52 protein-coding genes (2 of these 52 only partly in view) are annotated in these 56062 nt (G+C 72.1%); 34 read left to right on the forward strand and 18 right to left on the reverse strand.

Going from position 1 to position 56062, the window contains the following annotated elements:
* From ACFQ7Q_RS00825 to ACFQ7Q_RS00835, 3 genes are all read left to right on the forward strand, one after another.
* Positions 1–229, forward strand: the end of a protein-coding gene (locus ACFQ7Q_RS00825) for an aldo/keto reductase (RefSeq protein ID WP_383547873.1). It extends 797 nt beyond the left edge of the window; the window shows 229 of its 1026 coding nt (coding positions 798–1026); the start codon falls outside the window, past its left edge; it ends in the stop codon at positions 227–229.
* A gap of 87 nt (positions 230–316) precedes the next feature.
* Positions 317–1411, forward strand: a complete 1095-nt coding sequence (locus ACFQ7Q_RS00830) for a calcium:proton antiporter (RefSeq protein WP_383547875.1) — start codon at positions 317–319, stop codon at positions 1409–1411.
* Positions 1412–1557: 146 nt separating this feature from the next.
* A complete protein-coding gene (locus ACFQ7Q_RS00835) occupies positions 1558–3057 on the forward strand; it encodes a fatty acyl-CoA synthetase (protein ID WP_383547878.1) in 1500 nt (499 codons plus the stop codon).
* A 30-nt stretch (positions 3058–3087) separates the two neighbouring features.
* On the opposite strand, the gene paaK is transcribed toward ACFQ7Q_RS00835, so the two are convergent.
* Complete coding sequence (gene paaK, locus ACFQ7Q_RS00840) at positions 3088–4377, reverse strand: phenylacetate--CoA ligase PaaK (RefSeq protein ID WP_383547881.1); 1290 nt, start codon at positions 4375–4377, stop codon at positions 3088–3090.
* A gap of 161 nt (positions 4378–4538) precedes the next feature.
* Here paaK and ACFQ7Q_RS00845 point away from each other — a divergent pair, with 161 nt between their 5' ends.
* The 4 genes from ACFQ7Q_RS00845 to ACFQ7Q_RS00860 all read left to right on the forward strand — a co-directional run bounded on the left by ACFQ7Q_RS00845 (position 4539) and on the right by ACFQ7Q_RS00860 (position 7957).
* The gene (locus tag ACFQ7Q_RS00845; protein ID WP_383547883.1) at positions 4539–5354 is read left to right on the forward strand and encodes a DUF4239 domain-containing protein; all 816 of its coding nucleotides are present in this window, start codon (positions 4539–4541) and stop codon (positions 5352–5354) included.
* Between the two features lie 158 nt (positions 5355–5512).
* Positions 5513–6946, forward strand: coding sequence for a family 2B encapsulin nanocompartment shell protein (locus tag ACFQ7Q_RS00850; protein ID WP_383547886.1), 1434 nt, complete (start codon positions 5513–5515; stop codon positions 6944–6946).
* Between the two features lie 71 nt (positions 6947–7017).
* Entirely contained in the window at positions 7018–7182 is a 165-nt protein-coding gene (locus ACFQ7Q_RS00855) for a hypothetical protein (protein ID WP_383547889.1), read from the forward strand.
* Positions 7172–7957: a GNAT family N-acetyltransferase gene (locus tag ACFQ7Q_RS00860; RefSeq protein ID WP_383547891.1), complete on the forward strand. Its 786-nt coding sequence runs from the start codon at positions 7172–7174 to the stop codon at positions 7955–7957. Before ACFQ7Q_RS00855 ends, ACFQ7Q_RS00860 begins: the two co-directional genes overlap by 11 nt.
* Positions 7958–7988: 31 nt before the next feature.
* Here the strand turns inward: ACFQ7Q_RS00860 and ACFQ7Q_RS00865 are convergent, their stop codons facing one another.
* The gene (locus ACFQ7Q_RS00865) at positions 7989–8795 is read right to left on the reverse strand and encodes a pentapeptide repeat-containing protein (RefSeq protein WP_383547893.1); all 807 of its coding nucleotides are present in this window, start codon (positions 8793–8795) and stop codon (positions 7989–7991) included.
* Positions 8796–8893: 98 nt separating this feature from the next.
* Here ACFQ7Q_RS00865 and ACFQ7Q_RS00870 point away from each other — a divergent pair, with 98 nt between their 5' ends.
* Complete coding sequence (locus ACFQ7Q_RS00870; protein ID WP_383547896.1) at positions 8894–10477, forward strand: alpha/beta fold hydrolase; 1584 nt, start codon at positions 8894–8896, stop codon at positions 10475–10477.
* Between the two features lie 265 nt (positions 10478–10742).
* Here ACFQ7Q_RS00870 and ACFQ7Q_RS00875 read toward each other — a convergent pair whose 3' ends face one another.
* Positions 10743–12368: an acyl-CoA synthetase gene (locus ACFQ7Q_RS00875; protein ID WP_383547898.1), complete on the reverse strand. Its 1626-nt coding sequence runs from the start codon at positions 12366–12368 to the stop codon at positions 10743–10745.
* Between the two features lie 178 nt (positions 12369–12546).
* On the opposite strand from ACFQ7Q_RS00875, the gene ACFQ7Q_RS00880 reads away from it, so the two are divergent.
* The 9 genes from ACFQ7Q_RS00880 to ACFQ7Q_RS00920 all read left to right on the forward strand — a co-directional run bounded on the left by ACFQ7Q_RS00880 (position 12547) and on the right by ACFQ7Q_RS00920 (position 22198).
* Positions 12547–13347: a crotonase/enoyl-CoA hydratase family protein gene (locus ACFQ7Q_RS00880; protein WP_383547901.1), complete on the forward strand. Its 801-nt coding sequence runs from the start codon at positions 12547–12549 to the stop codon at positions 13345–13347.
* A gap of 312 nt (positions 13348–13659) precedes the next feature.
* Positions 13660–14619 carry a Zn-ribbon domain-containing OB-fold protein gene (locus ACFQ7Q_RS00885; RefSeq protein WP_383547903.1) on the forward strand — a complete coding sequence of 320 codons (960 nt, stop codon included), beginning with the start codon at positions 13660–13662 and terminating at the stop codon, positions 14617–14619.
* Positions 14616–15674, forward strand: a complete 1059-nt coding sequence (locus ACFQ7Q_RS00890) for a thiolase domain-containing protein (RefSeq protein ID WP_383547906.1) — start codon at positions 14616–14618, stop codon at positions 15672–15674. The genes ACFQ7Q_RS00885 and ACFQ7Q_RS00890 overlap by 4 nt, the downstream gene beginning before the upstream one ends.
* On the forward strand, positions 15667–16833 hold the full coding sequence (locus tag ACFQ7Q_RS00895) for a thiolase domain-containing protein (protein WP_383547909.1): 1167 nt from the start codon (positions 15667–15669) through the stop codon (positions 16831–16833). The genes ACFQ7Q_RS00890 and ACFQ7Q_RS00895 overlap by 8 nt, the downstream gene beginning before the upstream one ends.
* A gap of 78 nt (positions 16834–16911) precedes the next feature.
* Positions 16912–17154, forward strand: coding sequence for a DUF397 domain-containing protein (locus ACFQ7Q_RS00900; RefSeq protein WP_383547912.1), 243 nt, complete (start codon positions 16912–16914; stop codon positions 17152–17154).
* Between the two features lie 48 nt (positions 17155–17202).
* Complete coding sequence (locus ACFQ7Q_RS00905) at positions 17203–17613, forward strand: ACT domain-containing protein (protein ID WP_383547915.1); 411 nt, start codon at positions 17203–17205, stop codon at positions 17611–17613.
* Positions 17614–17737: 124 nt separating this feature from the next.
* Positions 17738–20863, forward strand: coding sequence for an ATP-binding protein (locus tag ACFQ7Q_RS00910; protein ID WP_383547918.1), 3126 nt, complete (start codon positions 17738–17740; stop codon positions 20861–20863).
* A 450-nt stretch (positions 20864–21313) separates the two neighbouring features.
* Positions 21314–21814: a hypothetical protein gene (locus tag ACFQ7Q_RS00915; RefSeq protein WP_383547920.1), complete on the forward strand. Its 501-nt coding sequence runs from the start codon at positions 21314–21316 to the stop codon at positions 21812–21814.
* Between the two features lie 18 nt (positions 21815–21832).
* Positions 21833–22198: an RNA-binding S4 domain-containing protein gene (locus ACFQ7Q_RS00920; RefSeq protein ID WP_329124204.1), complete on the forward strand. Its 366-nt coding sequence runs from the start codon at positions 21833–21835 to the stop codon at positions 22196–22198.
* A 24-nt stretch (positions 22199–22222) separates the two neighbouring features.
* Here ACFQ7Q_RS00920 and ACFQ7Q_RS00925 read toward each other — a convergent pair whose 3' ends face one another.
* The 3 genes from ACFQ7Q_RS00925 to ACFQ7Q_RS00935 form a co-directional block, all read right to left on the reverse strand.
* Positions 22223–24412, reverse strand: coding sequence for a germacradienol/geosmin synthase (locus ACFQ7Q_RS00925; protein WP_383547923.1), 2190 nt, complete (start codon positions 24410–24412; stop codon positions 22223–22225).
* A 160-nt stretch (positions 24413–24572) separates the two neighbouring features.
* Positions 24573–26495 carry an N-acetylmuramoyl-L-alanine amidase gene (locus tag ACFQ7Q_RS00930; RefSeq protein ID WP_383548306.1) on the reverse strand — a complete coding sequence of 641 codons (1923 nt, stop codon included), beginning with the start codon at positions 26493–26495 and terminating at the stop codon, positions 24573–24575.
* Between the two features lie 322 nt (positions 26496–26817).
* The gene (locus tag ACFQ7Q_RS00935) at positions 26818–27942 is read right to left on the reverse strand and encodes an aminoglycoside phosphotransferase family protein (RefSeq protein WP_383547926.1); all 1125 of its coding nucleotides are present in this window, start codon (positions 27940–27942) and stop codon (positions 26818–26820) included.
* Between the two features lie 234 nt (positions 27943–28176).
* Here ACFQ7Q_RS00935 and ACFQ7Q_RS00940 point away from each other — a divergent pair, with 234 nt between their 5' ends.
* Positions 28177–29673, forward strand: a complete 1497-nt coding sequence (locus ACFQ7Q_RS00940) for a hypothetical protein (protein ID WP_383547929.1) — start codon at positions 28177–28179, stop codon at positions 29671–29673.
* Between the two features lie 105 nt (positions 29674–29778).
* On the opposite strand, the gene ACFQ7Q_RS00945 is transcribed toward ACFQ7Q_RS00940, so the two are convergent.
* On the reverse strand, positions 29779–31245 hold the full coding sequence (locus ACFQ7Q_RS00945) for a PP2C family protein-serine/threonine phosphatase (protein WP_383547931.1): 1467 nt from the start codon (positions 31243–31245) through the stop codon (positions 29779–29781).
* A 198-nt stretch (positions 31246–31443) separates the two neighbouring features.
* On the opposite strand from ACFQ7Q_RS00945, the gene ACFQ7Q_RS00950 reads away from it, so the two are divergent.
* Together ACFQ7Q_RS00950 and ACFQ7Q_RS00955 are read left to right on the forward strand one after the other, a co-directional pair.
* Entirely contained in the window at positions 31444–33024 is a 1581-nt protein-coding gene (locus ACFQ7Q_RS00950; protein ID WP_383547933.1) for a hypothetical protein, read from the forward strand.
* A 36-nt stretch (positions 33025–33060) separates the two neighbouring features.
* Positions 33061–33561 carry a GNAT family N-acetyltransferase gene (locus ACFQ7Q_RS00955; RefSeq protein ID WP_383547936.1) on the forward strand — a complete coding sequence of 167 codons (501 nt, stop codon included), beginning with the start codon at positions 33061–33063 and terminating at the stop codon, positions 33559–33561.
* 4 nt (positions 33562–33565) lie between these two features.
* On the opposite strand, the gene ACFQ7Q_RS00960 is transcribed toward ACFQ7Q_RS00955, so the two are convergent.
* The 4 genes from ACFQ7Q_RS00960 to ACFQ7Q_RS00975 all read right to left on the reverse strand — a co-directional run bounded on the left by ACFQ7Q_RS00960 (position 33566) and on the right by ACFQ7Q_RS00975 (position 36723).
* Positions 33566–34144, reverse strand: coding sequence for a YdeI family protein (locus ACFQ7Q_RS00960; RefSeq protein WP_383547938.1), 579 nt, complete (start codon positions 34142–34144; stop codon positions 33566–33568).
* 143 nt (positions 34145–34287) lie between these two features.
* Positions 34288–35580 (reverse strand): ATP-binding protein, encoded by a 1293-nt coding sequence (locus ACFQ7Q_RS00965; RefSeq protein ID WP_383547940.1) that lies wholly within the window; start codon positions 35578–35580, stop codon positions 34288–34290.
* A gap of 189 nt (positions 35581–35769) precedes the next feature.
* Positions 35770–36126 (reverse strand): DUF805 domain-containing protein, encoded by a 357-nt coding sequence (locus tag ACFQ7Q_RS00970; protein WP_383547943.1) that lies wholly within the window; start codon positions 36124–36126, stop codon positions 35770–35772.
* 210 nt (positions 36127–36336) lie between these two features.
* Entirely contained in the window at positions 36337–36723 is a 387-nt protein-coding gene (locus ACFQ7Q_RS00975; protein ID WP_383547945.1) for an SPW repeat protein, read from the reverse strand.
* 485 nt (positions 36724–37208) lie between these two features.
* Here ACFQ7Q_RS00975 and ACFQ7Q_RS00980 point away from each other — a divergent pair, with 485 nt between their 5' ends.
* The 4 genes from ACFQ7Q_RS00980 to ACFQ7Q_RS00995 all read left to right on the forward strand — a co-directional run bounded on the left by ACFQ7Q_RS00980 (position 37209) and on the right by ACFQ7Q_RS00995 (position 39201).
* Positions 37209–37574, forward strand: a complete 366-nt coding sequence (locus ACFQ7Q_RS00980) for a cupin domain-containing protein (RefSeq protein ID WP_383547948.1) — start codon at positions 37209–37211, stop codon at positions 37572–37574.
* Positions 37575–37679: 105 nt separating this feature from the next.
* Positions 37680–38195 (forward strand): DinB family protein, encoded by a 516-nt coding sequence (locus tag ACFQ7Q_RS00985; RefSeq protein WP_383547951.1) that lies wholly within the window; start codon positions 37680–37682, stop codon positions 38193–38195.
* A 68-nt stretch (positions 38196–38263) separates the two neighbouring features.
* The gene (locus tag ACFQ7Q_RS00990; protein ID WP_383547952.1) at positions 38264–38794 is read left to right on the forward strand and encodes a GNAT family N-acetyltransferase; all 531 of its coding nucleotides are present in this window, start codon (positions 38264–38266) and stop codon (positions 38792–38794) included.
* A 65-nt stretch (positions 38795–38859) separates the two neighbouring features.
* Positions 38860–39201, forward strand: coding sequence for a DUF4440 domain-containing protein (locus ACFQ7Q_RS00995; protein ID WP_383548308.1), 342 nt, complete (start codon positions 38860–38862; stop codon positions 39199–39201).
* Between the two features lie 430 nt (positions 39202–39631).
* On the opposite strand, the gene ACFQ7Q_RS01000 is transcribed toward ACFQ7Q_RS00995, so the two are convergent.
* Positions 39632–39991, reverse strand: coding sequence for a hypothetical protein (locus tag ACFQ7Q_RS01000; protein ID WP_383547955.1), 360 nt, complete (start codon positions 39989–39991; stop codon positions 39632–39634).
* 213 nt (positions 39992–40204) lie between these two features.
* On the opposite strand from ACFQ7Q_RS01000, the gene ACFQ7Q_RS01005 reads away from it, so the two are divergent.
* The gene (locus ACFQ7Q_RS01005) at positions 40205–41659 is read left to right on the forward strand and encodes a carboxylesterase/lipase family protein (protein WP_383547958.1); all 1455 of its coding nucleotides are present in this window, start codon (positions 40205–40207) and stop codon (positions 41657–41659) included.
* 20 nt (positions 41660–41679) lie between these two features.
* On the opposite strand, the gene ACFQ7Q_RS01010 is transcribed toward ACFQ7Q_RS01005, so the two are convergent.
* Together ACFQ7Q_RS01010 and ACFQ7Q_RS01015 are read right to left on the reverse strand one after the other, a co-directional pair.
* A complete protein-coding gene (locus ACFQ7Q_RS01010) occupies positions 41680–42237 on the reverse strand; it encodes a DJ-1/PfpI/YhbO family deglycase/protease (protein WP_383547960.1) in 558 nt (185 codons plus the stop codon).
* Between the two features lie 78 nt (positions 42238–42315).
* A complete protein-coding gene (locus ACFQ7Q_RS01015; RefSeq protein ID WP_383547963.1) occupies positions 42316–43080 on the reverse strand; it encodes a metallophosphoesterase in 765 nt (254 codons plus the stop codon).
* A 241-nt stretch (positions 43081–43321) separates the two neighbouring features.
* Between ACFQ7Q_RS01015 and ACFQ7Q_RS01020 the strand changes: the two genes are divergently transcribed.
* Complete coding sequence (locus ACFQ7Q_RS01020) at positions 43322–44014, forward strand: RraA family protein (protein WP_383547965.1); 693 nt, start codon at positions 43322–43324, stop codon at positions 44012–44014.
* A gap of 14 nt (positions 44015–44028) precedes the next feature.
* Here ACFQ7Q_RS01020 and ACFQ7Q_RS01025 read toward each other — a convergent pair whose 3' ends face one another.
* Positions 44029–44469, reverse strand: coding sequence for an OsmC family protein (locus ACFQ7Q_RS01025; RefSeq protein WP_383547968.1), 441 nt, complete (start codon positions 44467–44469; stop codon positions 44029–44031).
* A 101-nt stretch (positions 44470–44570) separates the two neighbouring features.
* Positions 44571–45320, reverse strand: a complete 750-nt coding sequence (locus ACFQ7Q_RS01030; protein ID WP_383547971.1) for a type 1 glutamine amidotransferase — start codon at positions 45318–45320, stop codon at positions 44571–44573.
* Between the two features lie 147 nt (positions 45321–45467).
* Here ACFQ7Q_RS01030 and ACFQ7Q_RS01035 point away from each other — a divergent pair, with 147 nt between their 5' ends.
* Together ACFQ7Q_RS01035 and ACFQ7Q_RS01040 are read left to right on the forward strand one after the other, a co-directional pair.
* Complete coding sequence (locus tag ACFQ7Q_RS01035; protein WP_383547975.1) at positions 45468–45857, forward strand: hypothetical protein; 390 nt, start codon at positions 45468–45470, stop codon at positions 45855–45857.
* Positions 45858–45959: 102 nt separating this feature from the next.
* Positions 45960–46955 carry a glutamate ABC transporter substrate-binding protein gene (locus ACFQ7Q_RS01040; protein WP_383547977.1) on the forward strand — a complete coding sequence of 332 codons (996 nt, stop codon included), beginning with the start codon at positions 45960–45962 and terminating at the stop codon, positions 46953–46955.
* Between the two features lie 25 nt (positions 46956–46980).
* On the opposite strand, the gene ACFQ7Q_RS01045 is transcribed toward ACFQ7Q_RS01040, so the two are convergent.
* On the reverse strand, positions 46981–47874 hold the full coding sequence (locus tag ACFQ7Q_RS01045; protein WP_383547980.1) for an NADPH-dependent F420 reductase: 894 nt from the start codon (positions 47872–47874) through the stop codon (positions 46981–46983).
* Here ACFQ7Q_RS01045 and ACFQ7Q_RS01050 point away from each other — a divergent pair.
* From ACFQ7Q_RS01050 to ACFQ7Q_RS01060, 3 genes are all read left to right on the forward strand, one after another.
* The gene (locus ACFQ7Q_RS01050; RefSeq protein WP_383547983.1) at positions 47845–50202 is read left to right on the forward strand and encodes a molybdopterin cofactor-binding domain-containing protein; all 2358 of its coding nucleotides are present in this window, start codon (positions 47845–47847) and stop codon (positions 50200–50202) included. The genes ACFQ7Q_RS01045 and ACFQ7Q_RS01050 overlap by 30 nt on opposite strands.
* A gap of 14 nt (positions 50203–50216) precedes the next feature.
* Positions 50217–50696 carry a (2Fe-2S)-binding protein gene (locus ACFQ7Q_RS01055; RefSeq protein ID WP_383547985.1) on the forward strand — a complete coding sequence of 160 codons (480 nt, stop codon included), beginning with the start codon at positions 50217–50219 and terminating at the stop codon, positions 50694–50696.
* A gap of 184 nt (positions 50697–50880) precedes the next feature.
* Positions 50881–52155: a YncE family protein gene (locus ACFQ7Q_RS01060; protein WP_383547987.1), complete on the forward strand. Its 1275-nt coding sequence runs from the start codon at positions 50881–50883 to the stop codon at positions 52153–52155.
* 58 nt (positions 52156–52213) lie between these two features.
* Here the strand turns inward: ACFQ7Q_RS01060 and ACFQ7Q_RS01065 are convergent, their stop codons facing one another.
* Positions 52214–52600 carry a MerR family transcriptional regulator gene (locus ACFQ7Q_RS01065; protein ID WP_383547989.1) on the reverse strand — a complete coding sequence of 129 codons (387 nt, stop codon included), beginning with the start codon at positions 52598–52600 and terminating at the stop codon, positions 52214–52216.
* Positions 52601–52664: 64 nt separating this feature from the next.
* On the opposite strand from ACFQ7Q_RS01065, the gene ACFQ7Q_RS01070 reads away from it, so the two are divergent.
* The 3 genes from ACFQ7Q_RS01070 to ACFQ7Q_RS01080 all read left to right on the forward strand — a co-directional run.
* Positions 52665–53894 carry an MFS transporter gene (locus tag ACFQ7Q_RS01070; protein WP_383547992.1) on the forward strand — a complete coding sequence of 410 codons (1230 nt, stop codon included), beginning with the start codon at positions 52665–52667 and terminating at the stop codon, positions 53892–53894.
* 150 nt (positions 53895–54044) lie between these two features.
* On the forward strand, positions 54045–54995 hold the full coding sequence (locus ACFQ7Q_RS01075; RefSeq protein ID WP_383547995.1) for an alpha/beta hydrolase: 951 nt from the start codon (positions 54045–54047) through the stop codon (positions 54993–54995).
* Positions 54988–56062 carry the 5' portion of an acyltransferase gene (locus ACFQ7Q_RS01080; RefSeq protein ID WP_383547997.1) on the forward strand. It continues 92 nt past the right edge of the window, so 1075 of the gene's 1167 nt are visible here — the first part of the coding sequence; its start codon is at positions 54988–54990; the stop codon falls past the right edge of the window. Before ACFQ7Q_RS01075 ends, ACFQ7Q_RS01080 begins: the two co-directional genes overlap by 8 nt.

Below are 56062 nucleotides of genomic sequence, written 5' to 3' on the forward strand. Positions count from 1 at the left end.
GGTCCGCTCCCGCTCCCGGGCGGTCCTGCCGATCCTCGGCGTCCGCTCGGCGGACCAGCTCAAGGACAACCTCGGAGCACTCGACGTGACGCTGCCCCAGGAGAACGTCGAGCGTCTGGAGGCGGCGACGGACTTCACGCGTGGCTTCCCCCACGACTTCATCGACGGGACCAGCCCGTGGGTGTTCGGCGACAGCTTCCCCAGGCTCGACGGGCGTCGGTTCGGCTGAGCGCGTCGCCCCCGGAGGGCCCGGCAGCCCAGTAGCCCCATAGGCCCGCAAGTGGGCGAATGTCTCCTATATGGCAGGATGCAGGGCATGAGTTCGAGCGTGGGACTGACACGGCAGTGGACGACGTGGGGACCGGTCCTGGCGGCCGTGGCCCTCGGGCTTACGTGGGGACGTGATCTGCCCGGCTTCGTCGTCGGGATCATCGCCGCCTGTCTGTTCGCCGCCGTCCTGGCCGCCGTCCACCACGCCGAGGTCGTCGCCCACCGCGTCGGCGAGCCCTTCGGCTCGCTCGTCCTCGCCGTCGCCGTCACGGTCATCGAGGTCGGACTGATCGTCACTCTGATGGCGGGCGGCGGCGAGAAGACCTCCACCTATGCCCGGGACACGGTCTTCGCCGCCGTCATGATCACCTGTAACGGCATCGTCGGACTCTCGCTCCTCGTGGGCGCCCTGCGCAATCGTGTCGCCGTCTTCAACGCTGAAGGCTCCGGCGGCGCCGTCGCCACCGTCTGCACCCTCGCGACGATGACCTTGGTCCTGCCGACCTTCACGACCAGTCATGCCGGCCCCGAGTTCACCGGCGCCCAACTGGTCTTCGCCGCCGTCGCCTCCATCTGTCTGTACGCGGTGTTCGTGGCCGTCCAGACCTTCCGGCACCGGGACTACTTCCTGCCCGTCGCGCGCGAGGGCCAGGAGTCCGAGGACGACCACGCCGATCCGCCGACCGACCGGGAGACCTGGGCGAGCCTCGGCCTCCTCGTGCTGGCACTCGTGGCCGTCGTGGGCCTGGCCAAGATCATCTCGCCCACCATCGAGGACGGCGTCGAGTCGGCCGGACTGCCCAAGGCCGTCGTCGGCGTGATCATCGCCCTGATGGTGCTGCTCCCCGAGACCCTCGCCGCCGTGCGAGCCGCCCGCCGGGACCGGATGCAGACCAGCCTCAACCTCGCCTACGGCTCGGCGATCGCCAGCATCGGCCTGACGATCCCGGCGATCGCGCTCGCCTCGATCTGGCTGTCCGGGCCCCTGGTCCTGGGCGTCGGGGCGGTCCACATGGTCCTGCTCGTGCTCACCGCCGTCGTCAGCGCCCTGACCGTGGTGCCCGGACGGGCGACCCTGCTCCAGGGCGGCGTCCATCTCTCGATCTTCGCGGCCTTCGTCTTCCTGTCGTTCAGCCCGTGAGTCCGGGCGGCCCCTGAGGTCGTACGCCTGGGCTCTTACGGGCTTCGCGGTGCTCCGTCGTGTCCCGCGTCGCAGGGGCTTCGGTCCGAAGCGCGGAGCCCGGTCAGGTACTTGACCCGCCGTCCGCCGCCGCCGAGGATCCAGCCATGGAACGACTCCTCACCCGGACCGTCGACGGCGTCCTGCGCATGAGCGCGCAGCGCTACCCCGAGCGGATCGCCGTGCGGTACGGCGACCGCTCCTGGACCTACGCGGAGCTGGACGCGGCCGTGACCACCGCGGCCGCCGTACTGCGGGAGCGGTACGGGCTGGCAGGGCGGGCCCGTGTCGCGACCTACGCGCACAACTCCGACGCCTACCTGATCGCCTTCCTCGCCTGCTCCCGCGCGGACCTGATCCATGTCCCGGTCAACCACCACCTCACCGGCGAGGACCTCGACTACATCCTGCGCCAGTCCGGCAGTTCGCTCGTCCTCGCCGACCCCGCACTCGCCGAGCGGGTCCCGGCCGACCTGACCGTACGGGCGCTGCGGGACACCGAGGACTCGTTCCTCGCGGCGCTCACCGAGCCGGACACGTACGACACCGAGCCCGACGCCCGCGAGTACGTCCAGCTGCTCTACACCTCCGGGACGACCGCGCTGCCCAAGGGCGCCCGGATGACGCACCGGGCCCTGGTGCACGAGTACGCCAGCGCCATCGAGGCGCTCGACCTGCACGAGGACGACAAGCCGGTCCACTCGCTGCCGCTCTACCACTCCGCGCAGATGCACGTCTTCCTGCTGCCGTACCTGGCTGTGGGCGCCGAGAACACCATCGTCGACGGGCCCGATCCGAAGATGCTCTTCGACCTGATCGAGGCGGGCCGCGCCGACAGCTTCTTCGCGCCGCCGACCGTCTGGATCGGGCTCTCCAACCACCCCGAGTTCGCGAGCCGCGACCTCTCCCGTCTTCGCAAGGCGTACTACGGCGCCTCGATCATGCCGGTGCCCGTCCTGGAGCGGCTGCGCGGCCGGCTGCCCGCGCTGCGCTTCTACAACTGCTTCGGGCAGAGCGAGATCGGTCCGCTCGCCACCGTCCTCGGCCCCGACGAGCACGAGGGCCGGATGGACTCCTGCGGGAAGCCGGTCCGCTTCGTCGAGGCCAAGGTCGTCGACGAGCGCGGAGAGGACGTCCCGGACGGCACCCCCGGCGAAATCGTCTACCGCTCACCGCAGTTGTGCGACGGCTACTGGGACAAGCACGACGAGACCAAGGAGGCCTTCCGGGGAGAGTGGTTCCGCTCCGGCGACCTGGCGGTGCGCGACGCGGAGGGGTACTACACGGTCGTGGACCGGGTGAAGGACGTCATCAACTCCGGGGGAGTGCTGGTCGCCTCCCGCCAGGTGGAGGACGCTCTCTACACCCATCCGGGCGTCGCCGAGGTGGCGGTCGTGGGCCTGCCCGACGAGCGCTGGATCGAGGCGGTCACCGCCGTCGTCGTCACCAGGTCCGACGTCACCGAGGCCGAACTCCTCGCCCACGCACGCGAGAAGCTCGCCCACTTCAAGGCCCCGAAGAAGGTCCTGTTCGTGGACGAGCTGCCGCGCAACGCCAGCGGGAAGATCCTCAAGCGGGAGCTGCGCGACCGCTTCGCCGTTTCCTAGCGGTCGCGCCCGGCCGGGTCCCGGCGGTGGTCAGTGCTCGCCGCGCAGGTCCACGATCCGCTTGATCTTGCCCACGGAACGCTCCAGCGTCTCGGGGTCGACCACCTCGACCCCGACCGAGACCCCGATCCCGTCCTTCACCGCCTGCGCGATCGCCCGGGCCGCCTCCGCACGCTGGTCGGGGGTGGCGTCGGGCCGTGCCTCGGCCCGCACCGTCAGCGCGTCGAGCCGCCCCTCCCGGGTCAGCTTCAGCTGGAAGTGCGGGGCAACAGCCGGCGTACGCAGCACGATCTCCTCGATCTGGGTGGGGAAGAGGTTCACCCCCCGCAGGATCACCATGTCGTCGCTGCGGCCGGTGACCTTCTCCATCCGCCGGAACACCCGCGCCGTGCCCGGCAGCAGCCGGGTCAGGTCCCGGGTGCGGTAGCGGATGACGGGCATGGCCTCCTTGGTGAGCGAGGTGAAGACCAGCTCGCCCTCCTCGCCGTCCGGCAGTACCTCGCCCGTGATCGGGTCCACGATCTCCGGGTAGAAGTGGTCCTCCCAGATGTGCAGCCCGTCCTTGGTCTCCACGCACTCCTGCGCGACACCCGGGCCCATCACCTCCGAGAGCCCGTATATGTCGACGGCGTCGAGGGCGAACCGCTCCTCGATCTCCTGCCGCATCGCCTCCGTCCACGGCTCCGCGCCGAACACGCCGACCTTGAGCGAGGTGGTCCGCGGGTCGATGCCCTGGCGCTCGAACTCGTCGAGCAGCGTGAGCATGTACGAGGGCGTCACCATGATGACCTCGGGCTCGAAGTCCTGGATCAGCTGGACCTGGCGGGCCGTCATGCCGCCGGAGGCCGGGATGACCGTACAGCCGAGCCGCTCCGCGCCGTAGTGCGCGCCGAGTCCGCCGGTGAAGAGGCCGTAGCCGTAGGCCACATGGACCTTGTGGCCGGGCCGGGCCCCGGCCGCGCGCAGCGAGCGGGCGACCACGTCGGCCCAGGTGTCCAGGTCGCGTTCGGTGTAGCCCACGACCGTCGGCCGGCCGGTGGTGCCGCTGGAGGCGTGGATGCGCCGGACCTCGGACTGGTCGACGGCGAACATGCCGAAGGGGTAGTGGTCCCGCAGATCCGTCTTGGCGGTGAACGGGAAGCGGGCGAGCTCCGCGAGCGAGCGGCAGTCGTCGGGGTGGATGCCCGCCTTGTCGAAGGACTGCCGGTAGAAGCCCACGTTCTCGTACGCGTGGCGCAGTGTGGCCCGCAGCCGCTCCAGCTGGAGCACCTCCAGCTCCGCGCGTCCGAGCCGTTCGCCGCTGTCCAGCAGATCCGTCATGTGCCGCCCACTCCCGTCCGCACGCCCTGAACGTCCGAAATCGGACTACCGATCATTCGGTAGATCCGTTCGAGGCCAGTTAATCCGGCCGGACCCCGGCCATGGCAAGGGGGTGACGCCGATTTTCTGATCCCGTGATCGCCCCGTTACGGTCGGTGTCCGTGACACTCTGGCTGCTCAACCACCTCGGCACCCTCACCCTCGCCCTCGTGATCGTCGGCGGCACCGTCCTCGCGGCACTCGCCGGGAGCGTGCTGCTGCGCCGCAGACATCCCGGGCTCGCCGACGGCGAGCACAACGACATGGTGGGTGTCGTCCTCGGCATGTTCGGCGCCATCTACGGGATCATCCTCGCCTTCGTGATCGTCACCCTGTGGACCCAGATGGAGAACACCCAGAACGTCGTCGCGGCGGAGGCGACCGGCGTCGCGCTCATCGTGCGGGACGCCCGCGCGTTCCCGCCCGCCGACCAGGCCAGGGTGAACGCCGCGGCGGACGGATATGTGCACGCCGTCGTCGAGGTGCAGTGGCCGCTCATGCGGGAGGGGGCCGCGGACTACTCCGTCACCGGAGCGAAGCTCGAAGCGCTGTACGACGCCCTGCAGGCGTACGAACCCGTCACCGAGTCGCAGAAGATCTTCTACGCCCAGGCCGCCTCCAAGCTCGACGACGTGGCAGGGCAGCGCCGGGCCCGGCTCACGATGGCCGGTCAGCAACTGCCGCCGCTCCTCCAGGTCCTCGCGGTCGGCGGCGCCCTGGTCATCATCCCGCTCACCTTCCTCTACGGAATGCGCAGCCGGCGCATGCAGCTGCTCTTCGTCGGGGCTGTGGCGGCGCTCATCGGCTTCAGCCTCCTGCTGGTCGTCGTGCTCGACCGGCCCTTCGCGGGGGAGTTGAGCGTGAGCCCCGCGCCGTACCAGGAAGGCGCCCTCGCGCAGTTCTGGGAGCACACCCGGGAGGGCTCCGCCGTGCGATGACGCCCGGACGGCGGAGCGCGCACGGGCGCTCGGGGGGCGCCCCCTCCGGATGAGTGCTGCGGCGCGGCCCGCCACATGCATATGGCATCGGCAACAATGCGTTACATCTGGATGCGGAGAGTGACGAGCGTAGAGATTTCCAGGAACGGAGTCAGACCATGTCGGTCGACACGGCGCAGACCGCGCCCGCCGCGACACCCGGCCCCTCCGCCGAGGTGCGCCAGATCCAGCTCAGCCTCAGCACGGCCGCCGCACGCAACCTCGCGACCACCACCAAGTCCGAACCCCAGATGCAGGGCATCAGCTCCCGCTGGTTGCTCCGCAAGCTGCCGTGGATCCACACGCCCGGCGGCACGTACCGCGTCAACCGACGCCTTTCCTATGTGGTCGGCGACGGCCGTGTGACGTTCGTGAAGAACGGCTCCAAGGTCGAGGTCATCCCGGCCGAGCTGGCCGAACTTCCCCTGCTGCGCGGCTTCGACGACCCGACGGCGCTCGGCGCGCTCGCCGACCGCTTCGTGCAGAAGGAGTACGAGCCCGGCCAGGTCATCGTGCACTCCGGCAAGAAGGCCGACCACGTCTATCTGATCGCGCACGGCAAGATCGAGAAGGTCGGTGCCGGTAAATACGGCGACGAGACCCTGCTCGGCCGGCTCGGAGACGGCGACACCTTCGGCGGCCATGTCCTCGCCGGCGACGGCAAGTGGGAGTTCACGGCGAAGGCCACGACCGCGGTGACGCTCCTGGCGCTGCCCCGGTCGGCGTACAAGGCGGTCGCGGACCAGTACGAGCACCTGGAAGCCCATGTGCGGGGCCTCCGCTCCAACGGCCACGCCCGGCCCCTCAACAAGGCGGGCGAGGCGGCCATCGAGCTCAGCGCCGGCCACGTCGGCGAGGCCCTGCTGCCCGGTGCGTTCGCGGACTACGAACTCAAGCCACGCGAATACGAGTTGAGCGTCGCCCAGACCGTCCTGAAGGTGCACAGCCGGGTTGCCGACCTCTACAACCAGCCGATGAACCAGACGCAGCAGCAGTTGCGCCTGACCATCCAGGAGCTGCGCGAACGCCAGGAGTACGAGCTGGTCAACAACCCGGAGTTCGGGCTCCTCAACAACACGGACTTCGACCAGCGGATCCAGACCCACTCGGGCCCGCCCACGCCGGACGACCTCGACGACCTGCTGAGCATGCGCCGCGGCACCCAGTTCCTCTTCGCCCACCCCCGGGCCATCGCCGCCTTCGGCAAGGAGTGCAACAAGCGCGGCCTCATGCTCGCCTCCGTCGACATGGACGGGCACGCCATCCCGGCCTGGCGCGGTGTCCCGATCCTGCCCTGCGGCAAGATCGGCGTCAGCGAGCACCAGACCTCCTCGATCATCGCGATGCGGACCGGGGAGAACAACGAGGGCGTCATCGGCCTCTACCAGACCGGGATCCCCGACGAGATCGAGCCCGGCCTCAACTGCCGCTTCATGGGGATCGACGAGAAGGCGATCATCTCCTACCTCGTCTCCACCTACTACTCAGCCGCCGTCCTCGTCCCGGACGCCATCGGCATCCTGGAGAACGTCGAGGTGCGTCCGCGCGCCTGAGCGACACGATCGAGGTCGTCGACCTGACGGCTTCGACGATCCCGTACTGGGAGCTGAGGGCCAGGTGCTCGGTGACCACCGGCATCGAGGACCCCTTCCTCACGGCGTACAAGGAAGGCAGCTTCCACTACCTGATGATCGTCGCCGATCGGATCTGGGCGCGGTGCGTCGTCGGAGCGCGGATATCCGCTTGCCGCGCTCCGACGCCGGTGCTGGAGTGGCCGCATGGATCATGAAGAGACACGCGCCCTGTACGACCGGCAGATGAGGCTGGGAGCCCGCCCCGACGGGCCCGGCTCGCGGGTGGAGCGGGACGGGGCGGTGGTGCGGCTGACAGGCCCGGCGCACGCCTGGAACGCCGTGCTGTGGTCCGGCCTCGACGAGACCGACGCCGACGCCGTCATCGCCGAACAGGTCCGTCACTTCACCGCGTTGGGGCGGCCCTTCGAATGGAAGGTGTACGGGCACGACCGCCCGGCCGACCTGCCCGCACGGCTGCTGGCCGCCGGGTTCACCGCAGAGGACCAGGAGACGCTGATGGTCGCCGAGGCGGCCACGCTCCCCACGGCCGTGGCGCTGCCCGAGGGCGTCGAGCTGGTCGCGGTCACCGACGAGGCCGGAGTGAGGCTGGTGACCGAGGTCCACGACCGGGCCTTCGGCGGCGACAGCTCCCACATCGGCCGCCAGCTGCTCGACCAGCTCGCCGGGACCCCTGACACCGTCGCGGCCGTCGTCGCCATGGCGGGTGACGAGCCGGTGAGCGCCGCGCGGCTGGAGCTGTACAGCGGCACGGACTTCGCCGGTCTGTGGGGCGGCGGCACGGTCGAACCGTGGCGGGGCAAGGGCCTCTACCGGGCCCTGGTCGCCTTCAGGACCCGGATCGCCGTCGAGCGCGGCCATCGCTTCGTCCAGGTCGACGCGGCCGACACCAGCCGCCCGATCCTCCAGCGCCTCGGCTTCACCGCACTGACGACGACCACTCCGTACGTGTACGACCCCGAAAGGGCCTAGGCGGAGTCCGGCGATCAGGGCCGGACACGTCCTAGCGGGCCGCCCAGTGGGCAGGGCGCTCGAAGCCGGCCGGGAGGCGGGTCGAGGTGTCGCCGCGGGCCGCGTTCAGCTGCGGCTGGGTCAGGAACAACGCGTCGGTGAGGTCCGCACCGGAGAGGTCGGCGTCGCGCAGGTCGGCGCCGATCAGATCGGCCAGGGACAGATCCGCGCCTGTCAGGTCGGCGGCGATCAGCAGCGATCCGCGCAGGTCGGCGCCCCGCAGCTTCGCCCCGCGCAGCCGGGCCCCGATCAGATCGGCGCCCCGGTGGCTCTTGGTCCTGCCGCCCGCCGTGGCCCGGACCAGCGCGCTGGTCTTGAGCAGCAGCGGGTTGACCTCGCCGCGGACGGGGGACACGTCCAGCTTCTCCAGCTCCGCCGCCGTGCCCTCGGTCAGGCCCTCCACCCGGGCCAGGGCCTGGCGCAGCTCGCCGTGGACCGGGCGGGCCGCGGGGAGGGCGATGGCCTCGGTGAGATAGCGCAGCAGTTCGTGGAGCTGGCGCATCACGGGGAACACCTCGTACATCTGCCGGGCGCTCTCGGGGGCCTCGCGCCACGAGACCCCGCCGAAGGTGACCTGCGAGACCTTCTGACCGGCACCGAAGCAGTCGTACACCGTGCAGCCCGAGAAGCCGCTCGGCCGCAGCTTGGTGTGGATGCCGCAGCGGAAGTCCTCCTGGAGGTTCCGGCACGGCTCGCCGGACGCCTTGTTCACCGCGAAGTCCGCGGACTTCGCGAAGGGCAGGGCGACGCAGCACAGTCCGAAGCAGTCGGCGCAGTCGCCTCGGAGGGTCTCGGGCATGGGTGAGCCGTTCCTTCGTGGGTGGGAGAATCCCACCGTATCGCGCTGTCGGCGAAATCGCTTGCGAAGATCATCCGGAGCCGCCGACGATCGACGGCATGCCCACGTTCACGACGTACGACGGAACCGAACTCGCCTATGACATGCGCGGGGAGGGCGAGACGCTGGTCTGTCTGCCCGGCGGCCCCATGCGTGACGCCGCCTACCTCGGCGACCTCGGCGGCCTCGCCGCCCACCGACGCCTGATCGTGCTCGACCTGCGCGGCACGGGCGCCAGCGAGGAGCCCGCGGATCCCGCTTCGTACCGCTGCGACCGTCAGGTGGCCGACGTGGAGGCGCTCAGGATCCACCTCGGCCTGGAGCGGATGGACCTGCTCGGCCACTCGGCATCCGGAAACCTGGCCACGCTGTACGCCGCGGCACACCCGGAGCGGGTGCGCTCCCTCGTCCTGGTCACCCCGGGCACGGGGGCCGTGGGCATCGAGATCACGGACGAGGAGTGGAGCAAGGCCGGCGAGGTGTTCGCCGACGAGCCCTGGTACGCGGAGGCGCGTGCCGCCCTGACGACGATCGGTCCCGACACCCCCATGGCGCGGATCATGGAGCTCATCTCTCCCTTCGCCTACGGACGGTGGGACGAGGCGGCCCGGACGCATGCCGCCGCCGTCCGCGACGAGGCGCACTGGGAGGCCGCGGCGGCTTACTACGCGCCCGGTGCGTTCGACCCCGGGACGACCCGGGCGGCGCTGGCCGCCGTCACCGCCCCCGTGCTGATCCTGGCGGGGGAGTACGACGGAGGGCCGTCCCCGGTGCGGGCGGCCGAGCTCACCGAGCTCTTCCCGCATGCCGAGCTCGTGGTCCAGCGCGGCGCGGGGCACTTCCCTTGGGTGGACGACGCGGGCGCCTTCGTCCGTCCGCTCGCCGCGTTCCTCGATCCGGAGGTCCGTACGGTCACCGTGGACGGGATCCGTCTCGCGTACCGGGTGTGGGGCGAGGCCGACGCCGCGCCCGTGGTCCTGGTCCACGGGCGGGGCGGGAACAGCGCCGACTGGGAGCGGATCGCGCAGGAGCTGGCCGCCGACCGTCGGGTGTACGCCGTCGATCTGCGCGGGCACGGTCTGAGCGACTGGACGGGCCCGTACGGGTTCGACGTGTTCCGCGACGACCTGCGCGGGTTCCTGAAGGAACTGGACCTCGTCGGCGCCGATGTGGTCGGCCATTCGATGGGAGGGGCCGCGGCCTACCTCCTCGCCATGGACGAGCCCGGCCTGATCGGCCGGCTGGTCCTGGAGGAGGCGCCCGTCTTCTTCCCGCTGGACCCGCCACGCGGCCATGCCGTACGCCCCGAGGGGCCCCTCGGTCTGGACTGGGACGTCGTGCTCGCGACCGATGCCCAGCTGAACGAGCCGGATCCCGCCTGGCGCGAGGGTCTCGCCGCGCTCGCGTCCCCGACCCTGATCCTGGCCGGTGGCCAGGACAGCCACCTCGTGCAGGAGCGGCTGTCCTGGATGGCCGCAAGGATCCAGGACGGCCGACTCGTCACGATCGAGACGGGCCACGAGATCCACACGTCCCGACCGGCCGAGTTCCTTGCCGCCCTGCAGGATTTCGGGATCCAGGGACCGACTTCGAACGGACCTCGTCGGAGCGGGAACGACGCGAGTGTGACCGCCGCTTCGTAGACGAGGCGACCTTCTCGTATCAGGTGTCAGCGGTTGCCGCGGCACCCCGACCAGCAGCCCACCTCCGGTGAGGAGGAGGGCCGCGCCGAGACCGGCCGTGGTGGCGTTGTCGCCGCCGGTCTCGGCCAACTGGGGTGCGGCGAAGGGAAGCGCGTCCTGTCGGCACGTCGTGCCGGTCGACGGCAGGGTGCCGTCGACGAGGGCTTCCAGCTTATGGAAACCCCTGGGGCGGGCTGTTCGGACAGCGCGCCCCAGGGGTCGGTCGCTAGGCCCCCGCGTCCTCGGCCGCCGCCACCGTGCGGGCCCAGCGGTAGTCCGCCTTGCCGCTCGGGGAACGCTCGATGCGGTCGGTGATCACCAGCTGGCGGGGGATCTTGTAGCCGGCGAGCCGGGTCCGGCAGTGGGTCTGGACGGTCTCCAGGTCGAGGGCGGGTGCCCCGGCGCGCAGCTGGACCACGGCCGCCACATGGTTGCCCCACTTCGCGTCAGGGACCCCGGCGACCAGTGCGTCGTACACGTCCGGATGGGACTTGAGCGCCTGCTCGACCTCCTCCGGATAGACCTTCTCGCCGCCGGTGTTGATGCACTGGGAGCCGCGCCCCAGGACGGTGACGATGCCGTCCTCGTCGACGGTCGCCATGTCGCCGAGGAGCACCCAGCGCTCGTCGCCCTTCTGGAAGAAGGTCTCGGCCGTCTTCGCCGGGTCGTTGTAGTAGCCGAGGGGCACATGGCCTCGCTGGGCGAGACGCCCCACCTCGCCGACCGCGACCTCCGCGTGCGTCGCGGGGTCCACCACCCGCGTCCGCTCGTTGACCTCCAGCCGGAAGCCCTTCTCCGGACCCGAGTCGTCCGTCGCCTTGCCGTTGGACCCGGATTCCGAGGAGCCGAAGTTGTTCAGGAGCAGCACGTTCGGTACGAGCGCCTGGAACTGCGCCCGTACCGTCTCCGACATGATCGCCCCGGAGGAGGAGACGCTGAACAGGGAGGAGAGGTCCGTGCCCTTGAGCGGGCCGTGGAGCGCGTCGATCAGCGGCCTCAGCATGGCGTCACCGACCAGCGACACGCTCGAGACCTTCTCCTTCTCGATCGTGCGGAGGACCTCCTCGGGCGCGTACTTGCGGTGGATGACCACCCGCTGCCCGTAGTTGAAGGCGATGAACGAGGTCAGTGTCGAGGTGCCGTGCATCAGCGGGGGAGCGGGGAAGAAGGTGATTCCCGAGCCGCCCGCCGCGACCCGCTCGGCCAGCTCCTCGGGCCGCTTGACCGGCTCGCCCGCCGGGTCGCCGCCGAAGAGCCCGGCGAAGAAGAGGTCCTCCTGGCGCCACATGACGCCCTTCGGCATCCCCGTCGTACCGCCCGTGTAGATGATGAAGAGGTCGTCCGCCGAGCGCGGTCCGAAGCCGCGCTCCGGCGAACCGGCCGCCTCCGCCTCCGTGAAGGCGGTCGAGTCGAGCGCCGGCGCGTCCTCGGGCAGGGTCCCCACCCGCACGAGGTGCCGCAGCTTCTCCGTCTGCGGCAGTGCGGCCGAGACCCGTTCGGTGAACTCGGCGTCGAAGACGAGCGCGGCCAGATCGGCGTCCCGGTAGAGGTAGACCAGCTCCTCCTCCACGTAGCGGTAGTTCACGTTGACCGGGACGATCCGCGCCTTCAGGCAGGCCAGGACGGTCTGCAGATACTCGATGCCGTTGTACAGGTGCAGGCCCAGGTGCTCGCCCGGCCGGAGACCGGAGTCGATCAGATGGTGGGCGAGACGGTTGGCGGCGGCGTCGAGCTGCGCGTACGTGAGCCGGCGCTCGGCCCCCGTGCCCGGGTGGTCGACGTACACGAGCGCCTCGCGGTCCGGGACCACGTCGACGACCGACTCGAACAGGTCGGCAAGGTTGTACTCCACCGTTCCTCCTGACTCCGCTGGTCGTCCTGGCCTGCACCGGCCGAGGCGGTCATTAGAGCGCCGACGGGCGACGGTGGGAAGAGGGTGCGCAGAAGAATCTGACTGGGTGTCAGAAAACTATTGAACTGGGCGCGCACCTACTGCAACCTGTTCCAGGTCTGGAGACGGGAGGACGTCCATGGGTGGGACCGAACACCTCACCGTGCAGCGCGAAGGCGCCACACTCGTGCTCACACTCAACCGGCCGGAGGCAAAGAACGCGCTCTCGCTGCCCATGCTGGTAGGGCTCTACGACGGCTGGCTGGAGGCCGATGCCGACGACACGATCCGCTCCGTCGTCCTGACCGGGGCGGGCGGCTCCTTCTGCGCCGGAATGGACCTCAAGGCCCTGGCGGGCAAGGGGATGGAGGGCGAGCAGTACCGGGACCGCATGACGGCCGACCCCGATCTGCACTGGAAGGCGATGCTGCGCCACCACCGCCCGCGCAAGCCGGTCATCGCAGCCGTCGAGGGCTACTGCGTCGCCGGCGGCACCGAGATCCTTCAGGGCACCGACATCAGGATCGCGGGCTCCTCCGCCACGTTCGGGCTCTTCGAGGTGAAGCGAGGGCTGTTCCCGATCGGAGGCTCGACCGTCCGCCTGCCGCGGCAGATCGCCCGGACCCACGCGCTCGAAATGCTGCTGACCGGACGTCCCTACAGCGCCGAGGAGGCCGCGCGCATCGGACTCGTCGGCCGTGTCGTCCCCGACGGCACGACGCTGGACGCGGCCCTCGCCGTCGCCGAACAGATCAACGCATGCGGGCCGCTGGCGGTCGAGGCGGTCAAGGCGTCGGTGTACGAGACCGCCGAGATGACCGAGACGGAGGGTCTGGCGGCCGAACTGAAGCGCGGCTGGCCGATCTTCGCCACGGACGACGCGAAGGAGGGGGCGCGCGCGTTCGCGGAGAAGCGGAAGCCGGTGTACCGCCGGGAGTGACCCGTTTCCACCCGTCCCCTTCCCGAACCGGGGCTCCGCCCCAGGACGCCACGCCTCGAACGCCCCTACGCCTTGAAGGCGTGGGGCTGCCGGCGGGGCCGGACTTCGCCCGGAGGGCGGAAGCACAGTCTCCGTCCGGTGTTCGAGGACGCGGCCCCTGCGTGGTGGGACCCCAACGGGGTCCGGGGCCTGATCCCGGTTCGGGAAGGGGTGGGGTGGGGCGAAGGCCCCGCTCAGCTGCCTCCGGCCTCCGCCCGCATCGACCCGTACGACGGCACCGACCCGTACCGACCTCGGACCAAGGAGCCTCCATTGCCCCCCGCCCCCGCGCCAGAGACACTCCGCGCACCGCTCGTCGTCGAGTTCCCCTTCACCCGGTCCCTCGGGCCCGTGCAGTCCGCGTTTCTGACCGGCCTGCGCGAGCGCACCGTGCTCGGGGTACGGACCGGGGGCGGGCGCGTGCTCGTGCCACCCGTCGAGTACGACCCCGAGACCGCGGCCGAACTCCGAGAACTCGTCGAGGTCGGCGCCGCCGGCACCGTCACCACCTGGGCGTGGAACCCCGAACCCCGCCCCGGACAACCGCTCACGACCCCCTTCGCCTGGGTCCTCGTGCGGCTCGACGGCGCCGACACCGCACTCCTGCATGCCCTCGACGCGCCCGGACCCGAGACCGTCCGCACCGGGATGCGGGTCCGGATCCGCTGGGCCGCCGAACGGGCCGGCGCCATCACCGACATCGCCTGCTTCGAGCCGTACGACGGCGAGGCCGTGACCGGGACGCGCGATCACGACGGCGCCTTCGACGACCCCGTGACCGGCATCGTCGCGCCCGCGCGGCTCGACTACACGTACAGTCCCGGCCGCGCCCAGACCGCCTATCTCCGGGCGCTCGCCGACAACAGGACCGTCGGGGAGCGCTGCCCGTCCTGCACGAAGGTCTACGTGCCGCCCCGCGGCGCCTGCCCCACCTGTGGCGTCGCCACGACCGAACAGGTCGAGGTCGGCCCGCGCGGCACGGTGACCACCTACTGCATCGTCAACATCAAGGCCCGCGGCCTCGACATCGAAGTCCCGTACGTCTACGCCCACATCGCCCTCGACGGCGCCGGGCTCGCGCTCCACGGCCGCATCGGCGGCATTCCGTACGACCAGGTCCGCATGGGGCTGCGCGTCGAACCGGTATGGAGCGAGGACGGCCGCTACCCCGACCACTACCGGCCCTGCGGCGAGCCCGACGCCGACTACGACACGTACAAGGAGCTGCTGTGACGCCGGACCGAGAGGTGGCGATCGTCGCCTTCGCCCAGACCGACCATCTCCGGACCACGGACGAGTTCTCCGAGGTCGAGATGGTCATGCCCGTCCTCCACGAGGTGCTGCGGCAGACCGGCCTGAAGACCTCCGACATCGGCTTCACCTGCTCCGGCTCCTCCGACTACCTCGCCGGGCGCGCCTTCTCCTTCACCATGGCCCTGGACGGCGTCGGCGCCTGGCCGCCCATCTCCGAGTCCCACGTCGAGACGGACGGCGCCTGGGCGCTCTACGAGGCATGGGTGAAGCTGCTGACCGGCGAGGCCGACACCGCGCTCGTCTACTCCTACGGGAAGTCCTCGCCCGGCTCCGTGCGCGACGTCCTCACCCGGCAGCTGGACCCCTATTACCTCGCCCCGCTCTGGCCCGACTCCGTGGCCCTCGCCGCCCTCCAGGCACAGGCGCTCATCGACGCGGGCCACACGGACGAGCCCGCCCTGGCCTCCATCGCCACCCGCAGCCGTGAGGACGCGAGAGCCAACCCGCACGCCCAGCTGCCCGGCGCCCGCCCCCAGGGCGAGTACGTCGTCGGTCCGCTGCGCACCGGCGACTGCCCGCCCATCGGGGACGGCGCCGCCGCGGTCGTCCTCGCGGTCGGGGACAAGGCCCGGGAGCTCTGCGAGCGGCCCGCCTGGATCCGGGGCATGGACCACCGGATCGAGCCCCATGCCCTCGGGGTGCGCGATCTCACCGACTCGCCCTCCACCCGGCTCGCCGCCGAACGCGCCGGCGCCTTCGAGCGGCCGGTGGACACCGCCGAGCTGCACGCGCCGTTCAGCTCCCAGGAGGTCGTGCTCCGCCGAGCCCTCGACCTCGACGACAGGGTGAGGGTCAACCCGTCCGGCGGAGCGCTCGCCGCCAATCCCATGATGGCCGCGGGCCTCATCCGGCTCGGCGAGGCCGCCGCCCGCATCCACCGGGGCGCCTCCGACCGCGCCCTCGCCCACGCCACCTCCGGCCCCTGCCTGCAGCAGAACCTGGTCGCCGTCCTGGAAGGGGAGAACCGTGCCTAAGGAGCCAGTCGCCGTCGTCGGGATAGGCCAGACCAAGCACGTCGCCGCCCGGCATGACGTCTCCATCGCCGGACTCGTCCGCGAGGCCGCCCTGCGTGCCCTGGAGGACGCCGAGCTGACCTGGGCGGACATCGACGCCGTCGTCATCGGCAAGGCCCCCGACTTCTTCGAGGGCGTGATGATGCCGGAGCTGTACCTCGCCGACGCCCTCGGCGCGGTCGGCAAGCCCATGCTCCGCGTCCACACCGCCGGTTCGGTCGGCGGATCCACCGCGCTCGTCGCCGCGAACCTGGTGGCCGCCCGCGTCCATGGCACCGTCCTCACCCTCGCCTTCGAGAAGCAGTCCGAATCGAACGCCATGTGGGGCCTGTCCCTGCCCGTCCCCTTCCAGCAGCCGCTCCTGGCCGGGGCGGGCGGGTTCTTCGCCCCGCACGTCCGCGCCTACATGCGCCGCACCGGAGCCCCCGACGCCGTCGGCTCCCTCGTCGCGTACAAGGACCGGCGCAACGCGCTGAAGAACCCGTACGCCCATCTCCACGAGCACGACATCACCCTGGAGAAGGTCCAGGCGTCGCCGATGCTCTGGGACCCGATCCGCTACTCGGAGACCTGCCCGTCCTCCGACGGCGCCTGTGCGATGGTCCTCACCGACCGTGCGGGCGCCGAGCGTTCGCCCCGGCCGCCCGCCTGGGTGCACGGCGGCGCGATGCGCAGCGAGCCGACGCTCTTCGCCGGGAAGGACTTCGTCTCGCCGCAGGCCGGCAAGGACTGCGCCGCCGACGTCTACCGGCAGGCCGGGATCACCGACCCGCGCCGGGAGATCGACGCCGTCGAGATGTACGTCCCGTTCTCGTGGTACGAGCCGATGTGGCTGGAGAACCTGGGCTTCGCCGAGGAGGGCGAGGGCTGGAAGCTCACCGAGGCCGGGGTCACCGAACTGGACGGTGACCTGCCGGTGAACCCTTCGGGCGGCGTGCTCTCCACCAACCCCATCGGAGCCTCCGGGATGATCCGCTTCGCGGAGGCCGCGCTCCAGGTGCGCGGGCAGGCCGGCGAACACCAGGTGGACGGGGCGCGAAGGGCGCTCGGACACGCGTACGGAGGGGGTGCGCAGTTCTTCTCCATGTGGCTCGTGGGGGACCGGCCACCGGCGGCATGACGTCTGTCGGCACCCGGAACCGCTCGCTACCCTGAGCCCTCGGACGACGATGTTGCGGGATGCGGGAGGAGCACGGACGTGGCGGAGAGCACCACCACCCAGCACGCCTTCGCGGGCTGGGACAAGCCGGAACTCGACCTCAGCGACGCAGACTGGCGGTCGAGCAGCCAGGGCGCGGGAGACGTCCAGATCGCCTTCGTGGAGGGCTTCATCGCGATGCGCAACGGAGGACGGCCCGAGGCGCCTTCGCTGATCTTCACCCCCGCCGAGTGGCGGGCGTTCGTGGTCAACGCCCGCGAAGGTGAGTTCGATCTGACCTGACGCGCTGTCATCGCTGCCGGTGGTCCCGCCCGCCCTAGGGTGGTGATCATGAGTGCAGAGCGTGATCTGACCCGGCTCGTCGCCGGGATGCGGCCGGAACTGAATCCCGGCCGCTATGTCTTCGTCACCGTGGACGGCCCCGCTCCGGCGGGCGTCGTCCCGGTCGCCACCGTCGCCGAGCGCGAGGGGCTCACCCTGGTGGTACGCCAGGAGGAGGCGGATGCGGCCTCTCTGGCGTACGACTACGTGGCCGGTTGGATCACGCTCCGGGTCCACTCCGCCCTCGACGCCGTCGGACTCACCGCCGCGGTCGCCCGTGAACTCGCCGGCGCCGGGCTGAGCTGCAACGTCGTGGCCGGCTTCCACCACGACCACCTCTTCGTCGAACACGCCCGCGCGGAGGAGGCGTTGACCGTTCTGCACCGCCTCGCGGAGAGGGCGACACGGTCTTCCGTCTAAGGGTCACAGGGGGCGCCTACCGGCGTACGCTGGGATCTTCGCGGGGCCTCGGCCCGGCCGCACTCATCCGCGCGCCGGGTGTGCGCCCCCGGCGTGGGGGTGGAACGTGACAGTACGGAGCGATATGGCGGGCCGCCGTGGCTTCGGTCTCTTCGAGCGCGAGGCCGAACTCGCCGCGGGGGAAGAGGCGTTGAACCTGCTGACGGGTCTCGGAGGCGACGACCCGTGGCCGGTTCCGCCTGCCTCGGCCGAGCGGGCCCCGCTCCCGCGCGAGGACACGGAGCAGGCGGCACCGGAGGGACACCGGCTGCGCCTGCTCAAGGGGGAACGGTACATCGGCGCGCCGCGTGACGATCGCGACGCCGGCGTACGCAAGGTGGCCCCCGACACAGGGCCGCCGGGCGAGGACCAGGACGTCGCCGGACAGCCCGTGGGCCCGGACGCCGGAACTCCGTACCCACGGGGGATCCGTACCCCGCGCGGCGGCGTGCTCGCCTACGCCGCGCCCGCCGGACTCGGGAAGACCACACTGCTCGCCGAGATCCGGCGGCGCGCCGCCGGCAAGGGCTGCGCCGTGCTCTCCGCCCGGGGCGGGGACCAGGAGCAGCAGGTCGCGTTCCATGTCGCCCGACAGCTCCTGCAGCCCCAGCTCGCCGCCTCCTCCGACGCCGAACTCCGCACACAGCTGGGCAGTTGGTACGACATCGTCGGCCCCGCCCTCGGGCTGTGCACCGCCGGCCAGGGCGCGCCGCCCGACCCGCAGGGCCTGCGCGACGGACTGGACTGGGTCCTGACCCACCTCGCCGTCCGACGCGCTCCGCTCGTCGTCGTCCTCGACGACGCCCACTGGGCCGACCCCGAGTCCCTGGGCTGGCTCTCCGCCTTCGCGCCCCGCGCCGAAGAGCTGCCGATGCTCCTCGTCGTCGCCTACCGGCCCGACGAACTCCCGGACACGGGAGAGGAGTTCACCGGACGACGGTCGGGGCAGCGGCCCCTCGGGCTCGAACCGCTCACCTCCACCGCCATCGCCCGCCTGGTGCGCGACCGGGTCGGCGCCCACGCCGACGACACGTTCTGCCGCGAGTGCTGGGCGGTCACCTCCGGCAACCCCTTCGAAGCCGTCGAACTCGCCGCCAAGGTCCGCGACCGCGGCCTCGAACCCACCGCGCAGGGCGCCCACGAGCTCCGTGACCTCGCCGCCGCCGCGAAGGGAAGCGGACTCGCCGCGCGCCTCGAACGGCTCGGCACCGCCACCGTCCGTCTCGCCTGGGCCTGCGCCGTCCTCGGCACGGAGATCTCCCCGCAGCTCGCCGGCGCGGTCGCCGGACTCGGCGGAGAAGCCGTCGCCGACTGCGCCGAGCGCCTGCGCGACGCCCGCATACTCGCCGGCACCGAGACCCTGGAGTTCGTCCACCCGCTGATCGCGACCGCCGTCTACAAGGCGATCCCCGCCGCCACCCGCGTCGCACTGCACGGCCAGGCGGCCTGGTGCGTCATCGACGCGGGCCTCGGCGCGGGCGCCGCCGCCCGGCACCTCCTGGAGACCCACCCCGAGGGCGACCCCTGGGTCGTCGAACAGCTGCGCGCCGCCGCCTACGAGAACCTGCGCGCCGGCGCCCCCGACGCGGCCCGTCGCTTCCTCGCGCGCGCCCTGCGGGAACCGCCCGCCGACGACGACCGCGCCGCCGTGCTCTTCGAGCTCGGCAGCGCCTCCCTCCTCACCGAGCCCGCCACCACCGTCAACCATCTGCGCGCCGCCCTGGCCGAGCCCGTCTCCGACCCCGCCCTGCGCCACGGCATCGTCTACCGGCTCTCCCAGGTCCTCGCCCACAGCGACCGGCTGGTGGAGGCCTCCGAACTCCTCGGGCGCGAGTCCCGGCTCACCACCGACGCCCGCAGTCGGCTCCGTATGCAGGCCGAGAAGTTCATGTGGGACGCCTTCCGCGCCGACGAACCCGACTCGCCCGCCCGCTCCCGCCGGCTGTCCCGGCTCGCCGACCGGCTCACCGGCCGCGACCTCACCGAGCGGTACGTCATCGGCCTGCGCGCCTGGGACGCCACCCTGCGTGCCGAGCCCTCCGCCGTCGCCGTCGACCACGCCGAGCGCGCGCTGGAGGGCGGCCTGAGCTGGGCCGACGAGAGCCGTGGCTTCGAGGTCCCGGTCCTGGTGGCCCTCACCTTCCTCTACGCCGACCGGCCCGGCCGCGCCGAGGAGCTCTTCGCGGCCGGCACCGCCGAGTTCGAGCGCCAGGGCTGGCGCGGAGCGCACCTCTCCTTCGCGTACACCCTCCTCGGCTACATCCGCTACCGGCGCGGCCGGCTCGTCGAGGCCGAGGACTTCGTGCGTGCGGGGCTGCGCCTCGCCGAGCGCGTCGGCCCCCGCACCCCTGCCCAGTGGTACGCCGTCGGCGTCATGGTCGAGGTGCTGCTCGCCCGTGGGCGGGTCGAGGAGGCCGACCGGATCGCCCGCACCCACGACTTCGGCGAGCCGTTCCCCGCCGCGGTGACGTTCCCGGACTCCCAGACCGTGTACGCCGAACTGCTCCTCGCCCGGGGACACGTCGAGGAGGCCGCGGCCGAGCTTGCCGCGGTCGGCCGCCGCCTCGACCCGCGTGGGATGCGCAACCCCGCCTGGTGCCCCTGGCTGCTCCACCTCGCCCTCGCCGAGGTGCGCGAGACCCCCGAGCGGGCGCGCGAGACCGCCCTGGAGGCGGTCGCCCGAGCCCGCCAGTACGGCGCGCCGTCCGCGATCGGCCAGGCGCTGCGGGTGACCGCGGAGGTCGTCGGAGGCGACGAGCGGGTGAAGCTCCTGGAGGAGTCCGTCGACTGGCTGGAGCGGTCGCCCGCCGCGTACGAGCTGGCACGCTCCCTCGTCGCCCTCGGTTCCGCCCTGCGCCGCACCGGCCGCACGGACGAGGCGGCGGAGTACCTCTACCGAGGTCTGGAGGCGGCCCAGACCTGCGGTGCGGACGGCCTGGGGGAGGTGGCCCGCGCCGAGCTCACCGCCGCCGGTCTCCGGCCCCGCACCCTCCACTCGACCGGCACTGACACGCTCACCGCGCGTGAGCGCGCCGCCGCCGAGCTCACCGTCCGTGGCGAGGACGCGGCGGCCGCCCTGGAAGCCGACGCGGCCGCCGTGACGCAGCTCCTCTCCGCCGTCTACCGCAAACTCGGCACCGACCGCGCCGGCCTCGCCCAGGCCATGCGCAAGACGGGCCGCGAGACGCCGGAGCCCGGCCGCCCCGGCTGAGCCCGGGGACGACCTCCGGTCCCGTCCGGGGCGTGGCCCCGGGCCGGACGTCGCACCCGCGCGCCCGGCGCGCGGCGGGAGGTGCGTCCGGTCGTCGACCCGCCGTCGGATTCGCTCGGGGTGAAGGTCCCGGCCCGCGTGCACACGGACGTGCGTCCCGCCGTCGACCGGACGTCGGGATTCGTGCGGGTCCCGACTGCCATCGGGCCGGCGCGCCGGGCGCGTGGCAGCACGTGGGAGCTTCGCCGGAACCGTCCGGCGAGTGGATCCGGAGCCCGTCGGCGGCCCCGGGCGCCGAGCCCGCGCACGGACGTGCGGACCCGTCGTCGGACCCGTCCGGCGTGTGTGTCCGGGTCCGGCCTCGCACCCATGCGTCGGGCCCGCGAACGCCCGGTCACCGGACCCGCCCCGGCGCGTCGCATCGGGGTCCGGGGCACGTACCATGGCCCTATGTCCTTCCTCCGCCGCCGCAGCGCCGCCACACCCGCGGGTCCGGACTTCGATGTCCTGGCCATGGACCCGGGGGACTGGCCCGGCAACCTCGGCGCCGGTCTGCTGCCCGCCCCCGACGGCAGCTGCCAGGGTGTCTTCCTGCGGTACGACCTGTTCGGCGGCCGCGGCCCCGCGATGATCATCGGCAATCTGCCGGAGGGCTCCCCCGCCCGCGAGCTCGCCGAGGGCCAGATCCCCTTCGAGGTCGCGCAGCTCCTCGCGGCCCTGGAGAACGACGAGCCGGTGGAGGTCCTCGAAACCGAGGACATGCCCGTGATGCAGGGTGACAACCTGCTGATCGTGCGCCGCATCAAGCTCTCCGAGAGCCGGATCTCCTGTGTGCAGTTCGACCGCAGCGACAACGTCCTGGTGACGATCGCCAGTTGGGACCGGCCCATCACCGACGACCTGTACGCGCTCCTCAAGCCGCTGCCCGCCGAGCTCTTCCAGCAGGGCTGACAGGGAGGGCGGGGGCCGATGAGCGCACGCGTCGACAGCTGGATCTGGGCGGTCCGTCTCACCAAGACCCGCTCCCAGGCCGCCGCGGCCTGCCGGGCCGGACACGTGAAGGTGAACGGCGAGCGCGCCAAGCCCGCCCAGCCGGTGAAGCCCGGCGACGAGGTGCGGCTCTTCCACGGCGGCCGGGAACGGATCGTCGAGGTCAAGCAGCTCCTCACCAAGCGGGTGGGCCCGCCGGTCGCCGCCGAGGCGTACGTCGACAACAGCCCGCCGCCGCCCCCGCGCGAACACGTGGCCCTCGCCGGCGTCCGTGAGCGCGGCGCCGGCCGCCCCACCAAGCGCGAGCGGCGCGAACTGGACGAGCTGCGCGGCCGCTCCTCCTGAGCGGCCCCGCCCGCCGTCACGGAGTCACGGTCCGAACAGCGCGCCCACCCGCGCCGCGGACGTCCCGAGCCCCGTCGGGCCCCTCCGTACCCGCGTCGTACTCCTGCCGGAGCGAACATCGCCGACGCCGTAACGGCGCACGCTCCGGTGCCAGTTGAGGATCCCGGCGAGCCAGTCCTCCAACTCCCCCACATACGCCTCGAAGGCTGCGCGCCCTTCGGCGTTCAGCGCGAAGTCCTCGTACAGCATGGGAAGTTCGTGCTGCTTCACATGCTCGAACTGCCGCAGGCGCCCACGCATCAGATCGTCGACCATCGACACTGCCGTCGGATAGTCGGTGTCGAAGAAGGTCTGCAGCACCAGCACGCCGTTGTGGACCTCGCCCTCGACCTCGACCTCCTTCCGGTACGAGAAGAGGTCGTTGACCAGCGTCGCGTAGTCGGACGCCGAGCCCTCCAGCGCGCGGACGGTGCCCGTACGGAAGATCTCGGGAGGCAGCACGTCGGAGCGGCGCAGCCGGCTGAGCAGCATCGTCAGCTCGGAACCGAACGTCGTACGCCGCATCTCGATGTAGTCCACCGGGTCGGGCACCCGGTGCTGGGCCTGGTTGTGCAGCTCCCACATCCAGCTGTCCAGCATCACATGGAGGGCGGTCCGCAGCTGCTCCCTGGCCTCCGTCGCCATCGGAGCGGTCGTGCGGGCCCACAGATCGGCGAGCGAGCGCTCGATCGGACCGACCGCGGACGCCTTTCCGGCGGCCGGATCGTCCACCGACGTCAGGGACTTGAGACGCTCGGTGCACTCCTTCGCACCCATCAGGTCGCGGGACCGGCCGAAGACGAACGGGTAGAAGTCGTCCCCGTACGTGCCCCACGTCAGCCACTCGGCGCTGAGTTCCAGTTCCTCCGGGGTGGCGTCCGGGTCGAGGCCCGCGGAGCAGAGCGCGAGGTCGAAGCCCTCCAGCATCGGCCGGTCCCAGATGTCGTCGAGGAGCCCCATCCGCTCCGCCCAGTCCACCGACAGGCGCAGTGCCTCCTGGTGGTGCGGGCTCAGCGACAGCGCGTAGGGCAGGTCGAATTCGGGCAGCAGTGAGGGCCCCACCTTCTGGTGCGGCACATGCGTGAGCGTGCGCAGCCGCGAGGCGGCGGGCCGGCCGAAGAGGGTGCGGATGTCGAGCGCGGACGTGCCGAGCACCCCGTCGAGCCGCGAAGGACCGGTGTCCAGGCCCTCGTTCATATAGCGACTGGAGCGCAGATGCCACTCGTGCCCGCCGGACTGCCAGTCCTGCAGCCCCTTCGTGTACGCGGCGACCGCCGCGCACTCCTCGGGGGTCAGCCCCTTCTCCAGGCAGAGTCCCGGGACTTCGGTGGTGGCCGTGTTCTCGAACTGCTGCAGCCGCGAGGTCAGCAGGTCGTTGACGGCCTCCGCCGCCTCCTGGGTCGTGCATCCGAGGAACTTCTCCAGGACCAGCACGCCATTGCTGTTCTCGCCCTCGTCCTCGACCTCGCGCTGGTACGAGAACAGGTCGTTGCGCAGATGCACCGCGTCGGAGAAGGCGTCCCGCAGCACACGGAGCGGACGGGAGTGCGCCACCTGTTCAGGGACCTCGGCGCCCGCCGCGTACTCGACGAGCCCCGCCGACCAGGGCGCACCGCCCACCTTGCGGCGCATCTCGATGTTCTCGACGGGGTTGGCGATCCGCCCCTCGTTGATGTTGTCGAGCTCCCACAGCGACTCGTACAGCAGCGCCTCGGTGGCCTCCGAGAACCGCGCACGCCAGGCCGGGGACATGGCGGGGACCGTCCGCGTCCACAGATCCGCGAGCCCGGCCTCCACCGGGTTGGCCGGCCGGGGCGTCGCCGTCGACGGATCCATCGGCATGAAGCTCGGCAGCCGGTCCAGATACGCCTTGCCGCCCGACCGGTCCTGGGTGCGCTTGAAGGCCTCCAGGAAGTGGTCGTCGAAGAAGAACACCCAGGTGTACCAGTCGGTCACCAGTGACAGCGCGTCGGCGTCGCAGTCGGGGTGGGTGTACGAGCACAGGAGCGCGTAGTCGTGGGACTCGAGGTCCTGCTCCTCCCAGATGCCCGAGCCCTCCAGCATCCCCATCGCCCGCGCCCACTCCCGGGTGTGCGTGCGGGCGCTCTCCACATGGGGGTTGAGCCGCGCCGGATACGGAACATAGAAATCCGGCAGAACGAAGGGCTGAGCCATGCGTGCGGGGCCTTCCGGTGAGCGTGGGCGATGTCCGGGCCGAGCCCTACCCCGCCCACGTACGGCCCACGCGGCACCCCGAGTTAGTCATATGAGCGCGAGCGGTGCCGACACGCCCCCCCGCGCCCCGGCACCGCCCACACCCCTTCGGGCCCTCCGCTCAGGAGTGGGAAACTCGCACGTCAGAGGCCCTCACAAAGGCCACGCGATGGCCGAACTGGATCTCGTAGTACTCCTCCTGGCCCCGGACGACCCTGTGCCCGGTGGTGTCGAACACCGGCGCGAAGTAGTACTCGCCCGGGGTGCGATCGCCCACGACGTACGACTGGCCCGCGAGCAGCTTGTACGGCAGCGGCGACACCGCCTGGACCGGCACACCGGCCGGATACGCCGAGGCCTCCGGATAGGCCCGCCCGTACACCGGGATCTCCGTGGCCCCCTCCTTCGGGGTCAGCACGAGACCACGGGAGTTCACCGCCGTGGGACGCTTCCTCGGGTTGTGGAACCACGCCTTCCGACCCAGGTACCAGATCGCCGTCCAGTCGCCGTCGCGCTCCGCCACCGCGTACTGCTGGCCCGTCGAGGCCCGTGCGCCGGTGTCGTTGACCCCGGTCGTCGAGTCCTCACCGCCCGGCCGCAGACCGATGTCCTTCACCAGCGGGGCGTCGGTGCTCGGCGCCGTGTGCAGCCGGACCGCGCCGCTTCCGTGCGGCGCGCACGCCTCTCCCGCCTTCACGCAGCCGGTGTACACCGGCTGGTGGGCGGTGAACTCGGGCCGGATCGTCACCACGCCCGCGTTCGGGCCCGCGGTCGGCGTGAACGGCCGCCCCAGCAGCCGGAAGTAGTGCGCCCAGTCCCAGTACGGCCCCGGGTCCGTGTGCATCCCGCGGATCGTCGAGGTGACCGTGCCGGGCACGTTGTCGTGGCCGAGGATGTGCTGCCGGTCGAGCGGGATGTCGTAGCGCTGCGCCAGATACCGCACCAGGCGCGCGGAGGTCCGGTACATCGCCTCCGTGTACCAGGAGTCAGGTGCCGTCAGGAATCCCTCGTGCTCCAGGCCCACCGACTTGGCGTTCACGAACCAGTTGCCCGCATGCCAGCCGACGTCCTTCAACGGCAGATGCTGTGCGATGTGCCCGTCCGAGGAGCGCAGCGAGTACTGCCACGACACATAGGTGGGGTCCTGCACCAGCTTGAGGGTGACGTCCCAGGTCGCCTCGGTGTCGTGCACGACGATGTAGTCGATCGACTGGGAGTCGGGCCGGTTCGCCTTGTCGTGGTTGCCGTAGTCGCCGTCCCCGAACTCCTCGTACGGCGCCGGGATCCACTCGCATGCCACCGTGCGCGGGCACTCCGTCGGCCCGGTGCTCGGCTTCCGCAGCCCCAGCGACCGCACCTGACCGGTCGCGGGAGCGACGTCCGGGTCGGCCGCGAGCGTGACGACCTGCCCGCTGTCGGTCGTCCGGCTCTCACCGCCGCGGATCACGTCGAACACGTCGTCGGCATACGTCGACGCGGTCGAGGTGTCATCCGCGCCGGAGTAGCGCGCCACCGCCCCGTACCAGTCGGCCGGGTCGGAACTCAGCGGCCGGCCAGACGCCCGCTGGGCGGCGGCGAGCAGCGCGGCACCGCCCTCGATGTTCGCCGCGGTACTGGTCCGCAGCTCTTCCGCCGGGATCCCGGACAGCTCCGAGGCCCGGTCCAGCGTCTTGAGACGGTCCGGCAGTTCGGCCGCCTTCGGCAGTGCCGCCCCCTCCTGCGCGCCGTGGCGCGCCGCGCGGGAGCCGTCGCCTCGCGCGTCCTCCTCGCCGTGCGAGTGGTGCGGAGCCTCGGCCAGCGCGGTCACGGCGTCCGTGAGGTGCATCGGTCCGTAGCCACCGGTCACACTCGGCGCCCCGCCGTGCGCGTCCCACCGCGACTGGAGGTACGACACCGCGAGCAGCACACTCGGCGGAACACCCTGGCGCTCGGCGGCGGCGGTGAACTGCCGCTGGAGCGAGTCGGACTCGCGCGGCCCGGCTGTGGCCGGCGGGGCGGCCGAGAGAAGTGGGAACAGCAGAGCGGCGGACGCCACGGCGCCCACCGTTCGGGCGACCCGTCTGTGCGACGCGGAACGGTGCAAGGCAGCCTCCGGATACGTGGGGTGATGAGGGGGCGTGCGGGGCCGAACCCGTACAGGGGTATCGGCTTCCGGACGATCCGTCAGTCACCCGCCACCACACGGGATTTCCCATGTCAGGCGGCATATCGCGGAGTTTCGCGGCGGAGGTGCGCGGGCCTGCGGCGCGTCAGTGGAGTGGACCAATGAGTCATGCGGGAGAGGGGGGAAGAACGAACACCGCGCGCCCGGTGTGTCCGCACCGGGCGCGCGGTGTATCACCCTCGCGGGTACGGTCGGCGCGGCTTCACCGCGTACCGACCGCGGCGCGCACGGCCCGCCGTGCCATGGCGCAGTCGTCGTGCAGCCGCCGCAGCAGCAGCCGCTGTTCCTCGCCGGGCGAGACCGCGCCGGAGGGGACGGGGACCGAACCGGCGGGCGGGGCCTCCTTGATGGTGCGCTGAACCGCCGTCTCGTACGTACGGATCTCCCGTGTCAGCACGATCATCAGGTTCACCAGGAAGGCGTCCCTGGACGCCGCCCCCGCCTGCTGGGCGAGCTGACTGATCTGGCGCCGCGCGAGCGGAGCGTCGGCGAGCACCGCCCACATCGTCGCCAGGTCATAGCCGGGCAGGTACCAGCCGGCGTGCTCCCAGTCCACCAGGACCGGGCCCGTGGGGGAGAGCAGGATGTTGGAGAGCAGGGCGTCGCCATGGCAGAACTGGCCCATGCCCTGGCGTCCACCGGCCTGCGCCAGACCGTGCAGCAGCTTCTGCAGATCGTCACGGTCCCGGTCGGTGAACAGCCCCAGCTCGTGGTAGCGCGCGATCCGCGAACCGTAGTCGAGCGGAGCGTCGAAGGTCCCGGCCGGCGGCCGCCAGGCGTTCAGCCGGGCGATCGCCCCCAGAGCCGCGCGCAGATCCGCGCGGGGCGGGGCCTCCACGGGGTGGCGCGTCAACGCCGCCGCCCGTCCGGGCATCCGCTCGATCACCAGCGTGCAGTTGTCGGGGTCCGCGGCGATCAGCCGCGGTGCACGCACCGGCGGGCGGTGTCGGACGAACGAGCGGTAAGCAGCTATTTCGTGCTGGAACCGCTCGACCCACGCGGGGGAGTGGTCCAGTAAACACTTCGCGACCGCGGTCGTCCGCCCGGTCGTCCCGACGATCAGTACGGAACGGCCGCTGCGCCGCAGCACCTGTACCGGGTTGAACTCCGGGCAGATCCGGTGGACGGAGGCGATCGCCATCCGCACCTGGGCCCCCTGGGGGCCGGACAGGTCGATTCTCCCGCTGGGAGCCTGAGCGGCAGGGCCCGCCCAGCGCCTCGCGCGGCTCGCCGGGGGGACGGGGGCGAGATACGGTCCGCTGCCGGCCGGCACGGAACGGTGCTGAAGCCGGGGCGGGGCGGACACGGAGGACGATGCTGTGTACATGGAGGAGACAGATCCCTTCGTGCGCCGACAAGTTGCATGCGTCGCCCCGCCCGGCCTCCGGTCCGCACCCTGGGGAATGAGGGCCGGTTACCGGGGCGGGGTGGCGCGTTCCTACCTGACACCCCGGCGCGGGTGGCGGAACATCGGGCGCACCCTGGCGAAGCATGGCGAATAGTCGCCAGCCCTATGACAGGGGGTTACTGTCAACTCAGCCGAGAACCTGGGGGCTTAGACGTGACCGGACAGACCAACACCCGCCTGGCAGACCTTTTCGGCCTCGCCGGCTGGTCCAAGGGAGAGCTCGCGAGGCTCGTCAACCGGCAGGCGGCGGCCATGGGCCATCCGCAACTGTCGACCGACACCTCACGGGTGAGGCGATGGATCGACATGGGGGAGACCCCGCGCGACCCCGTACCCCGGGTGCTGGCAGCTCTGTTCACCGAGCGACTCGGCCGTGTCGTGACCATCGAGGACCTCGGGTTCGTACGACACGGGCGCGCCGGGAAACGGCAGAACGTCAGGAACAACGACAACCCTGACGGGCTGCCCTGGGCGCCCGAGCGTACGGCAGCGGTCCTCACCGAATTCACGGGAATGGACCTCATGCTCAACCGACGCGGCCTGATGGGCGCGGGCGCCGTGCTCGCCGCCGGCTCCGCACTCACCAGCGCCATGCACGACTGGCTCCACACCGACCCCGCACGCGCCGCCGCGCAAGCCCCCCGCGCCAACGATCCCCTCCACGCCGACCCCGCTGGGTTCGACCGCTACGAGGCCGCCCCCATCGGGTCGGAGGAGATCGAGGCACTGGAGCGCTCGGTGGAGGTGTTCCGCGCATGGGACGCCTCCCGTGGCGGCGGACTCCAACGCAAGGCGGTGGTCGGCCAGTTGAACGAAGTGGGCGGGATGCTCGCCTACCACCACCCCGACCATCTCCAGCGACGCCTGTGGGGCGTGGCCGCCAACCTGGCTGTACTCGCCGGGTGGATGTCCCACGACGTCGGCCTCGAACCCACCGCCCAGAAGTACTTCGTCATCGCCGCCCACGCGGCCCGCGAGGGCGGCGACCGGCCACGCGCCGGCGAGGCCCTGTCCCGCGCCGCGCGCCAGATGGTCCACCTCGGCCGGCCCGACGACGCCCTCGACCTGATGAAGCTCGCCAAGTCGGGATCGGGCGAGGAGGTTCTGCCGCGCACCCAGGCGATGCTCCACACCATCGAGGCATGGGCCCAGGCATCCATGGGCAAGGGGCAGGCCATGCGCCGCACCCTCGGTGAGGCCGAAGACCTCTTCGTCTCCGACCGCTCGGACGTGCCACCGCCGAGCTGGATGCAGAACTTCGACGACGCCGACATGCACGGGATGCAGGCCCTCGCCTTCCGCACCCTCGCCGAGCACGACCCCACGGCCGCCGTCCCGGCGCAGCGCCACGCCAAGCTGGCGCTCGAACTGCGCCGCAACGGACACAACCGTTCCAAGCTCTTCGACTACATCTCGCTCGCCTCGGCCTGCTTCATCGCCGACGACCCGGAGCAGGCCGATCGGTACGCGCGGCTCGCCCTGGTCTCCATGGGGGAGACCTCCTCGCACCGCACCTGGGACCGGCTGCGGGAGATGTACCGACTGACCGGGCAGTACGCCGGCTACGCCAAGATCGAGGACCTGCGCGAGGAGATCGAGCTCGCGCTGCCCAAGCCGGCCACGAAGCGACCGCGGTCCGGCTCGATCTGATGCGGATCCGGCCCGGCCGGCCCTCGGTGGCTTCCCGCCACCCCACCCCGTACGTACGAGAAAGGGCACACCGGCTCCGCCGGTATGCCCTCCTGAGCTTGCTGCCTACTGTCCGACCCTGACCACCATCACGCAGGCGTCGTCCTCACGCGGTGCCTGGCCGAACTCCTCGACCACGGACCGCACGCAGTCCTGCGCGTCCCGTGCCTCGGTCAGCCGTGGCGCCAGCGCGAGCAGGCGCTGAGTGCCCGTGTCGTCCATACCGCCGCGCCGGGTGAGCCCGTCCGTGTGCAGCATCAGCAGGTCCCCGGGGAGCAGCCGGATCTCCGACTCCTCGTACGCGGCCGCGGCCGTGGCTCCCAGGAGCACACCGTCGGGCCGCTTCAGAGCGCGCCCCGTTCCGTTGCGGAAGAGCAGCGGGGCGGGGTGACCTGCCTGCGCCCAGGAGAGCGTCTGGCTCGCCGGGTCGTAACGGCAGCACATCGCACTGCCCAGGGCGGGCTGCACCGAGGTCTCGAGCAGTTGGTTGAGATGGCCCATCAGGGCCCCGGGGCGAATTCCGGCCACCGCCATCCCGCGCAGCGCGCCGAGGAGCATGGCCATCGAGGAGGTGGCGGAGACACCGTGCCCGGTGAGGTCACCGACCGTCAGGAGCGCGTCCCCGTCGGGGAGGGCGAGCGCGTCGTACCAGTCGCCGCCGATCAGGCCGGTCGTCGCGGCCGGCAGATAGTGGCCGGCGACGTCGAGCGGGGCGCCCGGGCCGCCGTGGGCGAAGCTCAGGGAACCGCGCCACGGAGGCAGGACGGCCTCCTGCAGCTCGACGGCGACCCGGCGTTCGGTGCGCTCGATGTGGCGGCGGCGCTGCAGGTTGTCGCGGGACTCGCGGACGGCGCGCTCGCTGCGGCGCAGCTCGCTGACGTCCCGTAAGACGGCCCACATGGAGGCGGTGCAGCCGTCGGCGTCGAGGACCGGCTCACCCATCATGTGGAGTGTGCGGACCCGGCCGTCGGTGCGGACGATCCGGAACTCGCCGTCGATCGGCTTTCCGTCGATCAGACAGTCCGTCACCATCGCCTGGAGCAGCGACTGGTCCTCGGCGAACACCATCGAGGGAAGCTCGTCGAGCGACATCGGACCGCTCTCCGGGGTCCGGCCGAAGATCTGGTACAGCTCCTCCGACCAACTGACCTCGTCGGTCAGCAGATTCCACTCGGCGCTGCCGACCCGGCTCAGCAGGGAGCCGGTGCGCGCGGGGGCGGGGCCGCCGTAGGCGGCGCCGGGGCCCGAAGCGGCCTCGACCTCGATCGTGTCGGCACCGGGCACGACGGGGAGCTCGTCCGGGAGACCGGCCTTGAGCTGGCCCAAGTGGGCGCCCAGGTCGTCCAGTTGGTGCACGGCGAGGTCGCACAGGGCGCGCTGCCAGCGGTTCTTCGGGTCGTCCTCGTCCAGCACCGCGTCCCGGCGTACGGCGTCCACGTCACCGCGCAGACGGCGGGTCTGCGAGATCAACGCGTCCACCGTGCCAGGCTCCGGCGGCTGGGCGGGACGGTCCGCGAACAGATGGGACGGCATGTCGTACTCCGATACAGGCGCGGCGCGGGCGATCTGTGGAACAAGGCCCGGATACGACTGTTGCACAGGCAAGCACAGCCCGTAAGAGATTTGGCAACACTCGATACGGTGGTGCTTCTGGCATATGTCAAAGGCCCACCGATTATCGGCCATCGGGGTGATAACGAGAAGGGGCGGTGGGAAGGTTACGGTGCTTGTGTGGTGAACGACGAGGTGGACACGGTGGGTACGGCGGTGCTGCTGGCGGCGGCGCCGGCGGGGCGGGGACGAGCGGTGGACGCGGCCTCCGTGCTGCCCGCGTTGGCGGCGGTGCCGCCGAGCGCGCTGACCGGCACGCCGGTGGCGACGGTCGTCGAACTGGCCGACCCGCTGGACCCGCAGACCGTACTGACACGCCTGCGGGCCGCCGCGGCGACGCCGGGGCCGCTGGCCGTCTACCTCGCGGGGCAGCTCCAACTGGACCGGCGCCAGCACCTGCCGCACCTGGCGCTCGCGCGCAGCACGCCGACGACGCTGCGGTACACGGGGCTGCCGTGGCACTGGCTGGCGGCGGAACTCGCGGCGCGGCGGCCGGGGACGACCACGGTGGTGGCCGACCTGGTCGTCGACCCGGAGCTCTGGCAACGCCTGCGCACCGCCCCCGGCTTGCTCTCCCTGGGCCCGGGCCCGCACCTCTACGGCAGGGTCGCCCCGGCCCCGCGCCGCGGTGACCCCGCGACCCCGGAGTACCTCCGCCACTTCGCCACGATCTGGCGCACCGGTGCGCGCCCGCCGCTGCCCCACCTCCACGCGGAGGCGGCGGCCCAGCGGGCCGGGTCCGAGGCGCTGCTTCTGACCCCGACGCCCGGCGCCGCCGCGCCGGGTGGGCTGCCCCTGCCGGGGAACGGGCCGGCGCCTTCTCCCGCCGGGAGAGCCGAGCCGGTCACGGTCGGTGCCCCGCACGGGGCGCCCGCGCCCGCCGTGGCGCCGGCTTCGTACGGGGCTTCCGCCCCGGTCGCCGTCCCGGCTCCACAGAGTGCCCTCGGTCCGGTTCCGGAGTCTGCCCCACCCGGAGCAACCGTGCCCGGCCCCGTCCCTGTGCCCGGCCTTCGCGGGGCGCCCGCGCCCTTTGCCGCGCCTGCTCCCGACGCGGCACCCGTGCCGGTCCCAGCCGCCACTGCCATCGGAGCGTCGGCCCCTGTGCCAGGCCTTCGCCAGGCCTCCGCGCCGGTTACGAGGTACGACGCGGCACCCGTACCGGTGTCCGCTCCCTACAGGGCAGCCGTGCCCGGCCCGATCGGGACGACGGCTGCCGCTCCGGCTGTCGGGGCTCCCACCCGATCCGGGAATCCCCCTGCCCCGCCGATGCCCTCGCCCGCCCCCGTCGGCGTGCCCGATCCGCATCCCGCCATCCTGGCCGCCGCCCAGGCCGGGCGGCACGGGGAGGCCGTGGCCGTGGCCGTCGCGTGGGAGCAGGAGGCCCTGCGACGGTACGGGCCTCGCTCGCAGCAGGCCGTGCACTGGATGGAGGTGCGGGCCGATCTCGCGCGACTCGCCGGGGAGCCCGCCCGCAGCTGCGAGTTGTGGATCGCGGCCGCCCAGGCCCGGCTCGGGCTGAGCCAGGAGCCCGGGGAGCCCGATGTCGAGGGAGCCGTCGACCGGGCGCACCACCAGTGGGAGCAGATCGAGGACCCCGCCCGCGCCCGAGAGCTGGGGCCCGCCCTCGTCGCGCTGCGGGAACGCGTCCCGGGCCGCAAGGCCGGCGCCCTGGCCGCCGTGCAGCGCCGGATGCGCCCCTGAGGCACCGGGCCGGGCAGAGCTGAGATGATCGTACGTATGAACACCTCCGCCGCCCCGCCCGCCGACGTCGCCCTCGCCACCGAGCGACTGCTGCTGCGGCCGGTGCAGGCGCGCGACGTGCCGGCCGTCACCCGGTTGTGGACCGACCCCGACGTCCGCTTCCACCTCGGAGGTCCCGTCATCGACCAGGTCGTACGGATCCGGCAGCGGCGGATCGTCGGAGCGCCCGGCGTCCACGCGGTCGTCCGGGCCTCCGACGGGACACTGCTCGGCCTCGTGACAGTGGAACCGGAGTCGCGGGACGGGGAGACGGAGGTCTCGTACCAGTTCCTGCCCGAGCACTGGGGGCAGGGATACGCGCGCGAGGCCGTCGCCGCCGCCGTCGACCGGGCGCTGGAGAGCACACAGAGCGTGGTCGCGGTGACGCAGGAGGCGAACGACCGGTCGCGGCGGCTCCTGGAGGCCATCGGGATGGTCCACGCGGCTTCCTTCGTGGAGTTCGAGGCCCCCCAGGTGCTCTACCGCCGGACGGCGTGACCGGTCAGGTGACCTTCTCGCCCGACGCCAGCTTGGTCATCATCCGATCGAGCCGCTCGCCCCGGTTCTTCGGCGTGCGCGCCTGCCACAGCCGCAGGATCACCATGTACTGATCGGTCTTCCCGAGCTGCTCGTAGAAGGTCCGGGCCTTCTCGTCGGCCGCCAGCGCCGCCGCCAGGTCGTCGGGCACGGTCGCCTCCGCCTGCGAGGGGTACGCGGACTCCCACCGCCCGTCCGCCTGCGCCGCCCGCACCTCCGCGAGCCCCGGCTCGCGCATCCGGCCCGCGGCCACCAGCGCATCGACCTTGCGGACGTTCACCAGAGACCAGAGGCTGCGCGCCCGGCGCGGGGTGTACTTCTGGAAGTAGTACGCCCCGTCCCCGCCCTTGCGCTGCCCGTCGATCCAGCCGAAGCAGAGCATGCAGTCGAGCACCTCCGGAATCGTCAGCGACTCGCCCCCCTTGCCCTTCTTGGCGATTCTCAGCCATACCCCGGGGGTGTCGGCATGGTGCTGTTCCAGCCAGGACTCCAGCTCCTCGGTCTTCGTGACGGTCTTGAGCTCGAGCCCCTCGTACTGCTCCATGGGACCAGTCCCCCTCTGTTGGTCTGTCGTCGCGGAATCCGCTCGTGACCAAGATATTCGGGCCACCGACGACGTGGTCGGATACCGGCCGAACGCCGGCACCCGACCGGGAGGGGACCGCGCACCCGGCGCGAGGGGACCCGTCAGAACCGGGCGTGTGTGGTGATGTCCGACTCGAACTGGGTGATCATCTCCGGCGTCACCGTCGGACGGCACTGACCGATCGCCTGCAGATAGTCCGCCGTACTCGCTCCCGGTATCCGCTCGTCGGCCGCCGTCCGTCCGCCGACGGAGACCAGATCCCGCTCGAAGGAGTTCTGTGCCGCGATCCGGGCGGCATGCTCGATGTCGGCGGGCGTGAACAGGTCGCTCGCCAGCACCAGTTCGTCGATGTCCACGTCCGGCCGGCCCTCGGTGTAGCGCGCCCAGATCGCGGCCCGGGCCGCCTTGTCCGGTGTACCGATCGGGATGAGGTAGTCGAAACGGCCGGGGCGCAGGAAGGCGGGGTCGAGGGAGCGGATCGAGTTCGTCGCGCAGACCAGCAGCCGCTCGTCGCGCTCGCGGAAACCCGGGATCAGCTTGAGCAGTTCGTTCGTGACACCGTGCATCCCGCCGGGCTGCGCCGGTTCCTGACGGACCGGGGCGATCTCCTCGACCTCGTCGATGAAGACCAGGACCCGCTCCAGCTCCGCGATCCGGGCGAACGCCGAACGCAGCGCCGCCGCCAGATTGCCCTCGTCCGCCAGCCGGGAGGGCAGGATCTCCACGAAGGGCCAGCCGAGCCGGGAGGCGATTCCGCGGGCGAACGTCGTCTTACCGGTGCCCGGAGGGCCGAACAGGCCCACGGCGCGCGGCGGTCGCACACCGTGCCGCGCCGCGCGCTCCGGCTCGGCGAGCGGCAGCACGACCCGTCGTTCGATCAGATCCTTCTCGCGCTCCATGCCGGCGACCTTCGCCCACAGATCCCCGGGCAGCAGCCGGCCGCCGAGGTCGTCGAGGAGGTTGGCGGCGGGCCCGTGCAGCGGCTCGACCTTCTCGAAGTAGGCGACGGCCGGCTGGCGGGTGTAGCCCGCGTTGAGAAGTCCCTCGCCGAGCAGGTCCTCCTCGGGCAGCACGTACGCGATCCGGCCGACCCGCGCCGCGACCAGACGTCGCTCCAGCTCGACCAGGAGCGCGCTGGCGAGGCCGCGGCCCCGCCAGGCCGAGGCGATCGCGATCCGCATCACCCAGGCCCGCTCGCCGGCCACACAGGCGAGCGCCGCCCCGATGGGCACGCCCTGGTGGACGGCGACGACCGCCGGCTGGCGGGAGGTCAGAGCGCCGATGCACTCGGCCAGGGAGAAGACGGATTCCTGGCCGAGCTCGGCCGTGGTGTCGATCAGGTGGACCACTGCGGCGAGATCGCTCTCGCGGTAGTCGTGGATGAGCCAGTTCATCGGTACCGCCCCTCGTTCGTTCCATTGCGCGCCGCTGCGGCGAGGCTAGGGGCGGGGGAGGAGGCGGGTCGTGCTCCACGGTGCACAAGGCGCGAGCGGTAAATGCTACGAACCGTCACTGGGCGTCCGGCGCCGGGAATGCGCGAAGCCCCCGGAAGGGAGCCTTCCGGGGGCTTCGGGCGGTACTGCTTAGTACGCGGCGACGGCCTTCGGGTTCGGGCCGTACGCGTTGTCGGTCGCGGCACCCTCGGTCGCGTAGAACACGATCAGGATGATCGGGCCGACCAGCGGGATGATGCCGATCAGGATCCACCAGCCGGAGCGGCCGGTGTCGTGCAGGCGACGGATGGTCACACCGAGCGTCGGCAGGAAGACGGCCAGCGCGTAGATACCGGTCAGCAGCGGCTGGGTGGTGAGCACGGCGTCGAGGATCGCGACGATGATGTACGCGATGATGTTGAACAGGAAGAACATCCAGTATTCCTGGCGGCGCGCACGGCCGTTGAATACCGCGTACTTCTTGAGAACGTCGAGGTACCAGTTCACTTTGTCCCCCCAAGGACTGGGAATGCGAGCGGGAGCCTGTCCCTGTGGAGCAAGCTTACGCAGAACTTATGTGGCCGAAACGCCGTCGGTCAATTCGTTACCTGCCGTGGGGCGTTGGGGGGTGATGTGTCTGGTTTGCCCAGTGGGACGACAACGGCGCCGCATCCTGATGCAGAGGATGGGACGCCGTTTAGGGAGGGGATCAGAACTTCATCCCGTTTTTCTCGTCTTGCTCATGAGCAGTCCGCCCGCCGTGAGCGCGAAGAGGCAGACGCATGCGCCGGTGATGACGTTGCTCACGATCGCGCCGGTGTCTGCGTTCCGTGCGACCACCCAGGGGGAGATGATCAGCCAGACGCCACCTACCAGGGCGACGAAGTTGAGGTCCTGTGACCGCTCCGGCGCCATCGACATACAGAGCCCGAGGCCGGCGAGAGCGATGCCGACGATCAGGTTGCTGAGGGCGAGGTCCGGGTGGAGCGCCGCGAAGTGGACCGTGTAAGCGGACACGGCGGCCCAGATGCCGGCCAGGATGACCAGTTCCTCGACCGCGGCGACACCACGGGTCTGGAGCATTCGGGAGTAGCGGTCACGCATTTCCGGTGCATCCGGGTGGCCCCTGATATCACCAGGACGGTGAGAGACGTCAGACATACGACTCGCCTCCTTCTGGCGTCTTGCACGTCCGACCGTGCTTGCGGCGTGATGCCGCGGTTTCATTGTGCTCTTATCTGGCCTTTATGTGTAGATCTGTCCGATAAGGGATCCGTACAGAAATCACGTGACGGATTAGCGGGGAACCGCCAAAGAAGGTGACTGTTCAATGAATGTCCGGTGAAAGGCCAAGCGTCGGCATGGATCGATATGCACCGTCCCTCCCCGGACCGGGTTCCGTTCCGCCGAGGGACGTATGCGGGGCGAATCCGTACACGGGGAGGTCCGTGGACCCGGGTCACCGCCGCGGGCCCCGTCCCGCGGCGGTTCCGCGCCCGCGGCAACAGGACGTCGGGCGCGGGCCCTTCGGCGTAACCTGGAAGAGGACTCGGGGGCTGGCACGTCACACCGCCGGGAGGCGGACGAACATGACCGGAATCGCGTCCCGGAGCTTCGACTCCGCAGATGAGACCCGTCCCTTCGAGGGCGGTAAGGGCAGGCTCGACCTGGTCAACACGGACCGCGGCCCGGTGGGCCGGGCCGTCTTCGAGCCGGGCTGGCAGTGGTCCAAGCACATCAAGCCCATCGCCGGCACCGACAGCTGTCAGGCGGACCACGTCGGCTACGTCGTCAGCGGCCGGATGAAGATCGTCATGGACGACGGCGAATCGCTCGAGGTGGGCCCCGGCGACTTCTTCACTGTCGCACCCGGGCACGACGCCTGGGTACTCGGTGACGAGCCCTGCGTGGCGCTGGACTGGGTCGGCTTCGGCAACTACGCCCAACCCGCCTGAAGAAGGCCGCGGTCGAGTCCGGCCGACGTCTCGTGAGGAAGGCCGTGCCGACGATCGCGGGAAGACGCCGGGACCGTCGCCGGTGGGTGCCGGCACGATGACCCGATGAACGAAGATCGCCGCACCCAGCCGCCCCGTACCGCCGACGAGCGCTCCACGCTCACCGCGATGCTCCAATTCCAGCGCGACACCCTGGAGATGAAGTGCGCGGGTCTGACGGTCGAGCAGCTCAAGCGGCGCGCGATCGCCCCCTCGGGACTCTCGCTCGTCGGCCTGGTGCGCCACGCTGCCGAGGTGGAACGCGGCTGGTTCCGCAACGTCGTCAACGGTGAGCGGAGTCGGAGCCCTTGGACCCCGTCCGGCTCGACGGACTGGGCGGACTTCGACGTCGACGGCCTCGACGAGGCCGGGGTCGCCGAGGCGTTCGCGGTGTGGCGCGACGAGTGTGCCCGGGCCCGCGCCGTCGTGGACGCGGCGGACTCCCTCGACGACCGCGGACACCAGGGCGAGGAGGCGTACTCCCTGCGCTATGTCCTGGCCCACATGATCGAGGAGTACGCCCGTCACAACGGCCACGCGGACCTGCTCCGCGAGCGCATCGACGGGGTCACCGGCGAGTAGCGCGGGCACGCGACCGGCACCGTGAATGCCCTGATCCACAGGCCGGTTGGCCTGTTATGGTCCCCCGTATGCCCGAACTGGTCACCCCCACCCCAGGTCTTCAGGCCTCCTGGCTCGAAGCGCACGCCGAGTGGAACCCCGGAGCCCATCAGGACGGTGCCGGAATGAGGCTGGCGGAGGGGGACGCCCTCGCCGATCCCGATGTCTTCGCCGCCTGGGTGGGGAGACTGCGGGCGCAGGCCGATCCGACGCGCCCGCTCGCGGAGGGCTGGGTCCATGCCACGCACTGGTGGATCGTCGAGGACGGCGGCTACGCGGGCGCGATCGATCTTCGCCACGACCTGAACGACCTGCTGCTCCGTGCCGGCGGGCACATCGGCTACAGCATCCGGCCCTCCGCGCGCCGCCGCGGCCTCGCCACCTGGGCGCTGGGCGCGGTCCTCCCCGAGGCCCGCGCCCTCGGCCTCGACCGGGTCCTCGTGACCTGCGACGAGGGCAACATCGCCTCGGCGCGCACCATCGAGCGCAACGGTGGCCTCCTGGAGGACGTCCGCGAGACGGAGCTCGGCCGCAAGCGGCGCTACTGGATCGCCCTGTGAGTACGCCGGACGAGGCCGTTTCGGCCGCCGAGATCGCCGAGGCCGTCGCGTCGGAACTCCGGCTCATGGAGCCCTCGGTGCGTACGTCCCGTGTGCTCGCACGGGAACTGCTCGACCCCGACTTCGTCGAGGTCGGCGCCTCCGGCCGCCGCTGGACGTACGAGCAGATGCTCGCCGCTCTGCCCGATCTGCCCGGCGGCACGGATGACGGCCCGCGCTACGAACCCTCGGCGATGACCGGCACGCTGCTCGCCCCCGGCCTGGTCCACCTGACCTACGAAACGGTCATCGACGGCCTGCGCGCCCGCCGCAGCTCTCTCTGGCGCCGGGCCGGCGACGGCTCGGGCTGGCGGATGTACTACCACCAGGCGACACCGGTCCCGCCGGAGGCGGAGCGGCGCGGGTGACAGCTCCCGGAGGCGCCGGGGCGGCCGCCCCAGCTGCCCAGGCCACCCACGACAGCCACCCCGGGGGCGCCCAGGCCGCCCGCCGCAGCTCTCCAGGTCGCCCGCACCACCCGCGAGCCGCCCTGGGGTGACCGGGCTGCCCCCGACCGCCGGCTGGGGGGCGCCCACAGGCCGCCGGTCACGGTCGTCCCGGGGGCGACAGACCGCCCGCCACGGTCGTCCGGGAGTGACGGGCCTGCGCGCCGCAATCGCCTCGGGGTGCCCCGAGACCGCCCGTCACAACCGCCCCGGAGCGACAGGCACGCCCGCCGCAATCGCCTTGGGGCGACCAGGCCCGCGCGCCGCAGTCGCCCCGGGGTGCCCCGCGATCGCCCGCCGCAGCCGCCCTGGAGCGATAGGCCCGCCCACCCAGTCGCCCCGGCCCCCGGGGTCAGCCGAACGCGTCGGTGACGCAGTCCCGTGCGCAGGCGGCGCGTTCGTACTGGAGGCGGAGGGCCGCCGCCGCTTGCTCGCGGGGGACCTCGGTGTGGCCGAAGTGCTCCACCGTCAGACGCATCACGTCCTCGACGGTGACGATGATCGGCTCGCCGTGGCCCGCCGCGTCGCGTGCGGAGGCGATCGCCATGCCCGCCGCGCGCAGCAGGACACGGAAGTCCGCGCGCTCGGCGGCGGCCCGTGCGCGAGCAGGACGCAGCGGGCGTACCGCCCGGCCCTTCCGGAGGGCGCCCGTCGCCATCAGCGCCGCCCCGCCGGCCACCACCAGGATCCCGACCACCGTCGACGCGTCCACACCGCCACCCCCTGCCGCCACGCCGTCCCTCACCGGTACTACCCGTGCCCGGGAGGGCGACACCATGGACGGATCGTCAGGACGTGTGTTCCGTACCGGAGTCACCGCGCCGCCGCTCGGTGGCACCGATGGGTGACACGTGATGGTGACACGTGTTACCTTCCTGTCGTCCTCGTCGACGCGCTCGCGTCACGTGATCCCTCAGGAGCCCCCATGACGCCCACCGCCGCGCCCCTCGTGACCACCACCCGAGGTCCTGTCCGAGGCGAGCGGCGGGCCGACGGCAGCGTCCGCTTCCTCGGCATCCCGTATGCGCAGCCGCCCGTCGGCGACCTCCGCTTCGCCGCGCCCGTGCCGCCGGAGCCCTGGACCGAGCCCCTCGACGCCACCGCGTACGGGCCGACCGCCCAGCGGCGCCCCTTCGCCGAGGTCACCACCATCCCCGAGCCCTCCGTCCCCGGCGCCGGAGTGCTCAACCTCAATGTCTTCACCCCCGGGCCCGACCCCGCGGCGGGCCTGCCCGTCCTGGTCTGGATCCACGGCGGCGGTTATGTCGCCGGATCCGCGGCCAGCCCCTGGTACGACGGCTCGGCCTTCAACCGCGACGGCGTCGTCCTGGTCTCCCTCGGCTACCGGCTCGGCATCGAGGGCTTCCTGCACCTCGACGACGCGCCCGACAACCGTGGCGTCCTGGACTGGATCGCCGCCCTGGAGTGGGTTCGCGACAACATCGCCCGCTTCGGCGGCGACCCGGCCAAGGTCACCGTCGCCGGCCAGTCGGCAGGCGGGGGCGCCGTGCAGACCCTGCTCGCCGTCCCCGCCGCCCGCGACCTGTTCCGCGGCGCGCTCTCCGTCTCCGGGGCGGTCATGCGTCCGGACGGACCCGAGGTCGCCCGCGCCGCCGCCCGCCTCTTCACCGCCCGCACCGGCGTCCCCGCCACCGCCGCCGCCCTGCGCGACCTGAGCGACGACGCGCTGCTCGATCTCCAGGACCGGTTGGGCGAGCCCGGACCCGACCGCGAGGGGCTGCCCCCGATGCTGGCGCTCGCGCCCTTCGCGGACGGCAAACTGATCCCGGAACCGGTCCTCGACGCGCTGACAGACGGCGACGCGGGCGCCGACGTCCCGCTGATGCTCGGCTTCACGTCGCACGAGTTCAACGCCATCCCCGCCCCGGGACCCGACGGCCCGCCCATGCCCGCACTCCTCGGCGTCGTCGGCCTGGCGCCGGACCGGGTGGAGTCCTTCACCACCGCCTACGCCGCGGACGACCCCGAGCGCCTCTTCGGACAGGCGCTGACCGACGCCACCTTCCGCGCACCGTCCCTGGCCGTGGCCGACGCCCGCGCGCGTCGCGAACGGCCCACTTGGCTCTACGAGTTCGTCTGGAAGTCGCCGGTCAACTCGATGGCCTTCCACTGCCTCGACCTGCCGTACGCCTTCGACCTCCTGGACGCCGAGGGCGTCACCGCGGCCGCGGGCGACGCACCGCCGCGCGCCCTCGCCGACGCGATGCACCGCGCCTGGGTCTCCTTCGTACGGGACCAGGACCCGGGGGAGTCCTGGCCGCGCTACACGGCCGGTGACCGCGCCATGATGCTCTGGGACACCGAGCCGCGCGTGGAGCGGGACCCGCTGCGCAGGGTCCGCGAGATCTGGCTCGCCTGACGGCGGGCGCCGGCTCACGGCTACGGGTCCCCGCCGAGCGCCTCGACGATCGCCTTCGAGAAGCGCTCGGCGTCGGCGGGCCTGCGTGAGGTGATCAGGCGGAACCCGCCGGACGTGTCGACCACGACCTCGCGGTCCACCCAGGTCCCGCCCGCGTTCACCAGATCCGTACGGATCGAGGGGTACGAGGTCACTTCCTTGCCCGGGACGAGCCCGCACTCGACGAGCAGCCACGGGCCGTGGCAGATCGCGGCCACGGTCTTCCCGGTCTTGGCGAACGCCGACAGCAGCCGTTGGGCCGCCGGGTCGACCCGCAGACGGTCGGCGTTGACGGTGCCGCCCGGCACGACCACCGCGTCGAACCCGTCCGCCGACAGCTCGCCGTACGTCGCATCGGGCCGTACGACGTCACCAGGTCGCCGGTCCGACACCAGGGTGTGGACGGGCTCGGCCTTCCGGGCGGCCACGGTGACCCGGGCGCCCGCCTCGCGCAGGGCCGCCACCGGCTTCTTCAGTTCGTCCTGCTCCGTGCCGTAGTTCGTCGTGAGGACGAGGACGCGTTTTCCGTCGAGGGACACGGCAGCCTCCTGCCCGTGGACCGCGCACCGGCCCACACTCCCGCGAGTCTCCGCGCACCGCACCGCTAAACGAGGACGCTAGACCGGGACGCTCCGGTAGTGGGTGGTGATCCGGCCCTCCTCGTCCAGGACGTGGAACGCGAGCGACGGCGCCATCTCGTCCCGGTACACATGGACGCCGGTACGGCCTTGCGACTCCCAGGGCAGCTTCGACGTCGAGATCACGCCCGGCGCGACGAGCAGCGGGAGCCCCGCGAAGGTGGTGGCGGCCGCCGTGTGCGCGTGCCCGCACAGGAAGGCGACGATGCCGGACCGGCGCTCGGCCAGTTCGGCGAGCCGATGCTCCCCGAACTGACGGATGCCGTCCACGAAAGGGATGTGCAGCGCGGTCGGCGGGTGATGGAACCCGACGAGGACGGGTACGTCCTGCGGGGTCCCGTCCAGGACGGACTCCAGCCAGGCGAGCGTCTCCTCCTCCAGGAACCCCTCGTCCTTCCCCGGCACCGACGAGTCGCCGAGCGCAAGCACGAACCCCGCCCCGCGCAGCACCTGGTTCACCGGCGAGCCGGCCCGCGTCACGGGCGCGCCGAGGAGCACGCGGCGGAACTCGTCCCGCACGTCGTGGTTGCCCGGACAGACGAGCAGCGGATGCCGGGTCCGCAGCAACTCCCGTACACGGAGGTACTCCGACTCCAGACCGTGGTCGGCGATGTCACCGGTCACCACGACCGCGTCGAGGTCGATGTCGAGCGATTCCAGATAGGCCATCACGGACCTGGTGCGCTCCGCGCTGCGCGGCGAGCTGTCGATGTGGATGTCGCTGAGATGCGCGATCACGATCACGGCGGTGAGCCCCTCTCCGGCGCGAAGCCCCGAGAGCCGCGTACGGCCTTCGCGTCCCTGTCGACCACGGGACGGCCTCCGCGTCCCGCCGCGAAACTACTGCGACCCGCCCGGCCCCGCACGGGCCACCTCGGCACAAGTGGCCCGGGACCGAGCCGAATCCGGCGCATAGCATCGGGCGACAGCCGCCGCCCGCGCCGCCCGCAACCGCGGGCACCACGTCAGAGAACGGACATCGCCGATGCTGAAGGACTTCGCCGACCTCTCCACGCCCCTGATCGCCGACGCCTGCGTCCGGCTCGGTGAACCCCTGCGCGCGGCTCCCGCCGGAATCGCTCCCGTCGTGCCGGGGCAGCGGCTCGCCGGACGCGTCCTGCCCGCCCGGCACTACGGAAGCGTCGACGTCTTCCTGGAAGCCTTCGGCGAGGCCGAGCCCGGGGACGTGCTCGTCGTCGACAACGCGGGCCGCCGCGACGAGGCGTGCGTCGGAGACCTCGCGGTCCTGGAGGCCGAGGCGGCCGGCGTCGCCGGTCTCGTCGTCTGGGGGCTGCACCGTGACACGCCCGACCTCGTCGAGATCGGGCTGCCCGTCTTCTCCTACGGCCGCCACGCACCCGGCCCCGTCCGCGTGGACGCCCGGGAGCCGGAAGCGCTGCGCACCGCACGGTGCGGCGAGCACCTGGTGAGCGCCGCCGACATCGTCTTCGGCGACGACGACGGCGTGCTGTTCGTGGCCGCGGACCGGGTCGACGCCGTCCTCGAGACCGCCCACGGCATCCTCCGCACCGAGCGCGACCAGGCGCGCAGGATCAGGGCCGGTGAGACGCTGCGCGCGCAGACGCGGTTCGCGGAGTTCCTCGCGCTGCGGGACGCGGACCCGTCGTACACCTTCCGGCGGCATCTGCGCCGGATCGGCGGCGCCATCGAGGAGTAGCGCCGTGCCGTGGGTCAGCCGGCGCGGAAGCCGACCGTGCCGTCCGGGAGCAGCGCCTCCACCGTCGCACCGTGCTCGACCGTCCGGCTCACCGTGCAGAACTTCTCGTGTGTCAGCCGCACCCCTCGGGCGAAGACCTCCGCCGCCTTGGGGTTGTTGTCCGGCAGCTCGAATTCGTAACTGACCCTGATCCGGCCCAGCCGGCCGTCGTCCTCCGGCCCCGACACCGACTCGACCACGATCCGCAGATCGTCGTGGTCCACGGCGCGGGCCGTCCTGTCCACCACCATGCCGCCGCAGCCTCCCATGGCCGCGAGCAGCAGCTCGACCGGGGTGAACGAGGGTTGCGCGTCCGCGTCGTCGGCCGCGCCGATCCGCACCTCCGCGCCCCGGTCGTTGCGGGCGATCCAGGTGCGATAGCCGGTGCGGACGGTCTCGATGCGGTAGTCGGCCATGGTGTCGTGGACTCCTCGGTGTGCGTTACGTGGCGATCGACGGCCCACGCAACCCCACGGGGCACGGCCCGCCAAGCGGGCGCGCCGGGACACGCCGGGGGTCAGGAAGCGGTCCGCGTCCCGGCAAGGACGAGGGCGCCCCACGCGTCGGCCATCGCCCCCCAGACTGTACGGAGTTCAGGCTCCGCCGCGCGTACCGCGGTCACTGCGGCCTCCGGATCGGCACCGGCCGACCGGGCCTCGGCACCTTCGGCGAGGGCCCACTCGGCCAGTGAGTCGGCGAGCACCTCGGGATGGAACTGCACACCCCAGGCCACCGATCCGACCCGGAACGCCTGGATCGGACAGTCGTCCCCGGTGAGCAACGGCACCGCTCCCGGCGGCAGTCGCACCACCTCGTCCCAATGCCACTGCGCCGCCGCCGCGCCCTCGGGGACCGCGCCGAGAACGGGGTCCGCGTCGGCCGCGGGCAACCGGCGCAGGAGGACGGCGCCGATCTCCGGGCCCTGGGGACGCGGGGCGACGGCGCCGCCGAAGGTGTGGGCGAGGATCTGGCCGCCGAGGCAGATGCCGAGCACCGGGATCTCCTCGGCCGACGCCGCCCGCAGCATCTCGCGTACCCGTGGCAGCCACGGCATGGCCGCGACGTCCTCGCAGCCGGCGGCGCCGCCGAGGACGACGAGGCCCGCGTGCCCGTGCGGCGAATCGGGCAGCCGGTCGCCGAGCCAAGGGTGCACGACGTCGAGGTGGAGGCCGGCCCGCCGGAGGCGGTCGCCCACGAGGCCGGGGCCCGTGCCGTCCTCGTGCTGGATCACGAGCACGGACGGTGCCGCGCCGGGTATGGGGGTCACAGTCGTCGCGCCTCCGCTGTCCGTGCTCGATCGCCAGGGTGGTTCCCCCGGAGGGCCGCCGACAACCCCGGACTGAGTATGTGCGTACGGCCGGACTGAGTACGTCGGCCGATGCCGGGGACCTGCCTCCGCTGGTCGAATGCGGTCATGACCTCGGACGACCGGCGCAACCGCCGTATGCAGCACGTCACCACCACCGGCTCGGCGCTGGCCGTGGCGCTGCTTCCGCTGGCCGTCGGCATGTTGCTGGCGCGGAGCGTGGGCGCCGACCCGATGACCTCGGTGAACGCGCTGATCACGAGTGGCGGCCAGCGCGCCCGGCTCTCACGCAGTCAGCTTCGCGCGGTGCGACCGACACGGGAGGGCCGCGGCATCCGGGTGGGCGTACGTGCGTCCATGGGCCGGGCCGCGTCGGAGGAGTGCGACGCGTCCGGCGACCGGCGGGTGCCGACGGGCCTGGCCGTCCGGGTCGGCGGGCTCGCGCACGTGGGCCGGAAGCTCGCACTGCCGTCGCTGCCCGCCCTGCGGGGACGGTGAAGCTTGTCCCAACATACGGTCAACTCTCGTATCGCACCCGCGTGTTGGCGTTCGGCTGCGTAGCCTTGGTGCTCGGGAGTCGGCTGCGCGGGGGTGGGGCTTGTGACTGCTGGATCCGGGTCGGTACGCCGGGGGAGGTGGCCGCTGGGCGGCCGCTCCACGCTGTGGCTGCTGCTCATCGCGATGGTCCTGGCCGCGGCTCCGGCCGCCGCCGTGACGACGGGCCCGTCCGCCGTCCCGCGCACGACTGCCGGGCACGCCGCCGCGCCGCCCGCCCGCGCCCCGGACTGCGATCCACGGCGAGCGAGTCCTCGGCCCTCACGCGTGGACGGCCCGGCCGTGCGGCGCATCCGCGAGCGCGGCCACCTTGTCGCGGGGGTGGACCTGAACAGCTACCTCTGGGGTTCACGGGACGCGCAGACCCGTGAACCGGTCGGCTTCGACATCGACCTCGTCCGGGCGATCGCCCGTGACATCCTCGGCCCGAAGGCCACGGTCCGCTTCGTCAGCATGCCGCCGAGCCAGCGGATCTCCCGGCTCCAGGCCCGCCAGGTCGACGTCGTCGTCCGCACGATGAGCATCACCTGCGAGCGGCTGGCCGAAATCGCGTTCTCCAGCGTCTACTTCGAGACCGGCCATCAACTCCTCGTCCCCGAAGGCTCCGAGATCGACGGCTTCGACGCGAAGCTGCGCGGCCGGCGCGTCTGCCTCAGCAAGGGAAGCTCGGCCGCCGACCTGCTGCGCGGCTCGAGGACCGGCGCCGTCGCCGTGGAGACCGCGAGCCATCTGGACTGCCTCGTCGAACTCCAGCAGGGGAACGTCGACGCCATCCTCACCCACGCGACGCTCGCCGCCGGGCTCGTCGCCCAGGACCCCAACCTCCAGCTGGTCGGCCCGCGTCTGGACACCTCCCTGTACGGGGTGGCCATGAACAAGAACGACCAGGATCTGGTGCGCCGGGTCAACGCGGTGCTGGAGGACTACCGCAGGGGCGGTGCCGACAGCGCCTGGATGGCCTCGTACAACCGCTGGCTCGCACCGTCCCTGGGCGCCCACCCCCAGGGCCCGCCGGCGGCCGCCTACGCCCCGGGGTCCTAGGGCGTAGGCCGCCACGCGGGCAATGTCAGCCCTGGAACGACGCGGGGCGCTCGGGCGAGGCGTCGGCGAGGGCCTTGGTGACCGCCGCGACTCCGTCCCGCAGGCCGTAGACGGGAGTGTCGGGCTGCTGGCGCCAGGACTCGTCGATGCCGCCCGCGTCGACGGTGTCGAAGCCCAGCTCGTCGATCAGGGCCCGGACCGTCTTCTTGGCGGCCTCGTCGTCGCCCGCGACCGGCAGCGCGATGCGCTCCGGGTCGCCGGCCGGGAGGGGCTTGTCCAGGATGTCCTGGGCGTAGGTGCCGTTGAACGCCTTGATCACCGGGTGGCCGATGTGCCGCTCGGTCCAGCGGCTCTCGGTCAGGCCGTCGTCCTCGATGGCCGCGATCCGGCCGTCGCGCTGCTGCGGGTAGTAGTTGCCGGTGTCGATCACGGCGAAGCCCTCCGCCGCGCCGTCGAAGAGACCCGAGGGCAGGTCCGGCACCGCCTTCAGCGGCACGGTCACCACGACGATCTCCGCGCCGCGCGCCGCCTCGCCGACGGTCACCGGCTTCGCGCCGGTCTCCTCCGCGAGCGCGCTGAGCGTCTCCGGGCCGCGGGAGTTGGCCACGGAGACGTCGTGGCCGAGGGCCGTGAGGCGGCGGGTGAGGTTGCCGCCGATGTTGCCTGCGCCGATGATGCCGATCTTCATGGAGCTTCCTTCCGAGCGGGGTGCGGCCGCGTGCCACGTGGGCTCACAACCGTCGGTCCCGGGCGCGCTATTCCCCGCTTCCGCCCGCCGTGTCGTGAGGGCTTGGCGCGCCCGGAGTGAAACCTGTGCCGTTCCGGGCCGCACAGGGCGCCGTGTGCGCGATGATCCGTCGGACTTCGTGGTTCGTAGAGAGGGCAGCCGATGACAGCGCGCGACGATGCGCAGCAGCACCCGAGGGAAGAGTCCGCGCCGAGCGGTCCGGACCGGCGCCGCTTCCTCGGCTACGTCCTCGCGGCGCCGACGCTGACCGTCGCCGCACAGCTCGGTGAGGCGGTCCTCGCGCCCGCCCCGGCGGCTGCCGCGGCTCCCGCCCTGGTGCCGTCCCTGCCGGGGCCCTCCGAGATCTACGACCTCAACGACATGCTCACCCATGCCGCCCTGCCCACCGCGAATCTGATCACCGTCAGGATCGACCCGGACGGCACCGCCTCCTTCGCCCTGCCCAGGGCCGAGGTCGGCCAGGGCATCACCACCTCCTCCGCGATGCTGCTCGCCGAGGAGCTCGACCTGCCGCTGGAGAAGGTGCGGATCACCCTCGCCGACGCCCGCCCCGAGCTGCTGTTCAACCAGCTCACCGGCGGTTCCAACACCACCGTCTCCACCTTCGCGCCCATCCGCGTGGCCGCCGCCGTCGCCCGGGGCCGGCTGCTCCATGCCGCCGCCCTGGAGCTCGGGGAGCTGGTGGGCTCGCTGACCGCGCGGGCCGGGGCGATCGTCTCCTCGACGACCGGCCGGAGCCTCACCTACGGCGAACTCGCGGTGAAGGCGGCCGCCGTCACCGACACCGCGGTCGGCGTCGCGCTCAAGAAGCCGTCCGAGTTCAAGGTCATCGGCACCGCGCAGCGGCGCATCGACGCCCTGGAGGCCGTGACGGGGCGCAAGAAGTTCGCCATGGACGTCCAGGTGCCCGACGCGCTGCCCACGATGGTCTGCCGGCCGCCCACGATCAACGGCACGGTCCGCTCGGTGGAGAACCTGGACGAGGTCCGGTCCATGCCCGGCGTCACCGACGTCGTACGGATCTCCACCGGCGTCGCCGTCCGCGGCCGCACCTTCGGCCAGTGCATCGACGCCGTCCGCGCCCTGAAGGTCACCTGGGGCCCCGGCACCGCCGAGGGCACCTCGGACGCGACCGTCCTGAAGAAGCTCCGAGCCGCCGAACTACCCCTTGTCGTACCGCCGTTGCCACTCCTGACCAAGGCCGTCGACGCCCGCTTCACCTTCCACTTCGCCAGCAACAGCGCCCTGGAGACCAACTGCGCGATCGCCGACGTGCGGGCGGACTCGGCGGAGATCTGGGCGAGCCTGAAGTCGCCGATCGTCGCCCAGGAGCAGATCGCCCTGCGGCTCGGTCTCCCGGTCACCGCGGTCAAGGTCCATGTCACCGAAGGTGGCGGATCGTTCGGACGCAAGCTCTTCCACGACGCCGCCGGCGAGGCCGCGGAGATCTCCCGGGCCATGGGAAGGCCCGTGAAGCTGATGTGGCACCGGACGGACGACTTCCGCCAGGGCCGTACGCATCCCATGTCGACCTCCCGGGTGCGGGCCACGTACAGCCTCGGCGAGGTGCTGACGTACGAGCAGCGCCACACCTCCGTCGCCACGGACTTCGGCCACGGTCTCGGTGAGATCATCACCTCCGCGGCGGCCCGACTGCCCGTCGGCGACCTCACCTTCTCCGAGACGATCTTCCAGCTGACCCAGCAGAGCCCGTACCACTTCGGGGTCACCACACAGCTGCTGAGCGAGACGGACAAGGGCTTCAACACGGGCTCCATGCGCAACATCTACTCGCCCAACGTCCGGTGCGCCCAGGAGCTGGTCGTGGACGAGCTGGCCCGCCGGACGGGCAAGGACGCCTACGAGTTCCGGCGCCGTCACCTCAAGGAGGAGCGCGCGCGGGCCGTTCTGGACAAGGTCGCGGAGGTGGGGGACTGGGGGCGCTCCCTTCCCGCCGGTGTGGCCCAGGGGATCGCGATCCATCCCGAGTACCACTCCTTCGTCGCCGTCCTCGCCGAGATCGACTGCCGGCCCGAGACCACCGGACGGAAGATCGAGGACGCGTACACGGGTCCCCGTGTCACCAAGGTCGTCTGCGCCGTCGACGTCGGCCTCGCGGTCAACCCGCGCGGCCTCCAGGCCCAGATGATGGGCGGCATCATCGACGGCATCGCCGTGACCCTCACCTCGGGACTGCACCTCGACAACGGGCGTTTCCAGGAGGGGAGTTGGGACAACTACTTCTACACCCGGCAGTGGAACACCCCGCCCGAGCTGGAGATCGTGGTGATGCCGCCGACCTCGGACCGGCCGGGCGGAGCGGGCGAGCTGGCCGTCGCGGGGGCCATGGCCGCCGTCGCCTGCGCGTACGGCAGGGCCACCGGCACCATGCCGACTGCCTTCCCGGTCAACCACGCCGAGCCGCTCGGATTCGAGCCGCTGCCCACCACCCCGCCGATCCCCGCCTCGCCGGTCGACGGCCTCGACCGCGCCTTCTAGGAGCAGGAGCCACCGTGCCGCAACACACCTTCATCCTCAACGGCAAGGCCGTCACGGCCGAGGTCGAGGACGACGTCCGGCTGCTGTGGGTGCTCCGGGACGTCCTGGGCGTCACCGGGCCCAAGTACGGCTGCGGCCTCGGCGTCTGCCAGGCGTGCACCAGCCATATCAACGGCAAGGCGTTCAACCCCTGTTCCGTCCCGGTGAAGGACATCGCCCCCACCGACGAGATCACCACCATCGAGGGCCTTCCCGCGACCGTGGGGCAGGAGCTCCACCCGATGCAGGAGGCCTGGCTCGACCTCGACGTCGCCCAGTGCGGCTACTGCCAGCCCGGGCAGATCATGACGGCGGTCGCCAAGGTCCGCCGGGCCCGTGAGGCCGGCCGGGAGATCGACGAGGCCGACCTCGACGAGATCCGCAACATCTGCCGCTGCGGCACCTACAACCGGATTCGTGAGGCGATCGTGGCGGGAGCGCGCCGCATGACATGACACCCGCACGGCCCGGTACGAGGGGGGCCGGCGCGCCGCCCGCCGAGCGGCATGGGTGGTCCGCGATCGTCGAGACTTCTGCCGACCGACGTCTTGTCGTGGGCGCGACAACTCCTTACCGTCGGGTAAGTTGCCCCGACCGGCGGGGTGTTCGATGTCGCACGTCTCCCGGAAGGACCCCCCCATGCCCGCAGTCCGGACGCGTGGTGCGCGCCGTCACCTGCTCGGTGCGCTCGCCGCCGCCCTCGCTCTCACCGTCACGGGAGGCGGCAGCGTCGCCGCCTCCTCCGCCGACTCCGCGCGGCCTGCCGGGCTGCGCGAGGTGATGTTCGTGGGGAACAACTGGGACGGCACCGCCGATGTCATCGAGTCCACTGGCGACTTCGCGCGCATCGGCCGCATCAACGTCATCCCCGACCGCGAAGCCCGGATGTGGGAGATCGGGCTCAACCCGCTCAAGCTGGCCTTCTTCCTGGGCATCCGGCAAGGGCCCGGCGAGGGCCACGACCAGTTCGTCGACGACATGTACGCCACGCCCGACGGCTCCGCGATGGTGGTCTCCCGGCCGAGCTTCGCCGATGTCGTCTCGATCGACCTGCGCACGGGCCGGATCAACTGGCGCTTCCCCGTCTCCGGATTCCGCTCCGACCACATGGCCGTCTCACCCGACGGCACCCGGGTCGCCGTCTCGGCCTCCACCTCCAACACCGTGCACGTCCTCGACATCACGACGGGCCGGGAGACCGGATCCTTCGCCACCGGCGACAAGCCGCACGAGAACGTCTTCTCGGCCGACGGCCGCCACCTCTGGAACATGGCCATCGGCGAGGTCACCACGGCCCTCGACGACCCGTTCTGGGACTGGACCAAGGGCGACCGCCGCATCACCGTCGTCGACGCCCTCACCTTCGAGCGGGTACGCGTCATCGACATGCGCGCCCGGCTCGACGCCTTCGGCCGCAAGGACCTCTCCGACGCCGTACGACCCGTCGCGTTCACCCCCGACGAGTCGAAGCTCTACTTCCAGGTCTCGTTCTTCAACGGCTTCCTCGAGTACGACGTCGCCGCCGACCGGATCACCCGCCTCAAGACGCTCCCTCAGAACCCGGCGACCGACCCTGACCGCACCACCTGGGTCAACGACTCCCGCCACCACGGCATGTCCATGAGCCCCGACGGCAAGCGGCTCTGCATCGCCGCCACCATGGACGACTACGCCACCGTCGTCGACCGGGAGACCCTGAAGGAGGGGCCGCTGGTGGAGGCGTCCAAGCCGTACTGGGCGACGGTCAGCGGCGACGGCCGCTCCTGCGTCATCTCGGAGAGCGGCACGGACCGTGTGACGGCGATCGACTTCGCCACCGGCCGCAAGGTCGCCTCGGTGGCCGTCGGCGACCACCCGCAGCGGGTCCGCCTCGCACACGTGCCCGCCGACTGGACCGGCCCGGCGGCGCGCTGAGGCGTCTCGGCCCGACCCATGACGGTCGCCGAGGGCGCCCATCGGACGCCCTCGGCCCTCAGTCCGCCGCGACGGACCCGTTCGCCAACTTCTCGCGCACGGCGTCGAGATACTCGGCGACCGCGTCCCGGTTGCGGGTCAGGAAACGGATGCGCTCGGTCATCCGGTCGCGCTCGTCCTCCAGCGTGGCGAGCATCTCGGGCGTCGCGTCGGGGAAGTGGATGACGAGGGGCTTGTCGAGGCACGGCAGGATCTGCTTGATGATCCGCGTCGGCAGCCCCGCGTCCAGCAGCCCGCGGATCTGGACGACCCGGTCCACGTTCGACTCGTCGTAGGCCCGGTAGCCGTTGGGCATGCGATCGGCGACGATGAGTCCCTGCTCCTCGTAGTAGCGCAGCAGCCTGCGCGGGGTGTCGGTGCGCTCCGACAGCTCTCCGATGCGCATGTGGTCCACCTCATGGGATCTCGCTTGACCCTCACATCAATGTGAAGGTTTCACCATACGAGCCATGAGCAACCACACGACATCCAAAGCCGGTTCGCCGACACGCGCCCAGAACCCAGGACCCGCGGGGAAGCTGCCCCTGCCCGCCCTTCTCGCCCTCGCCACGGCCGTCTTCGTCACCAGCCTGACCGAGACCCTGCCCGCCGGCGTCCTGCCCGCGATGAGCGCCGACCTCGGCGTCGGCGAGCCGGCCATGGGCCAGTCCGTCACCATCTACGCGATCGGGACCGCGCTCACCGCGATCCCGCTGGCCGCCGCCACCGCCGGCTGGCGGCGCAAGCGCCTGCTGCTCACCGCCGTCGCCGGCTTCGCCCTCGCCAACACGGTCACCGCCGTCTCCACCCACTACCCCCTCACCATGGCCGCCCGGTTCCTCGCGGGCGTCGCCGCCGGGCTCGCCTGGGCCCTGCTCGCCGGATTCGCCCGCCGCATGGTGCCCGTCCACCTCCAGGGCAAGGCGATCGCCGTCGTCATGACGGGCATCCCGCTCGCCCTCTCCCTCGGCGTGCCCGCGGGCACCTTCCTCGGCGCCGCGCTCGGCTGGCAGGTCGCCTTCCTGGTCATGAGCGCGCTCGCCGTCGCCCTCCTCGCCTGGATCGTGCTCACCGTCCCCGACCACCCCGGCCGGCCCAGCGGCGACCGGGCGCCCATCCGGCGCACCCTCGCCGTCCCCGGCGTGGCCCCCGTCCTGTTCGTCACCCTCGTCCTCGTCCTCGCCCACACGATCCTCTACACCTACGTCGCCGCCTTCCTCGACCACCTCGGCATGGGCGGCTCCACCGGACTCGTCCTCCTCGTCTTCGGTGGCGCCTCCCTCCTGAGCGTCTGGTTCACCGGCCTGCACATCGACCGCCGGCTGCGGACCCTGACCCTCGCCGGGATCGTGCTCTTCGCCGTCGCGGCCGGAGCCCTCGCCGTGGCCGCCGACAGCACCGCACTCGTCTACGCCGCCGCCACGCTGTGGGGCCTCGGCTGGGGCGGCGCGCCGACCCTGCTGCAGACCGCCGTGGGCGACGCGGGCGGCGAGGCGGCGGACACCGCTCAGACCATGCTCGTCAGCCTCTGGAACGCCGCCATGGCGGGAGGAGGCGTCGCCGGCGGACTGCTCCTCGATCTGCTCGGCGCCGCCGCACTCCCCTGGAGCGTCCTGCTGCTCCTCGCGCCCGTCCTGATCGTCGTGGCAGCCGCCCGTGCCCACGGATTCCCCGCCCGCCGAGTGCCCTCCGGCACATGACCGCCGCGGTCTCCAGGGCCGCCACCCCTACCCGTAGTACTTCAGAGCTACTCGCCGACTGTCCCCTCCGGCGGGACGCCGACTACAGGGCGTGATCCATACGTTCGGCACCGGAACGAAGCACCTCGTCCGGTACGGAAGGACCACACCATGGCGTCCCGCCCGCGCAGCCGTCTGCGCCGCACGCTGCTCGCCGCACTCGTCACCGCTTCGGTGGCGGTGCCGACGGCGGGTGCCGCCCGCCCCGCCGCCGTCCCGGCTCCCGCACCCGCCGAACTCGGCCCGCTCGCCCGGGTCACGGCCGCGGACCTCGACGCGCGGTACGCCGCCAACCGGGACGCCGTCCGCGCCGCCGAACGGACCGCCGCCGACTACGGAGACCGGAATCGGGCCGCCGCCCTGCGCGCCATGGCGGGCCCGAACCGCCACTTCCTCTCCTTCGACGGCCGCGACGGCGGACGCAGCGTGGAGGTCGTCGGCGACCTGGCGCGCGCCGAACACCTCGCCGTCCTCGTCCCCGGCTCCGACACCGCGCTCGGCAGCGAGCGTCTCCGCAACGGCGCCGTCGCGCTCCAGCGCCGGCTGGGCGGGCGCGCCGCCGTCCTCGCCTGGCTCGGCTACCCGACCCCCGCCACCGCGAGCGCGGCCGCCCTCACCCCGGGGCGGGCCGAGGAGGCCGCCCCCGGACTGCGCGACTTCGTAACGGAGTTGAGAGCCGCGAAGCCCGCGGCCCGTCTCACCCTCCTCTGTCACTCCTACGGCTCGGTCGTCTGCGCCAAAGCGGCGCCCGGGCTCCCCGTCGCCGGAATCGTCCTCTACGGAAGCCCGGGGGCCGGCGCCGACAGCGCCGCGGACCTGCGGACCACGGCCACCGTCTGGGCCGGGCGGGGTCGATCGGACTGGATCGCCCACGTGCCCCACCTCCGCGTGCCCCTGCCCCTCGGGGAGCTGGGATTCGGCACGGACCCCCTCGCGCCGGAGTTCGGGGCCAGGGTCTTCGACGCCGGCGACGGCGGACACAGCGACTACCTCGTCCCCGGCTCCGTAGCGCTGAGGCGGCTCGCGAGCATCGTCGAGGGACGGGACCCGGCCGATGCGTGAACTCGTCCGCCGCATCGAGGCGGCCACCCCGCCGGGCCGCGACCGTGCCGTCGACGCCCTGCGTGGCCTCGCCATCCTCGGCGTGGTCCTCGGCCACTGGCTCGTGACCGCCCTGATCGCCGACAGCGGCACGGTCCGTGTCGCCAGCCCCCTGCAGGACCTGCCCGAATTCACCCCCGTCTCCTGGGTGTTCCAGACCCTGGCCGTCTTCTTCCTGGTCGGCGGGCAGGTCGCCGCCACGAGCCACGCCGCCTCCCGCGCCCGGCAGGAGAGCCACCGCCGCTGGCTCGCGGCCCGGCTGGGACGGCTCTTCAGGCCCGTCGCCGCCGTGCTCGCGCTGTGGAGTGTCGCGGCGCTCGCCATGCTCGCCACCGGGGTGCCCTGGCCGACCGTGTACGCCCTCGGCAAGCTCGTGCTCTCTCCGCTCTGGTTCCTGCTCGTCTTCGCCGCGCTCACGGCGGCGACCCCGCTCGTCGCCCGGATCCATCCGCTCTGGCCCCTCGCCGTCGTCCTGCACGTCGACGTGATCCGCTTCGGCCTCGACGGACCTGCCTGGCTCGGCTGGATCAACGTGGCCGCCGGCTGGCTCGTGCCGTACTGCCTGGGCACCGCCTGGTCCCGGCACGGGCTCAAGGGCGGGACGACCGGCTGGGTCCTGCTGCTCGGCGGAGCCGCGGCGACCGCCCTCCTCGTCCTCTTCGCCGGCTACCCCGGCTCCATGGTCGGCGTGCCCGGCGCGCCGATATCCAACCTCAACCCGCCCACGCTCGCCGCCGTCACCTTCGGCCTCGCCCAGTGCGGCGGAGCCCTGCTGCTGCTCGGCCCGCTGCGCCGGGCCCTGCGCCGGCCCGCCGCCTGGGCCGCGGTCGCGCTGCTCAACCTCGGTGCGATGACCGTCTTCCTCTGGCACCAGACGGCGATGATCGCCGTCACCGTCACCGGGCGCATGGCCGGCGAACTCCTCGGCCGCGGACCGCTCCCCGGCCTGCACACCGTGCCGGACGGGTACGGCTGGGTCCTGGCCCGCCTCGTCTGGCTGCCGCTCTTCGCGCTCGCGCTGCTGGTGT

The organism is Streptomyces sp. NPDC056527 (assembly GCF_042794475.1).
Classification (GTDB): Bacteria; Actinomycetota; Actinomycetes; order Streptomycetales; family Streptomycetaceae; genus Streptomyces.

What these genes read in the sequence shown, in the direction of transcription:
- ACFQ7Q_RS00990 (WP_383547952.1), top strand. Translation starts at nt 38,264, where the DNA reads ATGCCCGAACTGGTCACCCCCACCCCAGGTCTTCAGGCCTCCTGGCTC.
- ACFQ7Q_RS00860 (WP_383547891.1), top strand. Translation starts at nt 7,172, where the DNA reads ATGGATCATGAAGAGACACGCGCCCTGTACGACCGGCAGATGAGGCTG.
- ACFQ7Q_RS00915 (WP_383547920.1), top strand. Translation starts at nt 21,314, where the DNA reads ATGTCCTTCCTCCGCCGCCGCAGCGCCGCCACACCCGCGGGTCCGGAC.
- ACFQ7Q_RS01060 (WP_383547987.1), top strand. Translation starts at nt 50,881, where the DNA reads ATGCCCGCAGTCCGGACGCGTGGTGCGCGCCGTCACCTGCTCGGTGCG.
- ACFQ7Q_RS00870 (WP_383547896.1), top strand. Translation starts at nt 8,894, where the DNA reads ATGCCCACGTTCACGACGTACGACGGAACCGAACTCGCCTATGACATG.
- ACFQ7Q_RS00965 (WP_383547940.1), bottom strand. Translation starts at nt 35,580, where the DNA reads ATGAACTGGCTCATCCACGACTACCGCGAGAGCGATCTCGCCGCAGTG.
- ACFQ7Q_RS01070 (WP_383547992.1), top strand. Translation starts at nt 52,665, where the DNA reads ATGAGCAACCACACGACATCCAAAGCCGGTTCGCCGACACGCGCCCAG.
- ACFQ7Q_RS00910 (WP_383547918.1), top strand. Translation starts at nt 17,738, where the DNA reads ATGGCGGGCCGCCGTGGCTTCGGTCTCTTCGAGCGCGAGGCCGAACTC.
- ACFQ7Q_RS00850 (WP_383547886.1), top strand. Translation starts at nt 5,513, where the DNA reads ATGTCGGTCGACACGGCGCAGACCGCGCCCGCCGCGACACCCGGCCCC.
- ACFQ7Q_RS00880 (WP_383547901.1), top strand. Translation starts at nt 12,547, where the DNA reads ATGGGTGGGACCGAACACCTCACCGTGCAGCGCGAAGGCGCCACACTC.
- ACFQ7Q_RS00830 (WP_383547875.1), top strand. Translation starts at nt 317, where the DNA reads ATGAGTTCGAGCGTGGGACTGACACGGCAGTGGACGACGTGGGGACCG.
- ACFQ7Q_RS00905 (WP_383547915.1), top strand. Translation starts at nt 17,203, where the DNA reads ATGAGTGCAGAGCGTGATCTGACCCGGCTCGTCGCCGGGATGCGGCCG.
- ACFQ7Q_RS01020 (WP_383547965.1), top strand. Translation starts at nt 43,322, where the DNA reads ATGCTGAAGGACTTCGCCGACCTCTCCACGCCCCTGATCGCCGACGCC.
- ACFQ7Q_RS00960 (WP_383547938.1), bottom strand. Translation starts at nt 34,144, where the DNA reads ATGGAGCAGTACGAGGGGCTCGAGCTCAAGACCGTCACGAAGACCGAG.
- ACFQ7Q_RS00955 (WP_383547936.1), top strand. Translation starts at nt 33,061, where the DNA reads ATGAACACCTCCGCCGCCCCGCCCGCCGACGTCGCCCTCGCCACCGAG.
- ACFQ7Q_RS01075 (WP_383547995.1), top strand. Translation starts at nt 54,045, where the DNA reads ATGGCGTCCCGCCCGCGCAGCCGTCTGCGCCGCACGCTGCTCGCCGCA.
- ACFQ7Q_RS01035 (WP_383547975.1), top strand. Translation starts at nt 45,468, where the DNA reads ATGACCTCGGACGACCGGCGCAACCGCCGTATGCAGCACGTCACCACC.
- ACFQ7Q_RS00945 (WP_383547931.1), bottom strand. Translation starts at nt 31,245, where the DNA reads ATGCCGTCCCATCTGTTCGCGGACCGTCCCGCCCAGCCGCCGGAGCCT.
- ACFQ7Q_RS00925 (WP_383547923.1), bottom strand. Translation starts at nt 24,412, where the DNA reads ATGGCTCAGCCCTTCGTTCTGCCGGATTTCTATGTTCCGTATCCGGCG.
- ACFQ7Q_RS00980 (WP_383547948.1), top strand. Translation starts at nt 37,209, where the DNA reads ATGACCGGAATCGCGTCCCGGAGCTTCGACTCCGCAGATGAGACCCGT.
- ACFQ7Q_RS00995 (WP_383548308.1), top strand. Translation starts at nt 38,860, where the DNA reads ATGGAGCCCTCGGTGCGTACGTCCCGTGTGCTCGCACGGGAACTGCTC.
- ACFQ7Q_RS00835 (WP_383547878.1), top strand. Translation starts at nt 1,558, where the DNA reads ATGGAACGACTCCTCACCCGGACCGTCGACGGCGTCCTGCGCATGAGC.
- ACFQ7Q_RS01050 (WP_383547983.1), top strand. Translation starts at nt 47,845, where the DNA reads ATGACAGCGCGCGACGATGCGCAGCAGCACCCGAGGGAAGAGTCCGCG.
- ACFQ7Q_RS01005 (WP_383547958.1), top strand. Translation starts at nt 40,205, where the DNA reads ATGACGCCCACCGCCGCGCCCCTCGTGACCACCACCCGAGGTCCTGTC.
- ACFQ7Q_RS00935 (WP_383547926.1), bottom strand. Translation starts at nt 27,942, where the DNA reads ATGTACACAGCATCGTCCTCCGTGTCCGCCCCGCCCCGGCTTCAGCAC.
- ACFQ7Q_RS01025 (WP_383547968.1), bottom strand. Translation starts at nt 44,469, where the DNA reads ATGGCCGACTACCGCATCGAGACCGTCCGCACCGGCTATCGCACCTGG.
- paaK (WP_383547881.1), bottom strand. Translation starts at nt 4,377, where the DNA reads ATGACGGATCTGCTGGACAGCGGCGAACGGCTCGGACGCGCGGAGCTG.
- ACFQ7Q_RS00975 (WP_383547945.1), bottom strand. Translation starts at nt 36,723, where the DNA reads ATGCGTGACCGCTACTCCCGAATGCTCCAGACCCGTGGTGTCGCCGCG.
- ACFQ7Q_RS00920 (WP_329124204.1), top strand. Translation starts at nt 21,833, where the DNA reads ATGAGCGCACGCGTCGACAGCTGGATCTGGGCGGTCCGTCTCACCAAG.
- ACFQ7Q_RS00985 (WP_383547951.1), top strand. Translation starts at nt 37,680, where the DNA reads ATGAACGAAGATCGCCGCACCCAGCCGCCCCGTACCGCCGACGAGCGC.
- ACFQ7Q_RS00865 (WP_383547893.1), bottom strand. Translation starts at nt 8,795, where the DNA reads ATGCCCGAGACCCTCCGAGGCGACTGCGCCGACTGCTTCGGACTGTGC.
- ACFQ7Q_RS01065 (WP_383547989.1), bottom strand. Translation starts at nt 52,600, where the DNA reads ATGCGCATCGGAGAGCTGTCGGAGCGCACCGACACCCCGCGCAGGCTG.